Source organism: Alcanivorax sediminis, assembly GCF_009601165.1.
In the GTDB taxonomy this organism is placed as follows: Bacteria; Pseudomonadota; Gammaproteobacteria; order Pseudomonadales; family Alcanivoracaceae; genus Alcanivorax; species Alcanivorax sediminis.
Genome location: NZ_WIRE01000001.1, coordinates 1,889,603 through 1,945,799, shown reverse-complemented (window position 1 = coordinate 1,945,799; position 56,197 = coordinate 1,889,603). Strand labels below are relative to the sequence as shown.

Genomic DNA, 56,197 nt, shown 5'->3' with positions numbered 1-56,197 from the left:
CCCGGTTTTTGGGAAGAATGGCATGCACATCCAGAATACCCACCGCATCGCAGGTACGCACGATGGCGGCAATATTATGGGGCTTGTGTACCCCGTCCATGATCACTGTCAGGTCAGGCTGGCGGCGATCCAGGGTTTCACAGATACGGCGGTAACGTTCCGGGGTCATGACAATTCCTCATTGCTGGCCGCGGATTGTATAGGCCCGGGGGCAGATGACAAAATTCAACGCCATTTTCGAATGGATTCGTCACTGCCACTGGCAGGTCGAATCCGCTAGGCTCTTCACTCTACAGACCACCCCCTCGGAGACCCCATGACCGATCTTTCCTCCCGCCGCTTGCCTCTGGAAGGTGTCCGCGTTGTTGAACTGGGACAGCTGCTTGCCGGCCCTTTCACTGGCACCCTGCTGGCGTATTTTGGCGCTGATGTAGTGAAGGTGGAGCCCCCTGGCGGTGATCCCATTCGAGGTTGGCGGAAGCTGGACGAAGACGGCACCTCGTTCTGGTGGCGCAGTCTCGGTCGCAACAAGAAGTCCGTTACCCTCGACCTGAAAACCGATGATGGCAAAAAGCTGGTCCGCAAGCTGATGGGCAAGGCAGATGTGGTGATCGAGAATTTCCGCCCCGGCACCATGGAAAACTGGGGACTCGGCCCGGACAGCTTCGAGGAAGACAACCCGGGCCTGATCTATACACGCATTTCCGGTTATGGCCAGACAGGTCCTTACGCCAGCAAGCCGGGCTATGCCTCCGTATGCGAGGGCATCGGCGGACTCCGCTACGTCAACGGCTTCCCCGGCGAGCGCCCGGTGCGTCCCAACCTGTCCCTGGGCGACACCATTGCCGGCCTGCATGCTGCCCTGGGTATATTGCTTGCCCTGTTTGAGCGCCAGAACAGTGCCAAGGGCCAGGTGGTGGATGTCTCCCTGTTCGAATCTGTCTTCAACCTGCTGGAAGGCGTGATCCCGGAATTTGATGGCGCTGGGGTGATTCGCGAACCCTCCGGCTCCACAGTCACCGGCATTGTTCCCACCAACACCTATCGCTGTGCTGATCGCAAGTTCGTGGTGATCGGCGGCAATGGCGACTCCATCTTCAAGCGCCTGATGATCGCCGCTGGCCGCCCCGACATGGCCGAAGACCCGGCCATGGCCACCAATGCCGGTCGGGTGGAAAACGAAGCGGCCATTGATGAGGCTTTGGACAGCTGGTGCCGTAGCCTGCCGAGTGATGACATCCTCGCGATTCTGGAAGACGCCCGGGTACCCTCCGGACCAATCTACTCCGTGGCCGACATGATGCAGGACCCTCACTTCCAGGCCCGAGGACTGTTCCAGCAAGTCGAGATCAATGGCAAGCCCCTGAAGATCCCGGCCATCACGCCACGCCTGGCAGACACCCCTGGCGAAACCCGCTGGCCCGGAGGAGAGGTCGGCAGCCACAACGAAACCGTATTGCGTGACGAACTGGGACTCAGCGAGGATGAATATCAGGCGCTAAAGCGCGAGGGCATTATCGGCTGAGGCCAGACCTAGCCCTGAGCCGCCGTTTGTCAGCCATCCCGGCGGGAGATTGACCGCAGGGCACGCTGGCGTTAAAACAAAAAGGACTGAAGCGAGAGACGCAAAAAGGACAACAATATGCAGCTCTTCATGTGGGTTACCGTCATCAGCGTCGCCGTTGCCCTTATCGGTACAGGCCTTTACTTCCAGCTGCGCCGCCAGGCCCTGCAATCCGACCCGGTTCTGATTCGCAGCTGCTATCTTGGCGGTGCCGCCCTGTTGGTCGGCAACTTGCTGGTGCCAATGCTTTAGAAGGAATCGGTTCGGCGGGTTTGTAGCTGAAGGTACAGATTATCCATGATGCGCGCCGCCAGACGGCGGGCCCTGTCGGTGTTCGGGCCGGCGAAGCGGCCCTCCAGATTGGCCATGAAGTGGCCCAGCCAGCGCTCATGGTGAACCCCTGTCAGGGGTAATTGGTCATCCAGATCCCTGTGCTTCTGCATCATGTGGCGTTGGTAACTCCTGTCACCCAGAAGCATCTTGTGCCAGTACTGGCAGATAACCGGGAGGTGCTTGCCGAGATCAATCTTTGCCACCTCGAAAAATACTGGCGCCATCTCCGGATCATCCAGCAGTCGCCGGTAGAACCCGTACACCATGGCATCAATAGCTTCCTTGCAGTCCAGATCCGGTAACGAGTTATCGCCTGTGGCTGTCTGCCCCGGAATAAAGACCTCTACTGCACTCATCGGCTTTCCACTCTCTGCCATCTACCAGCTGATACGGCCTGTCAGAATATCCTTGAACATCACGAAATCCCCGGCAAGGCTGTACCAAGGATGCTTGAAAGTGGCCGGGCGGTTTTTCTCGAAGAAGAAGTGGCCTACCCAGGCAAAGCCGTAACCCACTATTGGCAGCATAATCAGCCCGGCCAGCTTACCGGTGAAGATGACGCCCGCCAGAATGGCCAGCACCCCAAGGGTGCCGAAGAAATGCAAACGACGACAGGTGGGATTGCCATGCTCCTGCAAATAGTAGGGGTAAAACTCGGCAAAACTCTGGAAATCGGACTGCTTGATGGTTGTCACGGTACGCTCCTGGATAACTGGGTGTGCAATGTATTATTGAGGTTCCCGGCATTGTCGCGCCTGTTCAGCGCGCAAACTTGTAACCACAGGCTAAGTGTAACTCATGGACCGCGTTAGAATGAGCCATGCGACTTGTGATTTCACGCCACACGGATGGCTCGCCTGACTATTGCAGGAACGCCCGGGCCATGGAAAATGGCTTTCCGCGCCGTATACACTGCGGATATCAAAGCCCGCCTCGCCGGTGCTTTTACTACACTTGTTCAGAGGTTTTATGGCTTTACGTCCCCGTGTCAATCGCCTGATTAGCAAACAGGCCAACCGAATTCCCCGCAGCCTGGACAGCCTGATCCGTCACGGCGATGAAGCCCCACTGGCCAAAACCGGTATGTCCTCCGAGCAGGTGGAGGCCATCTGGCGAGCCACTCGCAAGCTTTACCGGAGCGGAATGAGCCCTGCAGTGAGTCTGTGCCTGCGTCGACATGGCGAGATCATGATCAACCGCAGCATCGGTTTTGCCGATCCAGACAGCCAGCGCGTAATGACGCCAGACACCCCCGTCTGCCTGTTTTCTGCCTCCAAAGTGGTCGCTGCCATGATGATCCATCATCTGGTTGAAACCGGCCAGATTGATCTCGACGACCCGGTGACCCGCTATTTGCCCAAATACGGCCAGAATGGAAAAGGCCGTACCACCATCCGTCATCTGCTGACTCACCAGGCTGGCATTCCTCGCCCGCAGCAGGAAGTCACCCCGGAGATTCTCTATCGGCCCCAGGAGATCACCGACATCTTGTGTGCCGCCAAGCCTGCTGGGCTAAACAGCCAGGCGTATCATGCGGTCACCGCCGGTTTCATACTCGGCAACATAGCGGAAACCGTTACCGGGGAAGACCTCAATGCCACCCTGGACAGGGTGATCCGCAAACCCATGGGTATGAAGTATTTCACCTTCGGCAAGACCGGCCCTGAGCGAGCCATGGATGTCTCCACCGGTGTGCCGATGAAACTGGTCGACCTGTTCTTGAGCTATGCGGTGGGCGGCAGTATCGATGAAGTGGTTGAAGTCACCAATGATGATCGCTTCCAGGACATCATTGTCCCCGCAGGTAACCTCTATGCGACAGCAGAGGAGGCCAGCCGCTTCTTTCAGATGCTGCTCAATGATGGTGTGTACAATGGCCAGCAGATTTTCAAGCCGGAAACCATCGCCAACGCGCTGCAGCCCGCCTGGCACCGACCTCGCTTTGATCGTACCCTGATGCTGCCACTCAATTTCTCCAGTGGATTCATGCTGGGTAACCGCGGCATGGGCATGTTTGGCCCCGGCGCGCCCAAGGCCTTTGGCCATCTCGGTTTTATCAGCATCTACTGCTGGGCAGATCCGCAACGGGATCTCAGCGGCGCCCTGCTGACTACCGGCAAGGGTGTCATTGGCCCCCACCTGCCCTCCCTGTTCGGGCTGCAACACACCATCAACCGCCACACCAAACTGCACGGTTAATCCTCAGGGAAAGGCATCCCGCGCTGGCACTGGGTACAGGTCACGACCATATCCAGATGCTGGCGCCGACCCTCATCGGTCATCACCCAGGGGCGGTTCATGAACGGGGGATGATGGCGGACATGCTGACGATGCCCACAGGATAATTCCATCACCCAGTCACCCACCTCATCCTGACGGAAGCCGTTGACGGTTACCTGGTTGGTCATGGCGCCTCTCCCTGAATATCCTGCCTTGATTCATGATGATCCTGGCGAACGCCGGAGGGAAGTTGCGAGTTGCGAAAATCAAAACCCCAAACCCGAATGATACTGCCTGTTTTTCGCTTTTCGAAACTCGTCACTCGTGACTCGCTTCTGCGGGAAGGCGTTGCCGGTCGTCCCTGACCGGAAATCAGAAAGAGGAGTCAGTAAGCCCCGCGAATCGTTTCAATGCTGGGCTGTAACACTGTTCTCCAATGGCGACCGAGATCATCGCTATGCTGTTTGTCATGCTTGGCTACCGTCTCCAGTAGCGCATCCAGCCAGTAGTCATAGAGGTAAGGCTGAATATTGTAGCCCTCTCTGTTATGGGTCTTGCCAAGGTGTGCCAGCTTGTTGTCTGACGCGCCTCGGGCCACCATGATCAGCCACATGATCCCTGCCCGTAGCAGTCGACGTTGCTCGGGCATATCGGTATTCGTGAATACCGATCGCACCTCATCACTCTTGCTCATGAAAATACGATAAAAATCTTCGAAGAAGTGCTCGGACGCGCAGCACCGTCCATAACTCTGAAACACTGCGTCAGAGGGTTGCAGTTCCACTTGTGTAGTCTCCTGAAAAAAGAAAACGGGCCGGTGAATACCGGCCCGTTCCCTGGGCATCACGCTTCTCCCAAAGGAGTACGCTTTTTTATTCCATGTTGGACAGGATCGCGCCTTTCACCGCTTCCAGTTCCGCATCGATCGTCACCATGCGGCTGTCCTGGCACTGGGCAATAGCCGTATCAGGATCCTTCAGACCGTTACCGGTCAGGGTGCAAACAATGGTGGAACCTTCCGGAATCTTGCCGGACTTGATGTCGCGCATGGCGCCACCCAGGGAAGCCGCAGAAGCGGGCTCACAGAATACGCCTTCTTTCTCGGCCAGCAGTTTCTGGGCGTTAAGAATTTCCTGATCAGACAGCTCATCAAACCAGCCGCCGGATTCCTTCTGCAGAGCCCAGGCTTTATCCCAGGACTGCGGATTACCAATACGAATGGCGGTGGCCACAGTTTCCGGATCGCTCACCGGGCCGCCACGCATGAACGGCGCAGCGCCTTCGGCCTGATAGCCCACCATTTTCGGTGCTGCATTCACCACACCCGCTTTCTTGTATTCGCTGTAGCCCATCCAGTGCGCGGTGATGTTGCCCGCGTTACCTACTGGCAGACAGTGGAAATCCGGAGCACGGCCAAGCTCTTCCACGATTTCAAACGCCGCTGACTTCTGACCTTGCAGGCGGTAAGGGTTTACCGAATTTACAATGGTGACCGGTGCCTTTTCAGCCACCTGCTTCACCAGTTCCATGCCCTGGTCGAAGTTGCCACGGATCTGCATGATCACAGCACCGTACATCATTGCCTGGGCCAGCTTGCCCATGGCGATCTTGCCTTCCGGAATCAGCACAAACGCGGTGATGCCAGCACGGGCGGCGTAGGCCGCTGCCGCAGCAGAAGTATTACCGGTAGAGGCACAAATGATGGCATTACTGCCCTCTTCCACTGCCTTGGTGACCGCCATGGTCATGCCACGATCCTTGAAGGAACCGGTGGGGTTCAGACCTTCATATTTGACGTAGATATCCACGTCCTTGCCCAGCAACTTGGGGATGTTCTTCAGGCGGATCAGCGGAGTGTTACCTTCACCCAGGCTGATGATCGGCGTGTCATCATTCACCGGCAGGTGGTCACGGTAGCGGTTGATCAGGCCGGTGTAACGGTCACGAAAAGGCATGGTTATGGTCTCTGTTTCCAAGGCACCCCCCCTAAGCGAGGCTGTGCTGTTCTCAAAAGTGAGTGTTCATGTAGCGTGCCAGACGCTGAAGAACGCGAGATTCTAACGCGTCAGGCGTCAGGCGTCAGGCGTCAGGCGTCCAGTGTTTCCACCCGGATGCGCATTATATCGCTATCCACCGTATCGAGGGCAGCGATCTTCTCCAGGGCGGCGTTCATGTCGCCCTCGCGCACCTGGTGCGTCATCATCACGATTGGCACCAGGCCCTGGTCCACTTCACGCTGCACCAGTGCATCAATGCTGACATTGTTGTCACTGAGGATCCGAGTGATGTCAGCCAGTACGCCAGCCTTGTCCTGCACGTGCAGGCGCAGGTAGAAGCTGCACGCCACATCATCAATAGTCAGGATCGGAGCGTCAGACATATGATCGGTGTGGAAGCCCAGGTAAGGAACACGCTCTTCATGATCCACCGTCAATGCGCGACCCAACTCAATGATATCGGCCACCACCGCTGATGCCGTCGGCTCTGCGCCAGCACCGGCACCATAGAACATGGTCGGCCCCACCGCATCGCCATGGATCATCACTGCATTCATTACACCGTTGACGGCAGACAGCATGGTCTCCTTTGGAATCAGGGTCGGATGAACACGCAGCTCGATACCATTGCCGGTGTCGCGAGCAATGCCAAGATGCTTGATCCGATAACCAAAGTGCGCGGCACTGGCCACATCTTCGATGGTGATGCGGCTAATCCCTTCGGTGTAGACCTTGGAGAACTGCAGCGGAATGCCAAAGGCGATGGAAGCCAGGATAGTCAGCTTGTGGGCGGCATCAATGCCTTCCACATCAAACGTCGGATCCGCTTCGGCGTAACCCAGCTGCTGAGCCTCTGCCAGCACATCGTCAAACGCACGACCACCCTCTTCCATCTCGGTGAGGATAAAATTGCCGGTGCCGTTAATGATACCCGCCAGCCAGTTCACGTGGTTAGCGGCAAGGCCTTCGCCCAGCGATTTCAGAATCGGGATACCGCCGGCCACAGAGCCTTCGAACGCTACATCAACCCCGTTGGCCTCGGCGGCCTGGAAAATTTCGTTACCGTGCTCGGCGATCAGCGCCTTGTTGGCCGTCACGATATGCTTGCCGTTCTTGATGGCGGTGAGCACCAGCTCACGGGCGGTCTCAATACCACCGATCAGCTCCACCAGGATGTCGATTTCCGGGTCAGAGGCGACGGCAAAGATGTCACGGGAGACGCGAATACCACTGATGTCACAGTCAGGGTGGTCACGACGAGCGCCAATATGGGTAATCTCGATCGGGCGACCGACGCGACGGGCAATATCCCCTGCGTTGCGCTTCAGCACATTGACGGTGCCCGAGCCCACAGTGCCCAGACCTGCAATACCCACCTTCACTGGATCCACAGCGTTTCCTCGTTTCATTTCATTTAATCAGTCTGATTACCGATTTGCCCGGCAACCGCGTCAATCCAGCAGGCCGTCGTCGCGGAACATCTTCTTGATGCCACGAATAGCCTGCCGGGTACGTTGTTCGTTTTCGATCAGGCCAAAGCGCACATGGTCGTCGCCATACTCGCCAAAACCTACCCCCGGGGAGACGGCCACACCAGCATCAGTCAGCAGTTTCTTGGAGAATTCGAGTGATCCCATGGCCTTGTAAGCCTCGGGGATTTCCGCCCAAACAAACATGGTGGCACGGGGGCGCTCTACCTGCCAGCCGATCTCCGCCAAACCATCCACCAGCACATCCCGGCGCTTGCGATACATCTCGCAAATTTCACTGACACAGCTCTGGTCCCCTTCCAGCGCCGCAATGGCCGCCACCTGAATGGGCGTAAAGGTACCGTAATCCAGGTAGGACTTGATGCGTGCCAATGCATTGATCAGATCCGGGTTGCCACAGCAGAAGCCCACACGCCAGCCGGGCATATTGTAGCTCTTTGACAGAGAAAAGAATTCCACTGCCACGTCTTTTGCCCCTTCCACCTCCAGGATGGACGGTGCCTTGTAGCCATCAAACACGATGTCCGCATACGCAATATCGTGAACAACCCAAATCTGGTGCTCACGGGCAATCGCCACCACCTTCTCGAAGAACTCAAGCTCAACGCACTGGCCGGTGGGGTTGCCGGGGAAATTCAGCACCAGCATCTTCGGTTTGGGCCAGGATTCCTTGATGGCGCGCTCCAGCTCCACGAAGAAGTCCACGCCCTTCACCATAGGCACGTGACGAATATCCGCATTGGAGATCACGAAGCCATAGGGGTGGATCGGATAGCTGGGGTTCGGCACCAGCACTGTGTCACCCGGGCCCATGGTGGCCAGGGCCAGGTGTGCCAGGCCTTCCTTGGAGCCAATGGTAACAATGGCCTCGGATTCTGGATCCAGATTCACATTATAGCGACGCTGATACCAGTCAGTAATGGCCTTGCGCAGCCGCGGAATACCACGGGACTGGGAATAGCGGTGGGTATCACCGCGCTGAACGGTTTCTGTCAGCTTGTCGACAATGTGCTTCGGGGTGGGCTGATCCGGATTGCCCATGCCAAAGTCGATGATATCTTCACCCCGTGCTCGTGCAGCCTTCTTCAGTTCTCCAACAATATTGAAGACATAGGGAGGCAAACGACGGATTCGCTGGAAATCGGTTTCCACGACAGCACCTTGGGGTGGGACTTGAACCCCTAGTTTCAGCGAGGATTCAGGTCGGAGTAAAAAGAGGCGGACACATTAACGGGGCTGTCGGTCACAGTCAATGTATACACCCCCGCCCGCTGGCCCGAAAGCGCCAGCTGGCGGGGGTTCAAGGCAGGAACAATCTCGGCTAGTCGAGACGCTTGAGCAAGTCAGCCGGTGACACATAGCCCCCCAGCTGCTTGCCTTCGGGGGTGTAGATGGCCGGGGTGCCACGAACACCAAACTTGAGCCCCAGAGAATACTGCTCATCGACTGGCTTGGCGCATTCACCCAGCTCTGCCTCACTGATCTTGTCAGTCAGCTTGGCATCGGTGAGGGCCTGCTGGCGGTCCTCCGCACACCAGATATGGCGCATGGCTTCAGCAGCTTTGGCCCCAGGGCCACCACGGGGGAATGCCAGATAGTGCACGGTCACTCCCTCTTTATTGTACTCCTCAATATGGCGGTGCAGCTTGCGGCAATATCCGCAGGAGATATCGGTGAAGACATAGATCTCGTGCTTCTGGTCTTCTGCGGGATAAGTAATCATCTGGGCCATATCCAGCTGGGAAATACCCTCCATGCGGACTTGCTCCAGCCGCTGCTCGGCCGGATCAACCACTTCACCGCCCTTGATCTGCAGCAGGTTACCAACCAGAACGTAGCTTCCGTCATTACTGACGTAAACCGTATCTCGACCTTCAACCTCGACCTCGACCACACCGCTGATCGGTGAGGGCCGCACATCAGAAATCTTGATACCCTCAAACGCCTCTTCCATCACCGCGCGGATCTTGTCCCCATTAACCGCATTGTCATCGGCCGCAGCAGCCGTGTTGGCGTTGGCGCCGGTTTCTGCCCCACAGGCAGTTACCAGGCCCATCAGGGCGAATACAAACCATTTTTTCATTCTGTCGTTACTCCTTCGTTTCCCTGATCGTTAGAACCCCGTCACCGTATCAGGTTCCCGAACGCGGATGATGTTTCTGGTATAGATCCTGTAACCGCTGCTGGGCTACATGGGTATAAATCTGCGTGGTGGAAAGATCGCTATGTCCCAGCAATAGCTGTACCACACGCAAGTCCGCGCCATGGTTCAGCAAATGGGTGGCGAACGCATGGCGCAGTGTATGAGGAGAGAGACTTTTTTGCACCCCTGCCACAGTCGCCATCTGCTTGAGCCGGTGCCAGAAGGTCTGGCGGGTCATGCAGGTGCCGCGCTGACTGGGAAACAGTAACTCCTGATCATTACCCAGCAGCAACGGTCTGGCCTCTCGCAAGTAGCGCACCAGCCAGTGCAATGCTTCCTCCCCCAGCGGCACCAGGCGCTCCTTGTCACCCTTGCCGACGACACGCACAAGACCTTGCCGCGGATTAATCTGACTCTGGGTCAATGTCACCAGCTCGGTGACCCGTAACCCGGTGGCATAAAGCACCTCGAGCATGGCTCGATCACGCATCCCCAGCGGGGTATCCAGGTCCGGCGCCCTGAGCAGAGCCTCTACATCCGCTTCTGTCAGTGTCTTGGGGAGAGGGCGCCCGGTTTTGGGGCGCTCGATCAATAATGACGGATCCTCAGTAATACGCCCTTCCCGTTTCAGCCAACGGTAGAACCCTTTGATCGCCGACAGCTGGCGAGCCACTGAACGTGCGCTAATACCCAACTGGTGTCGATCAGCCAGAAACTCCAGCAACTCGAACCGCTGACACCGCAGCAACCCCTCGCCGTTTGTTTGCAGCCAGCAGGCGAGCTGAGTCACATCACGGCGGTAATTGCTCAGGCTGTGCTCGCTCAGCCCCTTTTCCAGCCATTGCTGATCCAGCCAGGCATCAATGAGCCGCGAGTGTTCATCGGTTGTCGTTGTCATCCATTACCTTGATGGCTGTAACACGCTGTTTTACCAAATATTACGCCTATGTAGACACAATGGAACGACAAATGCCGCAGATTCTGGCATCTATGGCAGTGATAACGTCAATGAGCTACCAGGGAGAGAAAAATGGGTATTCTGTCGTGGATTGCATTCGGCCTGATTGCAGGAATCATCGCAAAATGGATTATGCCCGGCAAAGATCCGGGGGGGTTCATCATAACCACCCTCATCGGTATTGCCGGGGCCTTCGTGGGCGGTTGGCTAGGCTCCATAACCGGTGTCGGCGGGTCTGTGGGTAGCTTTAGCATTGGCAGCTTTATTACTGCCATCGTTGGTGCAGTGGTATTGCTGGCCCTTTATCGCGCCATCCGAAAATAATAATCACTCTGGGGGCAACCGCTTTATGAACACCCTGTTACCGCGCCTGTACCAGTACATCGGTCAACAGATAAATGGTTCCCTCCAGGAAAAAAGCATTTTCATCTGCTGGCTTTCACTACCGATCTATCTGCTGATCGGTTTTGGTTGCCTGGCCGGGCTGATTCTTTCCCGCTGGACAGAGGAGATCTACAACCCTCTTCTCTGGGCCGGGGTAATCTGGGGTTGCTCTGCCACACTGTTCTGGGCTTCGCTGGGATATTTCGGTGCTCAGCGTGCCATGTCGGAGGACCAGGGCCAGCTTTTCGCCCAGCTGACGATTGCCCTTTTTGGCGTCAGCGGCATTCTGTCGATGCTACTGGTCGGCCCGTTCAATCTGGTCACCGGCATCGTCCTGACTGGCTCAATATTGATCGGCATGTTGCTGTTCCCGGCGCAAAAGATCGCACTGATTTTTGCCCTTTCCATTGCGGCCATTCTGGCCTATGCGGTGACCATCAGTCTGGGAGGAACACACTATCAGCCCCTGCTTGAACCTGTTCATGCGCCCGCAGCCCAGCTCTGGTATGACCTGATGGTGATCGTGGCGGCCACTCTGATCATTTTCAAAGATTCTTTCACGGTTGCCGCGCTAACCAGCACCTGGCGGCACAGGGAAGCGCGAACCTTGCTCCAGGCCAGCACAGATCCACTGACTGGGGTCGCCAACCGAGGGTATGCTACCCAGGTACTGGAACAGGCCTTTCTCCATGCCGAGCAAAGTGGCAAACCGCTCTCTGTTGTTCTGGTGGATGTAGATCATTTCAAACAGATTAACGACCGCTATGGTCATCAAACCGGCGACCTGGCACTCCAGCTGGTGGCACACAGCCTGCGCGACACCCTACGGGATAATGATCTGGTGGGAAGGTACGGTGGGGAAGAGTTTCTCCTGATACTCCCCGGCAGCGACGCACAAAATGCCATTGGCATTGCAGAGCGCTGCGCACAGGCTTTGAGGAATATCACGATCCCCGGAATTCAAAATCAGCCCGCGCTCAAACTAACGGCGAGCTTCGGGGTTCATAGTGAACATGCCAGCGCAGACTCATCCCCTGGAGACATGATCGAAAAGGCGGATATCGCAATGTACCAGGCCAAACGCGCTGGCCGGGACAGGGTCATTTCGTCTGATCGCATGAACCCGCCTCGCTGACTACCCACCAGACACAAAAAAGCCGCCTTGATGGCGGCTTTTTTGTTGGAGCTTGTGGTCTGCCCGTCCAGAGGTTGATTCCGCATGCCCTACAGCAAAGGCTGAACCAACATTCGCCCTCGGCAGACCCGATTGCGCAGGTCTTAACGAATCTTTTCTTTGATTCGTGCGGACTTACCAGAGCGGTCGCGCAGGTAGTAGAGCTTGGCACGGCTCACGTCACCACGACGAACAACTTCGATAGAGTCGATCATCGGGCTATGCAGCTGGAATACACGCTCAACGCCCACACCGTGGGAGATCTTGCGCACGGTGAACGCAGAGTTCAGGCCGCGGTTACGACGGGCGATAACAACGCCCTGGAACGCCTGCAGACGCTCACGGGTACCTTCTTTCACCTTTACCTGAACGGTAACGGTATCACCGGCGCCAAATTCAGGCAGGTCGGCTTTCAGCTGGGCGTTTTCGATGCCCTGGATGATCAGGTTCTTGCCGCTCATGGCAATGCTCCTATTCGTTCGGTTTTGCTGTATGCAACGACTGCTCGGCGATGAACTCGTCCAGCAGTTGTTGCTCTTCTTTGCTCAAACCCCGCGCCCGGCGACGTTCCAGCAGGTCAGGACGCTGTTGCCAGGTCCGTCCCAGCGCCTGCTTGAGGCGCCAGCGGCGAATCAACTCGTGATTGCCACTCAGCAGTACCGGCGGCACTGCCTGTCCGTTGAACACCTCCGGGCGGGTGTAATGCGGACAATCCAGCAGGTTTTCGAATTCGCCTGAAAACGAATCCTGCTCGGCGGAGTCCTGGTGACCCAGCACTCCGGGAATCAGTCGGCTGACCGCATCGATCAGCACCAGCGCCGGCAGTTCCCCGCCGCTGAGAACGTAGTCACCGATGGAGATCTGTTCATCCACCTCGGCCTCAAGCAAACGCTCGTCTACGCCTTCGTAGCGCCCTGCCAGCAATACCAGGCCGGGCTGCTGTGCCAACGCCTCGGCCTTGGCCTGGGTCAGCGGCTGCCCCTGGGGGGACAGGTAAATCACGGTGGCTGCCGGGTTGGCAGCACGGGCAGACTGCAGGGCTTTCGCCAGCGGATCCACCTTCATGACCATGCCCGGTCCGCCGCCAAAGGGGCGATCGTCCACGGTTCGGTGACGATCTTCGGTGAAATCCCGCGGGTTCACGGTATCCACCTTCAGCTGGCCATTTTCAACAGCCCGCCGGGTAACGCCGAAGTCGGTAATCGCCTTTGCCATCTCTGGAAACAGGGTTACCAGAGTAACGGCATACGGCGTCGAATCCGTCGTCATGTTAAAAATCCGGGTCCCAGTCCACCGTCATCTTGCCATCGGCCAGATTCACTTCGGTGACCACATCATCCGGCAGCCAGGGAATCAACCGTTCTCGGCGATCCAGACTGTTGCTGTCACCGCGCACCACGAGCACATCGTTAGCACCGGTTTCCAGCATTTTCACGATCTTGCCGAGATCTGCGCCTTCCTTGACGAAAACACGGAGTCCGATCAAGTCGCGCCAGTAGTACTCTCCACCACCAGACTGTGGCAGCAGGTCACGGGGAATCCCGATGTCCTGCCCCACCAGAGCTGCCGCCATATCCCGGTCGTTGATGCCTTCCAGTTGTGCGATCAGCCCCTTACCCTGGGGGCGAAAGCCGGTCACTTTAACCGGCTTCCACTGGCCACCCTGTTTCAGGTGCCAAGGCTGGTAGTGCTGGAGGTTTTCTCGGGGATCAGTATGGGAAAACACCTTTACCCACCCCTGCAGGCCGTGCACCCCAAGGATGCGACCGACCACCTCCAGCTCAGAGGACGCTTGCCCTCCAGTGGTCATCAGGCTGCCTTACGGGCCTGCTTGACCAGGGTCTTGACGCGATCAGACAGCTGAGCACCTTTACCAACCCACGCATCCAGGCTTTCCAGGTTCAGCTTCAGAGGGATCTCACCGCCACGGGCGATGGGGTTATAGAAACCCAGCTGCTCGATGAAACGACCATCACGGGCGTTACGGCTATCGGCAACAACGATGCTGTAGAACGGGCGCTTCTTGGAACCGCCGCGAGCGAGACGAATAACTACCATGGTTTATCTACCTTTTTATCAATCCGGTTTCCCGGCCGCCTGCCGAGGAGGGCAATGCGAGCCATCGTATCCGCTTGAAAGCCAGCCCCGATGTGAAACACAAAGGACAAGCCGCGAAGGGCGCGGATTATACAGGCAGATACGGCCAGCAACAAGCATTTCGCAAACCCAAAGCCTGCCATGACCGCCCGCACAGGAGCTCAGCTTGCCAGAGCGAACCTGAGCCTCAGCGAGGGTCAGGCTGTCGGCACCCGCTCCTGGCTTTACTCTGTCATATGGAGAGCAGCCCCTGTCGGCCCATGACAATGCCGTGCTACGCACGGTTCGCCAGGGTAAGCCGGGCTCCCAGGTGGAAAGCAGGCACCCCAAACGCAGCGCGGGCAGGGAGGTTCTCACCTGCCCTGCCCGCGTGCTACATGATGCGTGGTGTATGAAGCATCCAATCACATCGGCGGCATGCCGCCACCTGGGCCACCCATACCGCCCATGCCACCGGGACCACCATTGCCTCCCATCATGCCTTCCAGGCCGCGCATCATGTTCTTCATGCCGCCCTTGGTACGCATCTTCTTCATCATCTTGGCCATCATCTTCTGCTGCTTCATCAGGCGGTTCAAATCCTGAATCTCCAGCCCGGCCCCCATGGCAATACGCTTCTTGCGCGAGCCCTTGATAATGTCGGGGTTTCGGCGTTCCTTGACCGTCATGGAGTCAATCAGGGCCTCCATATGTTTCATCTGCTTGAGGGCAGCCGGATCCTGGGCTGCCTGCATCATGCCGCCCATACCGGGGAGCTTGTCGAGCAGGCCTGCCATACCGCCCATATTGCGCATCTGCTGGAACTGGTCCTTGAGATCCTCGAAGTCCATCGCCTTGCCTTTCTTGAACTTCTTGGCGATTTTTTCGGCTTTCTGCTTGTCCAGCTTGCGCTCGGCCTCTTCCACCAGCGACAGCACGTCGCCCATGCCAAGAATACGGCTGGCGATACGGTCGGGATGGAAGGGCTCCAGGGCGTCGGTCTTCTCACCCATACCGATGAACTTGATCGGCTTGCCGGTGAGCTGGCGCACCGACAGCGCCGCACCACCGCGGGAGTCACCGTCTGCCTTGGTCAGGATCACACCCGTCAGGGGCAGCGCCTCGTTGAAGGCCTGGGCGGTGTTGGCCGCATCCTGACCCGTCATGGCATCAACTACGAACAGGGTTTCCACCGGGGTGATCGCTGCGTGCAGACGCTTGATCTCGCTCATCATGTCTTCATCGACATGGAGACGGCCCGCGGTATCGACGATCAGCACATCCATGTAACGACGACGCGCTTCATCCAGTGCCGCACTGGCGATATCCACCGGATCCTGATCCCCGGTGGACGGGAAGAAGTTGGTCTCAACCTCGCCCGCCAGCGTTTTCAGCTGTTCAATCGCCGCAGGACGATACACGTCAGCGGACACCACCATGACCTTCTTCTTCTCCCGCTCCTGCAGGAAACGGGCAAGCTTGGCCACAGAGGTGGTTTTACCGGCACCCTGCAGACCGGCCATCAAAATGATCGCGGGCGGCTTGGCAGCCAGATCAAGGGCGTCGTTGGCATCGCCCATGGTGTGAACCAGCTCGTCGTTGACGATCTTGACGAACGCCTGGCCCGGGTTGAGGCTTTGCAGCACCTCCTGGCCCAGCGCCTTTTCCTTTACCTGCTCGACAAACTCTTTCACCACCGGCAAGGCCACATCGGCCTCCAGCAGCGCCTTGCGTACTTCACGCAGGGTGTCGCGGATATTGTCTTCGGTCAGGGAACCCTGACCTGCCAGGTTTTTAAGCGACGATCCCAACCGGTCGGTGAGATTCTCGAACATGGTGCTACCTCCAAATCCTCTTGTCTGCCCATGGCTAACACCATGGCAGGGACAGGGGCGCGATTATAGCCCTCATTGACAGCCAACGTCATGGGGCCAGACCAAACCGCGCCGCAAAATGAGAATGATTGTTGATAGTCAACTTGTGCCTATGCCAGACTTCTTCGGATTGCCCGGCAATTTCGTCGCCGGCGACTGACGGATATCTGCACCCATGACGCTTTCCGTGATCAGCGGCATTGCCGCCTTCGCGCTATACACATTGGCCAGCCTGTTTGTGTTCTCCCAGTTCAGAGGACAAACACAGCCTTCCCGGCAATCCATCCTGATTCCCGGCTCCCTGGCCCTGATTGCCCACATCGTCAGCCTGTGGGGCATCATGGTGACGCCGACTGGCCTTTACCTGGGGTTGTTTACTGCCGCCTCCACAGTGGCCGCCACGTGCGTACTGGCAGTATTGGTTTCCTGCCTGCGCCGTTCGTTTGAGTGGATCAACGCCATCGTCTACCCCTTCGCCGCCCTGACCCTGCCCGGCATGCTCTGGATCAGCTCCGACAATGTCCAACCACTGGCCCATGGGCTTGGCACCCATGTGCTGTTCTCTATCCTTGCCTACGCGGTGCTGGCCATCGCCGCCGCGCAGGCCATTCTGGTAAAGATTCAGGATCATCAGCTCAAAGAAGGCCACATCCGCGGACTCATGCGCCTGTTCCCGCCGGTGCAAGTTATGGAAACCATGCTGTTCGAGGCCATCTGGGTGGGTGAAACCCTGCTCACCATCGCCATCGCCTCCGGTTTCTTCTACGTGGACAATCTGTTCGCCCAACATCTGGTCCACAAAACGGTACTGACCCTGATTGCCTGGGTGGTCTTCGCCACCCTGCTGGTTGGCCGCCACCTGCGAGGCTGGCGCGGCCGCACAGCTATTCGCTTTACCCTGAGCGGGTTTACGGTGCTGTTGGTAGGCTTTTTCGGCAGCCAGCTGGTGCTGGAGTTCATCCTGCACCGCAATTAATAACGTCGCGGCCAGCCGCTTCAAGCACACGAAACGCCGAGACCGCGCCCGAATTTCGGGTGCAGTCTCAATGCCTACAGAACGCGGCAACACCAGCTCGCGAGCTATTAATTATTCATTATTAACTATTAACTGATCACCACCTCCTTGACACCCCTCTCCCCTACCCCGAACAATACCTACCCAACTGGCGGATAAACGACTTTTCCCTTGGATACCTTCTCTGACGGGTGGCTGATAGGCGCCCTGATCTTGCTGATTCTTGGCTCAGCCTTTTTTTCCAGCAGTGAAACCGGCATGGTGGCGATTAACCGCTACCGCCTGCGTCATCTTGCCCGTCAGGGGCATAAAGCCGCCTCCCGGGTCGAGACGCTACTCAAGCGCACAGACCGGTTACTTTCCGTCATTCTGATCGGCAACAATTTCGTCAATAACTTTGCCGCAACGGTGGCCGCCATTCTGGCGATCCGCTGGCTGGGCGATAGCGGCGCCGCCGTGGCGCCTGTCGTCATCACCATCATCATGCTGGTGTTTGCCGAAATCACCCCGAAGACCTTCGCCGCCATGCGTCCGGAGCGGGTGGCCTTCCCGGCCAGTCTGGCCCTGAAACCGCTGCAGACACTGCTTGCTCCCCTGGTATGGCTGGTCAATGGCATCAGCAATGTTCTGTTGCGCCTGGGCGGAATCAATGCCAATGAGCAGGACGACGATCACCTGAGTCCGGAAGAATTGCGTACAGTGGTGAACGAGGCCGGCGGCCTGATACCGGAAAATCACCAGAAGATGCTGCTCAATATCCTTGATCTGGAAACGGTCACCGTGGAAGACATCATGGTGCCGCGCAACGAGATGGTCGGCATCGATCTGGAGGATGACATGCACGACATCCTCACCACACTGCGTTCCAGCCAGCACACCCGATTGCCGGTGTACAATGGCGACCCCAACAACATGATTGGCCTGTTGCACCTGCGTAAACTCAGCCGCCTGCTGCTCAAGGAAGAAATCAACAAGGCCGAACTGATGCAGCACACGGTAGAGCCTTACTACGTGCCAGAAGCCACCTCACTGCACCAGCAGCTGATCAATTTCCAGAACGCAAAGCGCCGCATCGGCATTGTCGTCGACGAGTACGGGGATGTGCTCGGCCTGGTCACTCTCGAGGATATTCTTGAGGAAATCGTCGGCGAATTCACCACCGACCTGGCAGCGACCAGTCAGGATATTCATCCACAGGAAGACGGCACCTACGTGATCGACGGATCCTCCACTCTGCGCGATATCAACCGAACGCTGCAATGGGAGCTGCCCACCGACGGTCCTAAAACCCTCAACGGCCTTATTCTGGAGTATCTCCAGGACATCCCGGATGCCAACATCTCGGTGCAGATCTTCGATTATCAAATCGAGATCCTGCAGGTGAAGGACAATATGGTGAAGGCGGCGAAGATGAGGAAAGCGGAGAAGAATTAATAGTTAATAATGAATAGCTAGAGATTTTGATTTTCCTTGTTCTTGAAGCGTTGAGGCCGCGTCCAGAATCTGGGCGCGGCCTCAACGTTTGAAACTGATAACGGCGCTGATCGCGACGTTATTAATTATTCATTATTAACTATTAATTGCCTTTCAAACCCTGTCCGCCAATGCCGACCCCACCCAACCACGAATATCGTCTTCGTGGCGTTTCACCAGTGCCCGCCCCTCTTCAATAGCCTCCTTGGCGCGATGAAAATCCATCAAGGCAAAATCCTCCAGCAGTGGCACCAGGGTGACCTCGGGCGGATCACCTGCCATGCGGGAGCGAGTAATACGGTCCTGCATGATGTTGATGCTGGATGCCACCACATCAAAGAAACCCGGATCTTCACCATCACCGGTGGTGAAGTAGTCCATCATCTTCTGCCAGATGCTGCGCTCTTCCTCGGAAGCATCCTGCCTTTCCACCTGACTGCGCGTGTCCCTTGCCATATGACCACCCACCAGCTGCGCATTGAGATTGACGGCTATGACCACGTCCGCGCCCATGGCACGGGCGGCAGATACCGGCACCGGATTGACCAGACCCCCGTCCAGCATCCAGCGGCCCTGAAGATTAAACGGGGAAAACAGCCCAGGTAGCGCACAGGACGCTCGCGCAGCATCCAGCATGGGGCCCTTGGTAATCCAGATCTCACGACCACTTTTCATGTCCGTGGCCACGGTCACCAGCTTCTTGTCCAGCGCCTCGATCTGCGGATTCTCATGATGCTCGCGGAAGAAGCCGAACAGCTTTTCGCCTTTCACTACCCCGCCGGAAAAGCTGATATCCAGCAAGCCGACCACATCCTTGACGGTGAGTGTTTGCACCCATTCAGCAAATTCATTGAGCGTACCCGTCACATAGGCTCCGCCCACAATGGCACCAATGGAGGTACCGGCAACCACCTCAGGCTGGATCCCCATTTCTTCCAGCGCCTGGATCACACCGATATGAGCCCAGCCCCGTGCCGACCCGCTGCCGAGCGCCAGGCCCACGACGGGTTTACCGCCACTCTGGGTAAGGTTGCCATTACTCATTCGCTGCCCTTCCTGCTTCTCACCACACACGGTGCCGCTTCGCCGTTCATGCGCTGCTCGATCCGGCGATAGACCTCGTCCTTCTCATCGTCGGTCAACAAGCCCCAAATGGAGATTTCCCCACCCGAACGGAAACAGCCCACGCAAATATCGTTCTCGTCCAGTGCACAGATGGATACACAGGGCGAGACCCGTTGCCGATCAGTCATGATGGTAGCGTTCGTCCACTTCCAGATGTTCCCTGAACTCCTTGGCATGGGCCACATAGTGCATGCTGCTCATGGTCAACATGGCCTTGTGCCCATCGGTGATTTCCTTGACCACCTTGGCAGGAGAACCCATCACGAGGGAGTTATCCGGAATTTTCATCCCTTCCGGCACCAGGGAATTGGCGCCAATAATGCAGTTCTTGCCAATCACCGCTTTGTTCAGCACCACTGCATTGATACCGATCAGGCTGTTATCACCAACAGTGCAACCGTGCAGCATGACCTTGTGACCCACGGTCACATCACGGCCAATTTTCATGGGCACGCCAGGGTCCACATGCAGTACCGCACCGTCCTGTATATTGGTGTTCTCACCAATCTCGATCAGGTCGTTATCCGCCCGCAGTACCGCGTTGAACCAGATACTGGTATTACTTTCCATCACCACCGAGCCAATCACGGTGGCGTTGTCGGCAATCCAGTGGCCGCTACCGCGCTGTTCCAGCTGACGGCTGCCAATTTTGTAAATCATGATTATTGTTCCCTGTCTGCCGGCCAGTGGCTCACATCAAACTCGATACCGGCATCATAAACGTGGTTGATCAGATCCAGAATCATGAAGGCGGTCAGGCCCCAGATCCGCTTGTCTTCATAGTAATAGCTGGGGATTCGGAAACGGCGACCAAAGAAGTCAATTGGGCTCGACAGTTCTGGCGTCTCATCCAGAAAGAATGTCAGTGGCACCTGAAAGATGGTGTCAATCTCACCGGGTTCCGCCTGCAGCTGTGCATCAGGGTGCACAATGCCGACAAAGGGGGTGACCTTCATACCATAGCGCGAGGCCAGCGGCGAAAGCTGCCCCAGGACATCCACATACTCGCGGGCCAGCCCAACCTCCTCCTCTGTTTCCCGAAGTGCGGTCATGAGAAGGCTCTTGTCAGAGGGGTCTCGCTTCCCGCCCGGAAACGCCACTTCGCCAGCATGGGTGGGCATTGAGTTGGATCGCACAGTCAGAATGACGCGGGGATCCGGGGCATCCACCAAGGGCATCAATACGGCGGCTTCCGGCAACGCCAGAGGTAATTCCGTGCGTTGGTAATCAGGCAAACGCTGCCTGAGCAAGTCGAGCACAATACTCTCCAGACCCAATGATTCAAACGGTAGTTTGAACAGCAACGGGCTCTGCGGCAAGTCTCGTTAAGGCTGAATCACGATCTTGCCTCACATAGCAAGGGAGGGGCGAGGCAAGGGGCAATGCCGCTGGCGGCCATCCGGATCAGCGGCTTTCTTCTTCCAGGTGATTTTCGTGTACCCAACGCATTACACCAACCCGGTTCTTGACGCCCACTTTACGGTAGAGGCTCTGCAGGTGCGCTTTCACCGTATGGGTACTCAGGCAAAGGGCATCGGCAATTTCGTTATTGCTCATCCCTCTTACCACGTGATCGAGCATTTGCCTTTCACGGCTGGTGAGACTCTCAAACACGTGACCACAGCGGGTGGGAGTCTTGCGATGACGAACCAGATAATCCATGTAATTACGTGGAAACCAGCTGCGCCCCTTACAAACCACATCAATGGCTTTTGAGATCAGGGTATCGTTGTCCTGCTGATAGATAACCCCTTTTACCACCGGCCAGTTGAGCAGGAAGAAGATATTGTCACCGCGGTCGGCATTGACCAGGATCACCCGACACATGGGCATCTTTTCCTGGATCCGTCCCAGCAACCGTTCAATCTCGGCAGAGGAGAAGTCCAGTACGTTGATCAGAACCAGATCATCCTGGATTTGATCACAGAACAGGTCTTCCCGGGTGATGGCTGTGCAGGCCACACCACGCTGGTTCTCAATGGAACGCGCCAGCAAGCGAATTGCCAGGTTATTGCAATGAGAAACAACGAGATAGGTTTTACTGTCGCCACGCGTTCCCTGCGCCATCGAAGCATCCATTTCTGATTCCCCCTTCCCCCACCCACCCAAGGGTGAAGGAAAATTTGTCCCTTCCGAACCTGCCCCTCAGGCCAGGTGACTGATGGTATCAGCCCGGAGGGTTAGTCTATGACTCCCCCAACGGGGTGACACTAATTCTTCCGGCTATTTTTAAAGGTCAGGAAATAGTGACAAGCATCACAAAAACACCGTTTATTTTTTATACACACTCTCGGCCGGCATGCCCATACCCCGGATAGGGTATCGCTGAAAAGTGCTGTAAACTCTGGTCTACCACGCTCAGCCAGTTAAGCGAGAATTCATGCGTTTTTGCAGCCATTGCGGCCATTCAAACCTTCAATTCAGCATACCCGAGGGCGATAATCGGCCACGATATTGGTGCGAAAACTGTCAGACAATCCATTACCAGAACCCCAAGATCGTGGTTGGCGCGGTGCCGATCTGGGATGGGAAGGTACTGCTTTGCAAGCGGGATATTGAACCGCGCAAGGGGTACTGGACCCTCCCCGCCGGCTTTATGGAAAATGGCGAAACCCTCCAGGAAGGCGCCGCACGGGAAACCTGGGAGGAAGCCTGCGCAACGGTCGCCATCGATGACCTCTACACCGTCTTTAACCTGCCGCACATCAACCAGGTCTATGTGTTCTTTCTTGGGCGCATTGAGGATGGCAAGTACGGCGTGGGCGAGGAGAGTAGCGATGCGGGCCTATTTGAGCTGGACGCGATCCCATGGGACGAACTGGCCTTCCCCACCATTGGCCGCACCCTGCGCTTCTATATCGAAGATCTGAAAAGCGGCACATTCCCGGTTCGCTGTCAGGATATTGCGCCCTTACAGCGACGCCCCAGCGAGGATTGACAGGCCGCTCGGCGGCTTGACGCCTGATGCCTGATGCCTAGCGCAAAAGGCCCGCCCGTTAACCCGGACGGGCCTTTTGCTTCGATAGAACACTCGGTATACCCAGCTGTAGAAACGGGTCTGTCGCGGCTTCGAAGAAATATGAGCCGGGAACTATTTGGGTTGTCCTAATCCAGGCGTAGCTTGTAGCTTGTAGCTTGTAGCTTGTAGCTCACAGCTCACAGCTCACAATTATTCCGGCAACGGCTCCAACCTGAACAGATCAATAGCGGGTTCTTCATAGGGGTGCGCCAATCTCAGGGCGCTGATGGCGGCGTGCAGATGGGCCCCGGTGACGATGGTCTCCACCCGATACTCGGCCACAACTTCTACCTGACCTTGCTGCCCGAGAAACGGCTGGCTGCCATCCAGGGGCCGGAACTGCCCTTCACCACGCACCTGAAAGGCACAGCAGTCATAATTACCGATGTGCCCGGCTCCAGCAGCAAACACCGCATTCTTTACCTGCTCAACGTGGCTTTCAGGCACATAGAAACAGAGTTTATAGGTCAGTTCTGACATAACGACTCCCGGCTCAGGCGCGGATGGCGGCTTCCAGCTCGGCGTACTCCGGTTTTAACCGGTAATCTCCCCGCGGAGAAATCCAGATACCCTCTGCGGCAACGGTCTGCTGGCCATCCACCCAGACTGAGCCTTCACACATCAGTTTTCGCCCTTCCATGCGCACCAGACGGGCCTCAAATTCCACCGGCTTCAGAATCGGTGTACCCGCCAGATAGCGTATTTTAAGGGTGCCGGTAACGCCAATCTGCTCCACGAAATCCTGCGTCTTTGCCAGCAGGATATCCAGCGCCAGGCCGAGTACACCACCATGCAGCCGCCCCGGAGGGCCCTGGAAGGCGAGGCCAAAAGTGCCACGCCCTTTTACCTTGTCACCCTCGAGCCACAACTCAAGCGGCGGAGACAAGGGTGACGCCTTGCCGGTGAGGATCTCGAAATCCACCAGATCGGTGACGTCATCGCCCGTCCCCTCGCCGTCCAGCAGACGTCGCAGTGTCGTACTGTAATCACGCTGGCCCTGCGCTGCCATTGCCGACTTCAGGAGCCGTGCCTGCTCGATATAACCTCGCAGCGCCTCTTCGGAGGCATCCAGTCGCAACACCTGCTCATTAAGTTCGGCGAGGGCACGCCCCAACTCGCGGTGCAGTTCCGCACGGGGGCTTGGTGCGGGGGCTTCCGCCACACGAATGTCCCGTATATGGAATAGCGATTCAGTCATGGTCAGCTCAGGCTCTTCGGTGTCAGCCACACGCCTTCCGCGTGAACAGTCTGGGTGTCACCGTGCCAGATACCGCCCTCAATAAAGATCTTGCGGCCTTCCTGACGGACGATATGCGCACGGCAATGCAGGGTGTCTTCAATTGGCGAACCCGCCAGGTAGCGAATGGTCAGGGTGCCAGTGACGCCCAGACGATAGGACGCATGCAGAGCGCGAGACAGCACCGCATCCAGAATCCAGGACACCACACCACCATGCACTCGCCCGGGGGGCCCCTGGTACTGCTGACCCAGCCACAGGCTCCCCTCCACGCCATCCTGACTCTCTCTGAGCCAATCGATTTGCGGCGCAATCGGGTTGGCTCCGCCGCCCACCGGATCGTAATCCATCATGTGATAGAGGTCGCCAATGGTGGCCGCCCCCGTAAACAGCTTGCGATTGGCCTGACGGCTGTCCCGGCGCTCAGGCTGCCCGACGGCATCCACCAACGCCTCAAGCTGGTCCGCCCAGCCGGTCAGCGTTGGCTCATCAGCCTCCACCCGAATTAACCGCTCGGACAGCGTACGAATCGCGGTGCTGATGCGACGGCGCTGCACAAAGTCATCTGGCACCGGCTCGGACTGGTAGGCACTGCGAAGCTCAAAAGGGCCGTAGGTTTTTTCCGTGGTTTTTTCGGACACAGGAACACCAGTGAATAGTTAACAGTTAATAATGAACAGCGAAAACACATTCAAACAATCGTTTGATTCTGGCCGCCTTGCGCCCCACCCTCAAGTTCATAAAAGGCCATAAAAAAGGCGGAAATGGTCAAGCCACTTCCGCCTTTTGTTCAGCTGTTAACTATTCACTGTTCACTGTTAACTGCTTTTTACCCCACCCACTTGCGGGCATTGGCAAACATGCGCAGCCAGGGGCCGTTTTCATGTTCACGCCAGTCGTCCGGGATCCAGCTGTTTTGCAGCACGCGGAACACACGCTCCGGGTGCGGCATCATGATGGTCACACGCCCGTCGGTGGTAGTGAAACCGGTCACGCCCTGGGGAGACCCATTGGGGTTAGCCGGGTACTGCTCAGTGGGATTGCCCAGACCATCCACATACCGCAGAGCTACCAGGCGCTGCTCCAGATTACGGTTCAGGGCATCGTCCGCCAGCTCCACACGGCCTTCACCGTGGGCCACCGCGATGGGAATGCGGGTACCAGCCATGTCCTGCAACAGGATGGACGGGGAGTTCTGGATTTCCACCAGGGAAGTGCGCGCCTCGAACTGTTCCGACAGGTTGCGTACAAACCGCGGCCAATGCTCGGCACCAGGGATCAGATCCTTGAGGTGAGACAGCATCTGACAGCCGTTACACACGCCCAGCGCAAAGGTGTCTTCGCGGAAGAAGAAGCGGTTAAAGGCATCACGCAGCGCTTCGTTGTACAGCACCGTCTTGGCCCAGCCGCCACCGGCGCCCAATACGTCACCGTAGGAGAAGCCGCCACAGGCCACCAGCCCCTTGAAGTCTTCCAGCTTCACACGACCTTCCAGCAGGTCGCTCATGTGTACGTCGATGGCATCGAAACCCACACGATCGAACGCCGCCGCCATTTCTGTCTGGCCATTGACTCCCTGCTCGCGCAGGATCGCCATCTGCGGACGCACCCCGGTGTTAATCATGGGGGCCGCCGGATTTTCGGTCATGTCGAAGGTCAGGCGCACGTTCAGCCCGGGAGCATTGCTAACCGGAATCGCATCGAATTCCTGACGGGCACAATCCGGGTTATCACGCAGCGCCTGAATCCGGTAACTGGTTTCGGCCCAGATACGCTGAAGGTCACGACGCGGGGTTTCCAGCAGAATACCGCCGCCCAAACGCACCCGAATCACGTCGTCGGCATCGGTACGGCCAAGACGGGTCACGCACTGGTTAAGGCCGGCATCGTCGTAACGCTTGAGCACTTCAGCCACATGCTCGTCGGCCACCTGAATCACCGCACCCAGCTCTTCAGCGAACAGCGCGGCGACCGCTTCCGGCGTATCGCCGGCAATATGATCCACACTGATATCCAGACCGGTACGGCCGGCAAAGGCCATCTCGGTCAATGTGGCAAACAGACCACCGTCGGAGCGGTCGTGATAGGCCAGCAGCTTGCGCTCAGCCAGCAGCTGCTGGGTCACTTCGAAGAACGCGATGAGATCCTTGGCGTCGTCCAGATCCGGCGCCACATCGCCGACTTTGCCGTACACCTGCGCCAGCGCGGAGCCGGCCAGACGGTTCTGCCCGCGGCCCAGATCCAGCAACAGCAGCTCACTGTCCACATCGGTCTTGAGTTCCGGTGTTACCGTCAGGTCAATGTCGGTCACGGTAGAGAAGGCAGAGATGATCAGTGACAGCGGTGCAGTCACGCTCTTGTCGATGCCCTTTTCATTCCACACCGTGCGCATGGACAGAGAATCCTTGCCCACCGGAATGGCGATACCCAGCTGCGGACACAGTTCCATGCCCACCGTTTTCACGGTATCAAACAACGCCTGGTCTTCACCCGGGTGACCGGCCGCGGCCATCCAGTTGGCAGACAGACGAATCTGACCCAGATCACCGATATGGGCACCGGCAATATTGGTGATGGATTCGGCCACCGCCATGCGACCGGAGGCCGGCGCATCTACCATGGCAATCGGGGTACGTTCACCCATGGCCATGGCTTCACCCGTCCGCTGGTTAAAGCCGGTGGCGGTGACGGCACAGTCCGCCACAGGCACCTGCCAGGGGCCGACCATCTGGTCTCGGTGCACCAGACCGGTAATGGAACGGTCACCAATGGTGATGAGGAAACTCTTGGACGCTACCGTCGGCAGGCGTAGTACGCGCTCACCTGCCTCTTTCAAATCGATGCCGTCAGTGGAGAAGGCCTGGCGCTGGAAATCTTCGCGATCGAAGCTGCGCTGCATTTTCGGCGGCTTGCCGAACAGCAGGTCCATGGGCAGATCCACCGGCGGCTTGCCGAAGTGCTCATCGCTAACGGTCAGATGTTCTTCATTGGTGGCTTCACCCAGTACCGCATAGGGGGTGCGCTCACGCTTGCAGATAGCATCGAAGGTCTCGATATCTTTAGGCATGACGGCCAGCACATAGCGTTCCTGAGCTTCGTTACACCAGATCTCCACCGGGCTCATGCCGGGCTCGGAGCTGGGAATCTTGCGCAGCTCAAGTTTCGCGCCCATGTCGTGGTCGTGGACCAGTTCCGGCAGTGCGTTGGACAGACCGCCCGCGCCCACATCGTGGATGGAGACGATGGGGTTTTCCTCGCCCATGGCCCAGCAGCGGTCGATCACTTCCTGCACCCGGCGCTCGATTTCCGGGTTGTCACGCTGCACAGAGGCAAAATCCAGCGCTTCATCAGACTGGCCAGAGGCCATGGAGCTGGCTGCGCCACCGCCGAGACCGATCAACATGGCCGGACCACCCAGCACGATGATCTTCGCGCCTTCCTTAATCGGATCCTTTTCCACATGGCCATCGCGGATGTTACCCATACCACCGGCAATCATGATCGGCTTGTGGTAACCGCGCACCTCGTCACCGTTCACTCCCGGTGCCTGGATTTCCAGGGTCCGGAAATAGCCGCACAGGTTGGGACGACCAAATTCATTATTAAACGCGGCTCCGCCCAGCGGGCCATCAATCATGATGTCCAGTGCGGAGGCGATGCGGCCCGGCTTGCCATAGCCCTTTTCCCAGGGCTGTTTGAAGCCGGGGATATTCAGATCAGACACCGAGAAACCCGTCATGCCGGCTTTCGGCTTGGAACCCCGGCCAGTGGCACCCTCATCGCGGATTTCACCACCGGAACCGGTGGCCGCACCCGGGTGCGGCGCGATGGCCGTCGGGTGGTTATGGGTTTCCACCTTCATCAGAAGGTGTACCGGCTCATTAACGAACTGGTATTTGGCAGAGCCCGGTGCCGGGAAGAAACGGTCGGCCACAGGACCGGCAACCACGGAGGCGTTGTCCTTATAGGCGCTTAGCACCCCTTCCGGCGCATGTTTATAGGTATTGCGGATCATGCCGAACAGGCTCAGATCCTGCTCTTCCCCATCGATGGTCCAGTCCGCGTTGAAGATCTTGTGGCGGCAATGCTCAGAGTTCGCCTGGGCAAACATCATCAGCTCAGCGTCAGCCGGGTTACGCCCCAGCGCGGTGAACTGCTCCACCAGATAATCGATTTCATCGTCAGCTAATGCCAGACCCAGCTCACCGTTGGCCGCCTCCAGCGCAGCACGACCACCGTCAATGATATCCACGGTGGACAACTCTCGCGGCGAATGGTGAACAAACAAGGCTTGCGCGTCGTCCAGCTCCGCCAACACCACTTCCACCATGCGGTCGTGGAGCGCCGCAGCCAGTGCCGCACGGTCTGTGCCACCGGCAACCCGGTACTCGATACCGCGCTCAATTCGCTCCACCTGGGTCAGGCCGGCGTTATGGCAGATATCCGTGGCCTTGGATGACCAGGGAGAAATGGTGCCCGGACGAGGCACCACCACAAAGCGCTCACCGTCTACCTCATCCTCTTCCAGCGTAGGGCCATATTGCAGCAAGCCTTCCAATACCTGCTGCTGGTCCGCAGTCAGGGATTCATGAAGAGCCACAAAGTGAACATAACGGGCTGAAATGGCAGAAATCCCGGGCAGGGACTCCAGCAGTTTTTCCTTACGAAATGCGGACAGGGCCGGACTTCCGGAGAGGATCAGCATAGTGCGCCTTATATGATTAACCAGTGGGGGGTTGGGGGCTGCCCAATTCAGGGCCGCAATGATACGGGATTTGACCGGCCATCGCAGCCTCCTGCGGGGGATATTTAACCGATATGGGCCGGTCACTTGCCTGTCATACGACACGGCTCAGAAACAGGGCCATTTCCTACGCCGGACGCCTGATAAGCAAAATCATGCTCTCTTCGTGAGTTATTAAATTTGTGCAAAAAAGAATCTATTGTCCGACAAATGGTTACATATCAGGGGGTTGCCAATGATAGAGTGCACGCCGTCTTTCGTGATATAGATCACATATAGGACGAGAACGAACTAGGACTCGAGTGAGTCACCCGGTCGACGTAAGGCAGTATCGGCCTGTCTGGATAACCTGACAGAGGTAGCCCCAAGGATGACGGTGTTCTTCCGACACAGTAAGCATCTCCTGGCCTCGCTGGCATTGTTCAGCGTGATTGGCCTGATGCTGGCAATGCGCCCCACGCCAACCGCCATGGAGCGGGTCATGGCCCGTGGCGAGCTGGTCGTGATTACTCGTCCGTCCAATACTACCTACTATGAAGACCAGCACGGTTACACCGGCATGGAATACGAGCTGGCCAAGGGCTTTGCCGACAGCCTGGGTGTAGAGCTGCGCATTCTCGAGTCCGACGATCTTTCCTATATCCGTTACGTGATCCGCAAGGGCACGGCAGACATTGCCGCTGCCGGTCTGGTCAACACCCCGGAACGCAGTGAAGGTCTCCAGTTCACCACCCCCTATCAGCATGTCGATTCCCTGGTGGTTCGCCGCCTGGACAGCCCACGCATTGCTGACGTGAACGAACTGGCAGGCAATGTTGTGGCGGTACCGGCAGGTTCCAGCCATGCGGAGCTGCTGATCAAGGCCCAACTTGAAAACCCGGAGCTGGAATTCATCGAGGTGGAAGAAGCCACTCCGGAGCAGCTGCTGGCCCTGGTGGAAGATGGCGAGGTGGACTACACCCTCATCAACTCCAACACCTACGCCCTGCAACGCGCCCTGTGGCCGGACCTGATTGCCGACTACACCATGGCCACCGACATGCCCCTGGCCTGGGCCCTGAATCCCAAGGACGACCAGAGCCTGTATCTGGCTGCCCAGCGCTACCTGACCCAGGTAAAGGCTGATGGCACCACTGCCAAGCTGGAAGATCGCTTCTACGGACATGTTGAACACTTCAACCTGTACGCAGCCCGCAGCTTCATGCGTCACCTGGAAGATCGCCTGCCGCGTTACGAAGAATTGTTCCGTCAGGCCGGCGAAGAAAGCGGCTTTGACTGGCGCCTGCTGGCGGCCGTGGCCTATCAGGAATCCCTGTGGGATCCGGGCGCCATCTCCCCAACCGGGGTGAAGGGCCTGATGATGCTGACCAACGACACTGCCCGTCAGATGGGTATCAGCGACCGTACTGATCCCACCCAGAGCATCATGGCCGGTGCGGGTTATCTGCGTCGCACTCATGCCCGCATCCCGGATCGTATTCCGGAGCCCAGCCGCACCTGGATGGCCCTGGCGGCCTACAACGTGGGGTATGGTCACCTGGAGGATGCCCGTATCCTGACCCAGCGTCAGGGCGGCGACCCGGACAATTGGCAAGACGTGAAACAGCGCCTGCCAATGCTGGCGAAGCCTGCCTACGCCAACCAGCTCAAGTATGGCAACGCCCGCGGTGGTCAGGCAGTGGTCTATGTTCGCCACATTCGTCGCTACTATGACCTGCTGGTGTGGGCAGAGAACAGCCGTCGCCGTGACGAAACCCGCATCGCCCTGAACTGAAAATCAGTGACGAGTTTCGAGTAGCGAGAAGCGAAAACCGTTCCAAAATTCGCTTCCCGCTCCATCAGCACTATCTCCGCATTACCATCCCGGTATCGTCATCGCTTCCTCAGTTTTTGACTTTCGAAACTCGCTCCTCGTGACTCGCCACCGGGTTATCAGAACAACCCCGGCTGATCCATCTGCTTCACCAACGGCAATGGCGCCAGATCCGGCATGACGTCCCCCAGCATCTCGTGCCACAGCTCAGCCAGGGCCAGCGCATCACCGTTATCCGGCATGTGAATGTACATGTAGGGCCGATGACCGGCAGCGATCCATTCCGATGCCCGCGTGACCCAGGGAGCCAGAAAGGCCCGATTCGCCTCCAGCTGCGGATGACCGATAAAGCGGATCACCGGATCCGCCTCCACCGGCAGCACATGTACGGGTACCTGTGGTTTTTTACGTTGGGCGTCGGCGGTCACCGCATCCGAAGCCGTGTCACTGAACAGCGCGCGACTATCGAAACAGACCCGCGCCGAGTTGCGTTCACGTAACCCCTGATTCAGCATTCGCTCCCCCTCCCCTTTGGCAAAGAAGGCAAGGTGACGTACCTCCACGGCACAGCTCAACGGCGCGGGCAGGTCATCCAGAAACGCCCACAGGGCATTCAGATGTTCAGGCCCAAAGGCGGCGGGCAGCTGCAGCAGGAAAGGCCCCATCACATCCTGGAGCGGCGTCATGATGTCGAGAAACTCCCTGACCAGTGCGTCCGCACCGACAAGGAGACGGTCGTGGGTCACCGCGCGGGGAAACTTGAACTGGAAGCGAAAGTGCTCGTGCACCTGCGCACGCCACTGCTCACACTGGGACGATGTCGGCGTGGCGTAGAAGGTGGTGTTGCCTTCCACACAATCAAACACCCGGCCATAACGCTGCAGCGGGCTTCCCCCATCAGGAAGACGGCCATTCCAGTTCGGATGCTGCCACTGGGGGCAACCCAGCCGATACGGGCGCATCAGCAACCCAGCCCGTCATAGAAACCAGCCTGCGCCAACACGCCACGGATCAGGGAGACGCGCTGATTGCTCAATTGGCGATAGTCCGGATAGGGAGACAGCAAAACCCTGCGAGCCCAGTCCACAGCGATGCCACCATCCTCGGGCAACCCCCTGGCATCCTGATCCAGCGACGTAAATCGCTGCAGATTGGCCTGACCCGCAACCCAGTGCCAGCCGTCCCCCGTCTTCAATGTCGGCGAAAAACACAGCGCAGTTTGCGCAAACAAATGATCATCACGAAAGCTGCGCCAGTCTTCAGCCACCGGGCACGCCACCTTGGCCAGCAAGGTCACGATCTTGCGCCAGTGGTTGGAATTGGCTGCGATCACCGCCTGAGCGGAGGGAGCATGTGCAAACGACGCCAGACCTTCAGGGCGATGGGGAAGATAAAGCACCAGACGGGCAGGCACAGGGCCCAGGTAGTCCATGTAAGTCGTCACCAGCCGAATGTGGAATAAACCCGGATTCTAGCAGGGAGGCCATAAACAAAAAGGCCCTGACGCATAGCGACAGGGCCTTTAGCAATTTGGTACAACCGAGTGGATTCGAACCACCGACCCCCACCATGTCAAGGTGGTGCTCTAACCAACTGAGCTACGGTTGTATAGCCTTCAGGGTACCGTAACGACCTGAAGAGGGTGGCAATTCTATGCAGCTTGCCGGGTCAGGGCAACCCCCTAGCCACTGGCTTTACGACTTTTTCCGTCGCGAGCCCCAGGCGGTTTCGATCTGCCTGGCCCGGGTAATGGACTCTTCCACCAGGTCCGACTGATGCTCGGCAAACTCACGGATGATTTCCAGCGCAGAACGTACATCACGGCGGAAGATGGTTTCCACCAATGCCTTGAAGAACGACAGGCACTCCTTCACCTCGTCCGCTTCCAAATGTAGCGCCATGAAGTAGGCTCGCTGCATGGCCGGCTGCATGTTGATGAGAATATCTTCCACAAACGGGTTTCGGGCATAGGGATAGGCGTGCTCGAGAAACCTGAAGCTAAGATTAAAGAACTCATCCAGGTTTCGGTCTTCGGCAGCCACCTGCAGGCCATGCACCAGTTCAATGAAGGCATCCAGGTCTTCTTCGCGGACCACCTTGATGGCCTTGCGAATCACCAGCCCCAGTAGAATCTGCATCACCTCGTAGAGGCTGCGCACATGGGACTCGGACATTTCCTTCACCACCGCGCCACGGCGCGGCAGGATATCAATGAGCTGACGCCGCTGCAGGATCAGCAGCGCCTCACGCACAGAGCCCCGACTCACCTCCAGCTCGCCAGCCACCCGCAACTCTTGAATACGATCTCCCGCCAGCATATCGCCGCGAATGATCTGATCAGCCAGATGCTGGGCGATCTGCTCAGAAAGACTTTCCTTGGCCTTGAAGCTCACCTGACCCCCGTGGCTTGTTGAACAATGCCGAAATTATTGTCCGACTATAGTACAACTGATTTGCCGCACCAAGCGTTGCCTACAAGACGTGACAATTTCCTTCACTAACGTCATGAACAGCGACAGGCGACACAAGCGTTCTGCCAACCCGGTGCAATATCCGCGCGACGGGGGTGGATTTCCCTTATACCCCACGTCACTATGAGTAATAAACAGAATGGATAACCAATGACACCCGATCTGATTCAGCGCCACCCCCGCATCGAAGCCTTGTTTGACGCCTACTCCGAACGTTTCGGCAAAGACCAGACTGCCTATCGCAACCACATCTATCGGGTGGTAAATCTGGTGGCTTCGCAGCGGGCGCTGAGTGATGAGGAACTGGAACAGCTTGCCATTGCCGGGTTCTTTCATGATGCCGGCATCTGGCTGGCGGGCACCTTCGACTACCTGGAACCTTCCGCCAGACTCGCAGGCCATTACCTGGAAGAACAGGGACTGCTGGAGTGGACGCCTACTGTCGAGGCGCTCATCCTCAACCATCACAAGGTCAGCCGCTTCAGCCAGGACACCCTGGACCTGGCAGAGATGTTTCGCCGAGCAGACTGGATTGATGTCAGCCTTGGCCTGCTTCGCTTTGGGCTCCCCTCGGCCCGCATTCGACGTATCCGGGAAGCATTCCCCAATGCCGGTTTTCACACCCTGCTGCTCAAGCTCAGTGGCCAGCAGCTGCTCAGCCAGCCGTGGCGCCCCCTCCCCATGTTGCGGCGGTAAAAGCAACATTTTCCAGGCGTGTTAAGCAAAAAAAGTTACTCACAATATCTGTGGATAACTCTGTGCATAGACTGTCAGGAATCGGCGCCAGCCTAGGCCACACCTGTTATGGCACTAAAGTGATGAAAAAATGGCCATACGGTTAAAACCAATAAAAATCAATAAGTTAGAATCCAGCAACAACAAATCAATGAGTTAGAGCGCATCGTTAGAACGTATGTTAAAAAGCGTTGCCAGACTGTGCAAAAGTGATGCTCGAATACGGGGCATGGAGACACAAGAGCACACATCCTGCCAACTGACAGGACCCGCACTCAGACTAGATAGGGCGCTACAGGAGAGAACAGACTGGAGAGGAACTAGCCACTCCAGCCTTCAGAGACGTTAACGGCGGAAGCTGTAACTAATTCCCAGGATGACGACAGGCTCCACATCCAGGTCGTACTGCTCCTGCTCTTCTTCAGAGTCGCAACGGAATGCCGCTTTGTATTCAGCACACTCAAGGGATTCAACGGCGCCAATAACACCACTGACAGTCCATCGGGAATAGGGCTTTACCCACTGATGACCAATCTCGAAACCCGCGCCCAACCGCTCATAATGCCGCTCACCGCCAAAGTCTCCGGCCATCAGCCCGGTGTAGAAACCGCTCTCATCCATCATGCCGCGCTCCATTTTATGGCGCCAGCCAGCCGCCCACCGAAATTCGTCGGTATCCAGGCCAGATGAGTCCACATAGTAGGCAGGCATGACAAAGAAACTGTTCTGGGTGGTGGCCCACTCCAGATTGACGCCCACCAGGCCATTCAGATAACCCAGACCAATCAGGGCATCGTCCGCCTGGGCGGAAAACGGCAACAGGGCAAAAAGAGAAACAAGCCAGCGACGCATGGCGAACTCCGGTTTTTTGTTGTTATGTCGGGCGTCCGGGAGGGCGCAGTCAATATTTTTCACACCCCCCGGGGGATTACAAGCGCCTTCGCGCCCGCCCTTGAGTCTCGCCGGTAGTTACAGCGGGATCTTGTCGATGCTGTCAGCAGTGGTATCGATGGCACCGTCCACTTTTTCGAGAGCCTCATCTGCCGCATTACCGGCAACAGGAATGATGGACAGAGCCGCCCCCACCACTGAACCCGCTGCGCCCACAATACGCATGGGGGTAGTCGCAAGCTTGGTCAGGAAGCAACCACTCAGTACAGCGGACAACAGGGCCACAGTGGCCAGACGGAATACGATTTTCATCATAAGCTCCTTATTATTATCGGATTGCCGGCCTCAAAGGCCGGCGATTGAACTCAGTATTCGAAGGTCATCCCCAAGCGACGACCCACCTCTTCGTAGGCTTCAACCACGCCGCCTAGCCCCTGGCGGAAACGGTCCTTGTCCAGCTTCTCACGGCTATCCTTGTCCCACAGGCGGCAACCGTCCGGGCTGAATTCATCGCCCAGCAGTACCTCACCATTAAACACGCCAAATTCCAGTTTGTAATCTACCAGCAGCATACCGCCATCAAGGAACAGCTGCTTGAGCACATCATTGACCTTGAAGGTCAGTGCTTTCATTTCGGCCACCTGCTCGTCGGTAGCCCAGCCAAAACTGCGGATGTGGAAGTCGTTGACCATGGGATCACCCAGATCATCGTTCTTCAAAAAGAACTCGAACGTCGGCGGGTTCAGCTCCAGCCCCTCCTCCACGCCAAGACGGCGACAGATGGAGCCCGCAGCAACATTACGCACCACACACTCCACCGGAATCATGTCCAGCTTCTTCACCAGTGACTCGGTGGGGGACAACATCTTCTCGAAGTGACAGGGAATGCCTGCGGCTTTCAGCTTCTCCATAATGGCAGCGTTGAACTGGTTGTTCACCGCTCCCTTACGCGCCAGAGCTTCCTTCTTCTTGCCATCAAAGGCAGAAGTATCGTCCCGAAACACCATTACCAGCCGGTCTGCATCATCAGTGGTGTATACAGACTTCGCTTTGCCAGCATACAACTCGTCGCGTTTTTCCATGGAAAGACCTATCACCAAGGGTCATCAATGTATCTGCAGCCAGTCAAACCCTTCGGTCTGGCTGGCCACGCCAATTCGTTCACGGCCGCAGGTCATTACCCGCTCAATGGCGTCCTGCGCCAGCATGGCCGTATTGTTCTGCTCACTCAGGTGTGAAAGCACCAGATGTTGCAAGCGATCCACATTGGTCTGACGCAGCAAGGCTGCCGCCTGATCATTGCTTAAGTGCCCTAACATACCACCCACCCGGCGCTTCAACGACACAGGATAGGGGCCACCTTCCAGCATCTGCCGATCGTGATTGCACTCCAGCACCAGAGCATCACACTCTCCGTAGGCATCCACCACATGCGGCGTCACCGAACCCAAATCGGTGAGCACACCAACGGTTCGTCCCTGCCAGGAGAAACGGTACTGGCAAGGCTCACGGGCATCATGGGGAACCAGCACTGGCAATATCTCCAGTGCCCCCAGCTGAAAGCTCCGCCCGGGACGCACCTCTTGCCAATTCGCATTGCGAAAACTCGCCGGCTTTTCTCTCACAGCACAGGCCGTGCCAAACGTGCTGTACACCGGGCACCCCGTCTTGCGCGCCAGCGCCCCTGCCCCGCGCACATGATCGCCATGCTCGTGAGTCACCAGGATGGCGCTGAGACAGTCGACAGACAAACCCCGCTCGGCAAGCCGGGCCAGGGTTTCCCTAACGGTAAACCCACAGTCCACCAGTACCAGGGTGTCGTCCGCCTGGATCAGGGTGGCATTCCCCTTGCTGCCGCTGCCCAGCGAGGCAAGACGCATCGGCGTTATTCCAGTTCTTCGTAAATGCGCTCAAGAATCGCCAGACCGGGCGTTTTATCCACCAGGGCCGTCCCCTTCTCGTTCAGCACAGCCACCTGAATACCATTGGTGGTGTGACTGAGCTTGAGCTGGGCTTCTTTCTCGTCCAGCTCGTACCGTGAGGGTACACGGAGATAAAAAATGCCCACCTCACGATCCCGGTCCGTCACTTTCAGATCGGTTTCCTTCAGCGCGGTGCCGATATACTCCCATGCCCATGCATAACGAGTAGACATCATCAGGATCGGATAGCCATTCCCGTCGCGAGCCAGAATCGCCCGGACAGACTCCCCTTTGGGGGCGGGGGTATCTTCACCATCATCAGGCTCGTTGCCCAGCACCACCAACTGAGGGGCCTTTGGCGGAACAAACTTGTCTTCATCGGGCTGCCTGCCAATCAGACGGTCTTCCTGCCGCGGCACGGCATACAGAGGCTGCTCGCCAATGAACGTACCGCCTTCCGGTACTTGAATCGGATCCGTCACCGCAGCATCACGATAATTCAGACTACTATTGGGCAACCAGCTGCAACCACTGATCATGGCTACTATTGCCAGGCTGCCCGGCAAACGCCTCTTCAGGATCGAAAAGAGTCGCGAAGAGGTCGTTTCCACTTGCTTCATTTAGCCTCCAGAAGCCCACACTGGCGCAGGGTATCGCGCAGCCGCGGCTGGGCCGCGTCAGACAGCGGCACCAGCGGCAGCCGGATACCCGCGTCAATCAGGCCCATTTCATACAATGCCCATTTCACCGGAATCGGATTCGCTTCGATAAACAGATCACGATGAAGGGGTTCTAGTTCCGTATTCAATGCACGGGCCTTGTCGGCGTCACCGGCCAGAGCCGCTTCACACATGGCGGCCATCTTCGCGGGCGCCACATTGGCGGTCACCGATATATCACCGTGACCGCCGGCAAGGATGAAATCGCAAGCCGTTGCATCATCACCGGAATAGAGCATGAAGTCATCGCCACAGCGCTCACGAATCTCGCGGGCGCGCTCCAGATTGCCCGTGGCTTCCTTGATACCGATGATGTTCGGCACCTTGCTCAGGCGCTCCACGGTCTCAGGCAACATATCGCAGGCAGTGCGGCCGGGAACATTGTAGAGAATCTGCGGAATGTCCACAGCACGGGCAATGGCCAGGTAATGCTGGTAAAGGCCTTCCTGGGGCGGCTTGTTGTAGTAGGGGGTAACCAGCAGACAGGCGTCGGCACCGTCACGCTTGGCGTCACGGGTCAGGCGGATGGCTTCTTCGGTGTTGTTGGCGCCCGTTCCGGCAATCACCGGGATACGCCCGTTGACGATGGCAACCACCTCGCGAACCACACTATCGTGCTCCTCGAAGCCCAGAGTGGCGGATTCACCGGTGGTGCCCACCGCCACGATGGCGTGAGTGCCCTGATCCACATGCCAGTTCACCAGCGAGCGAAGATGCTCCCAGTCTACGGAACCGTCCCCACGCATTGGGGTAACCAGCGCTACAATGCTGCCGCGAATCATGCCTGTCTCCTGTTGGCCGCAAAACCGATACCCTCCGGCACCGGACCCTGCCTAAATGGTGAAGGGCGCTATGGTAAACGCCGACAGGGCTGGACGCCAGATGCCAGCAGGGAAAGGCGATATCCGGCCAGTGCGCCGTGCACTCTCCCGCCATGGGCACTACACTGCATGTTGATCTTTCAAGCATACTTGTCGACTAATAATAATGCCTCGCCGGGGCCAAACAGAAAGCAGATGTCAGGGAGCGTCATATGGACCAGCTAATCGTCATTTCAGCCTTGGGGTCTGACCGCCCCGGCATTGTGGAGTCCCTGTCCCGCGCGGTACTGGAGCGCGAGGGCAACATTCTCGATTCACGCATGACCGTTCTGGGCGGCGAGTTTGCCGTCCTCATGCTGGTGGCCGGGAGCGAAGCCACCCTGGAAAAGCTGGAAGCAGACCAGAGCAGCCTCAGCCAACAGCTGGACCTGCTTATCACCCTCAAGCGCACCCAGCGTCGCGATCAACGCCCCGCCTCCCTGCCCTACGAAGTGGAAGTGGTGGCCATGGACAACCCCGGCATCGTCCATGAAATTGCCAACTTCTTTTCTTCGCGCAGCATCAATATCGACGATTTACACACCGGCACCTATGCAGCTCCGCATACCGGCACGCCCATGTTCAGCCTTCACCTGGTGCTGAGCATGAATGCCGAACAATCCGTGGCTCAGCTACGTGACGCCTTTCTGGACTTCTGCGAGGCACGTAACCTGGATGCCACCATGAGCCCGAAGCGTTAGAGGACGCATCACGCAACCCGCTTCAGGCAACATGCACCAACATCAACACGAAGAGCATTGAACCGACATGGCACACCCCAAAATTGGCAATCTGGCCCCCAACTTCAAACTGCAGGATCAGGACGGCAACACCGTTGAACTGAAACAGTTCAAGGGCAAGAACCCGGTGGTGCTGTTCTTCTACCCCAAGGCCATGACACCCGGCTGCACGGTGCAGGCCTGTGGTATCCGGGATACCAAAGCCGAGCTGGAAAAGCGTGGCGTAGTAGTCTTCGGCATTAGCCCGGACCCGGTAGCCCGCCTGCCCAAATTCATCGAAAAACAGGGTCTGAACTTCAGCCTGCTGTCCGATGAAGATCATGCCGTTGCCGACAAATACGGCTGTTGGGGCATGAAGAAATTCATGGGCAAGGAGTTCATGGGCCTGATCCGCACCTCTTTCATCATCGGCAAGGATGGCAAGCTGCTGAAAGTGATGGACAAGTTCAAGACCAAAACTCACCACGAAGACTTGCTCGCCGAACTGGACGAGCTGGGGATCTAGGCTCGTTGGCCACACGCAGGAAGGGGCGCAGATGCGCCCCTTTTTTGATCATGGTTCTACGGACTCTTCCGAAACCTCAACTGAATAATCTCCCTGTCCGGGCCAGGCGTTGATCACCGCCTTGATCAGGGTGGCCAGCGGGATGGCGAAAAAAACGCCCCACAACCCCCACAGACCGCCAAACAGCAGAATCGCCGTAATGATGGCTACCGGATGCAGGTTCACCGCCTCGGAGAACAGCAACGGCACCAGAATATTGCCGTCAATAAACTGGATCACCCCGTAAACCACCATCACCAGAGCAAAATCACCGCTCCAGCCAAACTGGACATAGGCCACTGCCGCCACCGGCAACGTCACCACGGTGGCACCGATATAGGGAACCACCACCGAGAGCCCGACCAACACACTGAGCAATACCGCGTAATTCAACCCGAACAGCATGAACGCCACAAAGGTCACACTGCCAACCAGCACGATCTCGGCGGCCTTGCCGCGCACATAGTTGGCAATCTGGCCGTCCATTTCCTGCCAGACGTGTGACAGTACCCGGCGACGATCCGGCAAGAAGCGCATCAGCCAGCCCACGATGGCATCCTTGTCCTTGAGGAAAAAGAACACCAGGAGCGGTAACAGCACCAGGAATACCATCACTTCAACCAGGCTGGGTATCGATGACAGCGACAAGGTCAGCACCCCCTGCCCGACAACAGCCACTTCCCTCTGGATCACCGCCACAATGGAATCGACTTGCTCGATGGAAACGATTTCCGGATAACGGCTGGGAAGCTCCCGCAGCCAGGCTTCACCGCTTTTCAGGAAATAAGGCAGCTGGTCGCGTACTAGCAGCACAGTCTGCCGCCAGACCATGGGCAACAGCACCACCAGGGTCGCAATCAGAACCCCCAGAAACAGGGTAAACACAGACCCCACCGCCAGCATTCTGCCCATGCCACGACGCTCCAGCGCAGCCACCAGCCCCTGCATCAGATAGGCAATCACCATCGCCGCCAGTACCGGCGCCAACATACCGCCCAGAAAGGCGATGACCAGGCCCACAGTCAGCAGTACCACCAACAGGTAGACCGCCTCCTCGTCAGAGAAGTACTGGTCCATCCAGTGCCTCAGAATACGTACCATCAGCTCTCCCTTTCTCCGCGGCGAATCAGAAAGCACCATCGCCCGGGTTGTTCGTCACAACGAACCAGTTGGTGGCAAGACTGTCTCAAATAGGCAGGGATATCCTGCGCCGACGAGGCATCCGTCGCGATCACCTCAAGAACCTGGCCAGGATTAAGGTGTCTGAGAGCCTGACGGGTCTTGAGTAGCGGCATCGGACATTGCAGGTCAGAAGCATCTATTTGAAGATCGATTAATGGGTCAGTCATGCACAGGGTTTCATTGATTGTCTGCCTGACGGCATTATAGTCACATGCCCGCCCATTCGACATGGAGTACTGATTGAAGTTGCTACCTCGCGCATTACTTTTGCTTTGCTGTCTGGCCGGCAATCCGGTCAGTGCCAATGACGATCTGCCCGTGCTTGGCGATCCCACCTCGGCACTGATGTCTGCGGATCAGGAATACCGGCTGGGTCGGGCATGGCTGCGGCAGCTGCGTGGGCAGACCTCGATCATGTCCGACCCCTTAATTCAGGAATATGTGGAAAGCCTGGTCTATAAGCTCGCCTCATTCAGCGACTTGAAAGAGCCAGAACTGGATATCGTGGTCATTAACAGCCGCGAGATCAACGCGTTTGCCGTTCCGGGCGGGGTCATTGGCCTCAATGCGGGCCTGTTCCTCAATGCGGAGGATGAATCCGAGGTGGGCGGCGTAGTAGCCCACGAAATCGCTCACGTCAGCCAGCGGCATTTCGCCCGTCGCTACCTGGACGCAAAAAAGGTCAACACCGCTGTGCTGGCTGCCATGCTCGCGAGCCTTGCGGTTGCCATTGCCGGTGAGGGAGAAGCGGGTATGGCGGGCATGGCCGCCACCCAGGCCGGCGCCATCCAGGCTCAGCTGGCCTACTCACGCCAGAACGAGCGCGAAGCCGATCGGGTGGGTATGCAGACCCTGGCCTCGGCAGGTATGGACCCGGACGCCATGCCACGATTCTTCGAGCGTATGCTCAATGAGCAGCAGTTCGCAGGCGATCCTCTGGAATTTCTGCTTACTCACCCCGTCACCGAAAGCCGGATCGCAGACAGTCGGGCCCGGGCCCGGAACCTGCCCTCGCCTCCCATGAGTATTTCGCCACACTACCTGCTGGTTCAGGCCAGGCTTCGGGCTGCCTTTATCCAGGGAGATGACCAGGCCATCGCCTACTTCGAACGCTACCGCAATGAACGCAGCGCACTGGCCCTGCAGGCCGCACGCTATGGCCTTGCACTTAGCCATCTGCGCGCCAATCAATACGATCTGGCCCGGTCACTGATGGAACAACTGGCTGACCAGTATCCGGATGAGCTGTGGTTTCGACTCGGTCTGGTCGAGGTGGCAGTGGATGAGGAGAACTACCCCCGCGCCATTGAAGAGGCTAAACGGGTGCTCAAAGTATCACCGGATGACTACGCTGCCTCCATCCTGCTCAGCAAGGCCTACTTGCGCAGCAAACAGCCGGCCATGGCTCTACCGGTGCTCTCCCCCCTCCTCAACAAACGCCCTTCAGATCCCCATATCTGGGATCTGGTCGCGGATGCCTACGGTAACAGCGGTGACCGGGTAAGAGCCCTGCATGCCCGGGCAGAAACCCATTTCCTGCGCGGCAACAGCGGCAAGGCGCTGCAGCAGATGGAATATGCGTTGAAAGGTGCCGAAGATGACTTCGCGCTTTACAGCAAACTCAGCGGACGCATGAAGGACATGCAGCGGTTGTCAGAGGAAGAGTTCTGATTAGTTAACGCAGTATGCAGAAAGCCAGACGCCCGACGCAGAAACCACACACCTTGCCCCCGGCGCCTGTTACCTCGAGTATGGAAAAAGACTCTACCAAGGCGGCAACAGCACAGTACTTGCCGAGGGGCCTCCCCTGCCTTACTTCGGTGACACTGGTGTCAAACCTGCTTTTGGAAAGAGGAATTGGCTACTCCTCTTCGGGGATATCCAGCGCCGCGAAACTCTGTTCGGCATCGAAACCACGGCTTTGCAGAAAACGTAACTGTCGGGCTTTTTCTTTCTGGTCCTGAGGCAGGGAGCGGAAGCGACGGGCACGGGTTTCTCGCGCCAGCGCAAACCAGTCCACGCCATCATCATCTCCGGCTTCACTGATCGCCCGTTCAATCAGCTCGCGATCCACGCCTTTGAGCTGCATCTCCTGGCGGATACGCAGCGGCCCATGGCCGCGCTCAATGCGTGAGCGCACAAAAAAACCGGCAAAGCGCCGGTCATCGATGAAGCCATGTTCTTCGCACCACTCGATCACGGCCGCCAGTGCAGGGTGATCACCCACTTTACTGCGCAGCTTGGTTTCCAGTTCGCGACGGGCGTGATCCCGGCGCGCCAACAGGCTGACAGCCCGCTGACGCAGCTCGGATTCACTCAGCGGTTCACTCATCGCCCGCCGACACTTCCTCTTCCAGCGGTGCTTCCGCATTCGGGTCCGGCAACAGGCGAGCACGGATCTCCGTCTCGATTTCCTCGGCGATGGCCGGATTTTCACGCAGGTAGTCGCAGGCGTTCTGCTTGCCCTGGCCGATCTTGTCGCCCTTGTAGGCGTACCACGCGCCAGATTTATCCACCAGTCCCTGCTGTACACCCAGATCCAGCACTTCACCCAGCTGATTGATGCCCTGGCCGTACAGAATCTGGAACTCGGCCTGACGGAAAGGCGGAGATACCTTGTTCTTGACGACCTTGACCCGGGTTTCGTTCCCGGTCACTTCGTCACCCTGCTTGACCGCACCGATACGACGGATATCCAGGCGAACGGAAGAGTAGAATTTCAGCGCATTACCACCGGTGGTGGTTTCCGGGTTACCGAACATCACACCAATCTTCATACGAATCTGGTTAATGAACACCACCAGCGTATTGGCGTTTTTCACGTTACCGGTAATCTTGCGCAGCGCCTGGCTCATCAGACGGGCCTGCAGACCCACGTGTGCGTCACCCATTTCGCCTTCGATTTCGGCTTTCGGCACCAGGGCGGCCACAGAGTCAACAATCACCACGTCGACAGCTCCGGAACGTACCAGCATGTCGGTGATTTCCAGTGCCTGTTCACCCGTGTCTGGCTGGGAAACAATCAGATCATCCACATTCACGCCCAGCTTCTCGGCGTAGTCCGGGTCCAGCGCGTGCTCTGCATCCACGAACGCACAGGTGGCGCCTTTTTTCTGCGCCTGGGCAATCACGCTCAGGGTGAGGGTGGTTTTACCAGAAGATTCCGGGCCGTAGATTTCCACGATACGGCCTTTCGGCAGGCCGCCAATGCCCAGTGCGATATCCAGCCCCAGGGAACCGGTGGAAATGGATGGCATGCGCTCGCGCTTGCGATCGCCCATACGCATCACGGAACCTTTACCAAACTGACGTTCAATCTGGGACAGTGCGGCGGACAACGCCTTGGATTTATCGCTCATGGTGACCCCTCTCCTTTATCGGCGTGACAGTCATTGCATCGCCGGTATCTGTGTCGTCAAACTGGCCTTTCAGTCAGCACTGACAATATGGACAGTATTATGAACAGGAATTCCTGTCCTTTGCAACCCTGTTTGTCTTATCGGCGGTTTATTCAGAAACGCTCGGGTGATTGTGACTACTGCAGGCGGTCATTCAAGCCCTGCAGCGCCGCCAGGATGGTCTGCTGACGAACGGCATGGCGGTCGCCCTCAAACAGGAAGCACTGCGCCTCGGCGTAGCCCAGTTTCTGCCCCCAGGCAATCCACACCGTCCCGACCGGCTTGTCCGGGGTGCCGCCATCCGGGCCGGCGATGCCCGTCACCGCCACACTCACGTGCCCCCGAGAGTGCGCCACTGCACCACGGGCCATCTCCAGTGCGGTTTCTTCGCTCACCGCTCCGTGGGCTTCCAGTGTGGCGACGTTGACCCCCAGCAGCTCCTGCTTGGCCTCGTTGGAATAGGATACAAAGCCCCGCTCAAACCAGCGTGAGGAACCGGGAATTTCCGTCAGCACCTGAGCAATGCCGCCGCCAGTGCAGGACTCGGCGGTGACCGCCATCAGTTTCTGCTTGATCAGGCTGTCCGCCAATTGCTCAGCCGCCTGTTGAATTGCGTCCTGTTCCACTCTTACTGTCCTGTCAGGTTGGTTCCGCCTGCCGAGCAGGCCATGATGCTCCGTATGTTACCGGGCAACGAACTGGCGAACATCACCCGTTCAACGTGTTTTGGCATCCTGTTGCCCCGACAGCCATTGCGACGGCGCGCAACCGGCCTCGCGACGAAAGGCACGCGTAAAGTTGGCGCTATCCCGATAGCCCAGTTCCAGCGCGATCTCCAGCATGCTCAGCTGCCCGCTGCGTACCAGATCGCAGGCTCGCTGAAAACGGATCTGGCGGGACAGCTCACGAAAGCTTGCCCCCTCCTCTTGCAAACGCCGATCCAGCGTACGCGGCGCGATGTTGAGCAGCGCCGCCAGTTCTTCGCGGGAGGTAATGACATCCCGAGAGTAGGTCAGCATGGCCGTCACCCATTCCACCAACCGCCCCTGTTTCAGGGTCTGCTGGGCCAGTTCGCTACACTGGCGCTCTGCCAGCTTCAGGGCCCCAGGGTCGGCCATGGCCAGCTCCCGGCTCACCAACCCTCTGGGGTACAGAATCCGGAAGCCCGGACGAATCGGCCAGCCAAAATGCCAGCGTGCCGGTTTCAGCCCGGCGTAACGCTCCAGATGCCGGGGCGTACCACAGGAGAGGTAGAGATCATAAGTCGGCATGTTGCCCTGCAGCAGGGAGAGAATTTCCCAGTGCCAGGCAACTGCGATTGCCTCGATGTGAAACTGCAGACAGAGCGGCGACTGGCCCGCGGCCACCGTCAGCAACACCTCATCATGCTCATCGCCACGACGGTACTGCAGGCGGAAGGTGGGCATGATGATGCGGAAGTAGCGCGCCAACAGCTGGAATACATAGTCCAGGTCCGGGCTGCTCAACATGGCGTAACCCAGCATGCCATGGGAGCTGAGCTTCAGACTGCGCCCCAGCTCAAAAGCCCAGGGGATATCGGGTGCAATGCGGTAAACCTCCGCAATCAGTGCCTCCACCTGCGGCAAGGTCAGGCGCCCTTCCGGATCGTCCAGCGTCTCTTGCGCCATCCCTGCCTGACCGAACACAGCAGCGCCATCCAGACCATGGCCACTCAACAATTCACCAAGGCGCGCGTAGTAACGCGCGGGAATAAAGGGAAGACCACCAGCAGACGCCATGTCGCACCTATGAAGAACACTGTCAATAAATGCCAATAGGTTGGCAATAAATGACAAGCCTGGCAAGCCCGGCTCTGGGAATCTGCATTCACCCAATTATTCCCGACAACGGTGACTTGCGAGGTAAACAACAATGACAACGCCAAACGTGACCGCTCCCTGGTCTGACCGGAAATACCTGCTCTGGCTGGCCAGTCCGTTTCTGCCCCTGCTCGGCTTCCTTACCCTGCTGGCAGCCTACCTGCTGGAACAGCCCGCCCTGTTCTGGCTGATGCCGGCATTTTTCTACGGGGTATTGCCCCTGATGGATTGGTTGATCGGCACCGATATCAATAACCCTCCGGAAAGTGCCGTGGCGGCACTGGAAGCCAACCGCTATTACCGCGCCATCGTCTATGCCTACATCCCGGCCCAATACGCCACCACCATCATGGCGGTGTGGCTCGCCACCAGCACGGACATCAGCCTGGCCAGTATGGTCGCGTTGCTGATCACCGCAGGACTGATCAACGGCGTGGCCATCAACACTGCCCATGAGCTGGGCCACAAACGCGCCGATCTGGAAAAATGGCTAGCCAAGGTTGCCCTCGCACCTGTGGCTTACGGGCATTTCTTTGTGGAGCACAACCGGGGCCACCACAAAAACGTGGCCACTCCCCGTGATCCGGCCAGCTCCCGCATGGGCGAAACCTTCTATGCGTTTCTGCCGCGCACCATGATTGGCAGCCTGCGTTCCGCCTGGGAACTGGAAGCAGAGCGACTGGAGCGACAGGGAAAATCCGTCTGGTCTTTTGATAACGAAAACCTGCGCGCCTGGTCCATGACCGTGGTGCTGTTCGGTGCTCTGACTCTGTGGCTTGGTACCGGTGCCCTTGCCTTCCTGCTGATTCAGGCGTTCTTCGGTGCCGCCCTGCTGGAAGTAGTGAACTATCTGGAGCACTACGGTCTGCTGCGCCAGTGGGATGAGCGCACCGGGCGCTATGAGCGCTGCGCGCCCAGCCACTCCTGGAACAGCAACAACATCGTTACTAATCTGCTGCTGTATCAGCTGCAACGTCACTCAGATCATCACGCCAATCCGACCCGACGCTTTCAGTCACTGCGCCACTTTGACGAGTCGCCGCAGCTGCCTTCCGGTTATGCGTCCATGATGATTCTGGCGTACTTCCCGCCGCTCTGGTTCAAGGTCATGAACCCTCGGGTTGCCCGCCACTACGGAGGAGATGTGACCAAGGCACACCTGTACGGCCCGAAACGAGAGCGACTGATAAAAAAATGGCAGACCGCGCCCACCCCTTGCCCGGAAACCGTGGTCCCGGCGACGCCATCACAACAAGAACAACGCTCCCCCAACCTTGTGGCCGCCAGCCGCCATCGCTGCAGCAACTGTGGTTATGTCTATGACGAGCATGAAGGGAACCCAAACGAGGGCTTCGTTCCCGGCACAGGCTGGAACGCAATTCCGGACAACTGGTCCTGCCCGGAGTGCGCAGTAAGAGACAAAAGCGATTTTGTTCCCGTTACTTGATCAACGGGTGATAGCAAAAGAGCCCGTCACGGGCTCTTTTGCGTTGCGACACCCTTGGGAATGCGTCAGACGAACATAGATACGCAATGACTTTTCTGGCCTGGCAAACAAGTAACAAGCGGACTGAACATCCCGTTGATACTCTGAAAATGAGTCCAGCATCATGCCCCCCCCCTTCAAACTGAGCCATCTGGACAACGGCTACCTTTCTGCTACGCTCGCTCCATGGCTATTGAATTTGCTCCCGCATTGGTGAGCCTCCGCCCCTCATTTCAAACAACCGCCCTCCCCAAGGGCATGGTTGCGAGCACCCCTGCCTTTCTCTCCTGACGCCGAACGTCCGTGCTTTACCGGGGGTTCGGCGCCTCCAGCACCTCGACGTCTGAATTTCAAAGGAGAGCAAAATGGCCAAGTTACCCTCAATCACGGTCACCACCCTGGACCGTGCCCGTCTCTATGCCCTGCTGGACCGCCAGCAGGAAGACAGCGATGAAGTCGATCATCTTTATGCCGAGCTGGAACGTGCTCATATCGTCGCGCCGGACGAATTACCGCAAGGCACCGTTTGCCTGGGCAGCCGTGTGCGCTTCTGTGAAACGGCCACGGGCAAGATCCACCAGCGGGTGCTGGCCCTGCCCGGTGACATGGCACTGTACCCGGATGCCATCTCCATTCTGAGCCCTGCCGGTGCAGCGCTACTCGGCCTGAGTGTGGGGGATACTATCGACTGGCCCTACCGTAATCGCACCTTGCACCTGCAGCTGCTCGACGTCTTGCCCGCCGAACAGCAGTAATCCTTCCTCGCCGCCGGGAATCCTGTGAGTCCTGATTCCCGGCAAGCACCCTTAAAAGCCAGCTGATACACTCGAAGAAAGCTCGCCGACAGGGACAGGATCATGACTCGCTTTCGTATCGAAAAAGACAGCATGGGCGAACTCAACGTGCCAGCGCAGGCGCTCTATGGCGCCCAGACCCAAAGGGCCATTGATAACTTCCCGATCAGTGGCCAACCTCTTCCTGCCGCTTTTATCCGCGCCCTGCTGCTGGCCAAGCGCGCAGCCGCCAGCGCCAACAGCGAACTGGAGGCGATCCCGACAGAAATGGGCCAAGCCATCTGCCATTGCGTGGATGAGCTGCTGCAGGGCGACTTCATGCAACACTTCCCGGTGGATGTGTTTCAGACCGGTTCCGGCACCAGTTCCAACATGAATGCCAATGAGGTGCTGGCCACTCTGGCCAGCCGCCGCTACGGCAAGGCAGTAAGTCCCAACGATCACATCAACTATGGCCAGAGCAGCAACGATGTGATCCCCTCCTCCATCCATATCAGTGCCGCCATGGCCCTGACAGAAGAGTTACTTCCTGCGCTCCACCATCTTGTTGCGGTGACTCGTCAAAAAGCAGAGGCAGTGCACCCGTATGTGAAAACCGGCCGCACCCACCTGATGGACGCCATGCCCGTGCGCATGAGTCAGACACTCACGGCCTGGGCCGATCAGATCGAGCGCAACATCCATCACCTCAGACAGCTACAACCCTCAATACAGAGTCTGGCCCAGGGCGGCACCGCCGTTGGCACCGGCATCAATGCCCACCCGGATTTTGCTGCTACCTTCAGCAAGGCACTGAGTGCCCATACCGGCATCACTTTCACCCCGGCCGCCAATTTCTTCACCCATATCGGCTCCCAGGACATTGCCGTGGCTCTGTCCGGCCAGTTGAAAACCACAGCCGTGTCGATCATGAAAATCGCCAACGATCTGCGCTGGATGAACTCGGGCCCATTGGCGGGGCTGGGAGAAATCGAACTGGAGGCACTGCAACCAGGCTCATCGATCATGCCCGGCAAGGTCAACCCGGTGATTCCGGAGGCGGCAGCCATGGTGGCAGCCCAGGTGATCGGCAACGACACCACGCTGACGGTGGCCGGACAATCGGGAAATTTTGAACTGAACGTGATGCTGCCGCTGGTGGCAAAAAACCTGCTGGAAAGCCTCAACCTGCTCAGTAATGTCAGCCGCTTGCTGGCCGACAAGGCCATCGCCACTTTCACGGTCAGGGAAGACAAGCTCAACGAAGCCCTGGCGCGTAACCCGATCCTTGTCACCGCGCTAAACCCCATCATCGGTTATCTCAAGGCCGCCGAAATCGCCAAGCTCGCTTACAAGGAGAACCGTCCCATCATCGACGTGGCGGTGGAGCATACGGACCTCAGCCGGGAAGAACTGTCTCGCCTGCTGGACCCCGCTACGCTAACAGAAGGGGGGCATTAAGCCCCCCTTCTGTTAACAACCTGATTCGCGACCCGCATTACTCCAGTTCGCTGAGCGACTCCTCGAAGTAGTCCAGGAAGCGCTGGATATGCGGCAGGGTGTCGCGGCAACCGATGACCCCGAACTCCAGGCTGTCCTTGTAGCTGACCACGGTGATATTGAGCGCATAACCGTGCAGCACCAGCGACACCGGGTAGGTCGCCTGCATCTCGGCACCGTTCAGATACAGTGTCTCTTTCGGCCCCGGCACATTGGAAATCACCAGATTGAACATGGGGCTGACTCGCCCGGACAAACCCGTAATCTGGCCCAGCGACAACGGCACATTGGTCAGCAGGGTATAGACGTCGATCTCGGCCTTTTGCATGTCGCCAAGGCGACCTTTCACCGATTTCATGGAATCCTGAATCGCAGCAAGACGCGCTTCCGGCGTGTCCAGATGGGTGCCCAGACTGACCTGCACGGTGGTGATGGCATTACCGCCCTCGCTGGCCTGATCAGCACTGCGAAGTGCCACCGGCACCTGCGCCACCAGCGCCTCATCCGGCAGACTATCCAGGGACAGCAAATAACGACGCAGGGCGCCACCACACATGGCCAGGAAGATATCGTTCACTGTGCCGTTGTGCTTCTTTGCCGCCGCCTTGATGCGCGGCAGCGACCAGGACTGGGCGGCAAACCGGCGAGCGCCGGTAACACGACGGTTAAGCTGGGTTTTGGGCGCCCGGTAAATGGTTTTCACGTTGCCATCCTTGGGCTGACGCAGCAGGTCCACCAGCTGCCCCGTGCCTTTGGACACATTGCTGAAGCCCTGCCGCACTGACGCCTTCACCTTTTCCCCGGGAGAGCGTTTGGGCTTGTTGGCATCCCACTCACCGGACCAGGGCGCCGGAATACCTTCATCCGCACTTTTTGCCATGCGTGACTGCATCAGGTGCATGCCCGCCATGCCGTCCACCATGGAGTGGTGCATCTTGGTGTAGAGCGCAAACCGGTTCCCCTCGATGCCCTCAATCAGGTAGCACTCCCACAGGGGACGGCTGGGATCGAGGCGCTGGGCATGCAGGCGCGACACCAGTGCCAGCAGTTCACGCACCCGGCCCGGACGCGGCAAGGCCGAATGGCGCACGTGGTAATCAATATCGAAATTCTCGTCCTCCACCCAGGCCGCATCCATACGCAAAGGCAAATGGGACTGGATCTTCTGACTGAACGGACGACAGATTCCATCCACCTTCACCAGGTAGCGATACATGCTTTCCATGTAGTCCGCCGGTGCATCCTCGGGAATGGTGAACAATGCCAGCCCCCCCACGTGCATGGGGGTCTCCCGGGTTTCCATCATCAGCCAGCCGGAATCCATAATGGAAAGTTTGCGCGCCATAATTTGCTCCCAGAGCGTTATTCTTGGTGGTCCGGTATCCACAACGCCACCCTCATGACCGGGATACCAAACCCTTTATTGTCCAGATTCCAGCCTCATACTCATTGCCAGAATCGTTGCTTTTGGTTATCGAAAGATACAACAGCATCTCCACCGTTTATACCGTGGGGAAAGCCGGGGGTATTGCGGGGTCGGTTACAGGGGAGCCTTGGATAGCGGATTCAGCACAGGCAGTAGTGCACCGGCTCCTTGACGGAGCAGCCACGTGCCGGTGGAACCGCGCAACACCCAGGAATAACGGCGAGCGTCGATCAAAGATCGCTCATTCGCCCCACATCGCGAGCCATGCGCATGGCCTCGTGGCGTTCAAGATCGGTCATGCTACCCAACAGTTCGCTGACCGCAGGCGTCGGCGCCTTGTCAGCAAGGTACTGGTAGAGGGCGATCAGATGCTCATGCAGATCCAGTACCCGCGTCACTACCACATCGGCGTCGTCGCTCTCAAAGCTTTGCGGGTTAGTCAGGTGCTGCAGCGAAGGTGACGTATTCAGGTAATCCGTTAACCAGGTATTCAGCGCCGCCTGGCTCGCGTCTTTCTCGGCCTTCTCAATGACCCACTCCAGCTTCTGCTCATGGTCACTCAGATAGGCCAGTAACATTCTTACTCTTTCCTGCCCTTCCACGGTGAAGCGGGTGTCCAGATCCCTGGCCAACTGATGGTGCACTTTGCGGGTCAGCTCCATCACATCGAAAACCGTTTCCACGCTCATCATGCCTCTCCCTATGCTGATTGAACGATCTTTCAGGCCCCTGTTGCAGACAGCCTGAAACCTGCAGCCACCCACCGCAGGCACACTCACAGTATGCACCTAACCTGACAGAAAAACCTGACCTGAATCAGGGAAAGCACCTGCCCTCCCATGATCCGGCACCTCTACAAAATGCGGTCCAGAACCTGGCGTAATTCTGTCGCGATTGCCTGCTGGGGCCGTTGTCCCGTCAGCAATTGCTGCTGCATCAGGAACTGGAAGGCTCCGTCCATAGCCGCATACAGCAAAGGAGAAAAGGCACTGGCGTCATGCCCTGCCTGCACCCAGGCCTGTGCCAATACCTGAATCAGCCCTTGCTCGATGTCGTTGACGGTTTCCCGAAAGGAAGGATCGAACAACGCCTGGTTGCGGATGTCGTACCACAGCCGGTGGGTTGGACCATCCCTGAAGATTGAGGCGGCCAACGCATCGGACAAACGCATGATCACCGCATCCCTGCCCTCGCTGCCCTCCAGCGCCTTTTCGAGATAGGCCATGAAGTCAGCCTTGTAGGCCGACACGCAATAGGCAATGAGTTCTGCCTTGTCTTCGAAATAATAATGGAGCATGCCCAGGGACAGACCCGCCCTGGCGGCAATGTCGCGCAGGCTGGTATTGGCGAAACCCAGTTCGTGTAACGCCTGCAGGGCGCTATCCGCAATCAGGCTCTTCTTCTCATTGCGTTTCTGCGCGTTGCGCTGAGCCCGTTGTTGGAGTTTTTCCGGCATGGAATCCATGGCTTCGTCCTGCTTTCCATACTGAATCACGAACGGTCGCGGGGCGTTCGCCCCACGTCCGTTCACAGCCTGTTTCAGGAAAAACCCTCAACCTTCAGCGGTCATCAGAATCTCTCCGAAACGTTCGCGGAGCTGATTCTTCATGACCTTGCCAGTGGCGCCCAGCGGCAGATCTTCAACAAAGATCACCTTATCCGGCACCTGCCAGCTGGCCACCTTGCCATCATAAAACGCCAGCAAGGCGTCTTCGGACACATCGGCTTCGCCGTTCTTCACCGCGATCAACACCGGGCGCTCATCCCACTTGGGATGACGGGCTGCAATGGCCGCCGCATTGGCAATACCGGGATGGGCAATGGCGATGTTTTCCAGTTCTACCGTGGAAATCCACTCCCCACCGGACTTGATAATGTCCTTGGAGCGGTCGCGAATAATCATGTAGCCATCCGCATCCAGCGTGGCCACGTCACCGGTGTCGAACCAGCCATCGGCAGTAAGCGCCGATTCGTTCTTGCCGAAATAGCTTTCCACAATCCAGTGGCCGCGAATCTGCAAGTCGCCCTGGGTTTCGCCGTCACGGGGCAGTTCGTTGCCGGCTTCATCCACAATTCTCAGCGACACACCATAGGGCGGACGACCCTGCCCCTGACGCAGCAGAGCCTGCTCTTCTGCGCTGAGGTGATCATGCTTCTGCAACAACTGGTTCATGGTGCCCAGCGGCGAGGTTTCAGTCATGCCCCAGGCATGAATCAGTTCCACGCCATACTTGTCGCGGAACTGGTTGATCATGGACGGCGGCAGCGCCGAGCCCCCAACCACTGTGCGTATGAGGCTTTCCGGTTTCTTGCCGGTACGGGCCATGGCTTCCAGCAGTCCCATCCAGATGGTGGGCACACCCAGCGCCAGGGTCACTGATTGGGCGTTCAGCAGGTTCACCAGGCTCTCGCCGTCCAGGTGCGGTCCAGGCAGCACCAGTTTGGCACCAACCGCCGCCGTCACATAAGGCACGCCCCAGGCATTCACATGGAACATGGGCACCACCGGGAGCACCGTGTCGCGCGCGGAAATAGCCAGGCCATCGGGCTGGTTGCCGCCAAGAGAGTGCAGAACCGTGGAGCGATGGGTGTACTGGACGCCCTTGGGGTTTCCGGTGGTGCCGGAGGTGTAACACAGCGCAGCCGGGCTGCGTTCATCAATCTCCGGCCACTGTGCCAGCGGCTCGACTTCCTCCAACAGCTCGTCGTAGAACTTGAGGCCGTCGAGCGTGGCTTCCGCCTCAGCATCGCGGGCGCCCATCAGCACGAAATGACGCACACTCTTCAGCTTGGGCTTCAGGGCAGCCACGGCGGGCAGGAAGGTACGGTCAAAGAACAGCACCTGATCATCCGCATCTTCCACGATGAAGATCAGCTGTTCCGGCGGCAGACGAGGGTTAATGGTATGAGTGATGCGACCGCTGGAGGCAACGCCATAATAGATTTCCAGATGACGGCGGTTATTCCATGCGATGGTGGCGCAACGACTACCCGCTGGCACGCCCATCTTGTCCAGTGCCGCAGCCAGACGACGGGCGTTATGAGCCACTTGCCCCCAGGTGAGGTTTTCCACCTCGCCACTCACCTCCACCGACACCACCTCGGTACCGGCGTGATAGTTCATGGCGTGATCCAGCAGTGAACCCACCGTCAGCGACTCATACATCATGGTGCCATTCATACTCTCTCTCCTTAACCCTTTACTCTAAGCGTTATTGGTTTATTTAAGTTGTTTCAGGCTCGGGCCTGTTCGGCCTTGATCATGTCTGCGGCCTTTTCCGCAATCATGATGGTAGGGGCATTGGTGTTGCCACTGACCAGCGACGGCATCACGGATGCATCCACCACACGCAGCCCTTCCAGGCCACGGACTTTCAACTGAGGGTCTACCACGGCCATATCGTCCAGCCCCATCTTGCAGGATCCGACCGGGTGGTAAACCGTATCGGAACGGGAACGGATATGGTCTCTCCATTCATCATCGGTAAAGTCCAGGCGCGCGCCAAACAGTGGCGCTTCCCGATACTTTTCCAGCGATTTTCCTTCCAGAATGTTTTGCGTGATCTTGGCGCCCTTGAGCAAGGTTTCCAGATCACGTTCGTCGCTCAGGAAGTTGGGATCAATGCCCGGCGCGGCCGTTGGATCGCCGCTCTTGAGGAAAACACGACCTCGAGAGTGCGGACGAAGCACGCACACATGGCAGCTGAATCCGTGCCCGAGGGTCAGTTTGCGGGCATGGTCATCAACGACCGAGATCACGAAGTGCAGCTGCAAATCAGGGCGACTGACCGACTCATCACTCTTCAGAAATGCCGCCCCTTCTGCAAAGGGCGTTGCAATCATCCCTGTGCCATCTTTCTTCCACTGCAGGGTGTGCTTGATCAGATTGAAAGTGGCGGTGACACCAATACCAAAGTTATCAGTATCGCGGGATTTGTAGGAAAGAATGAAATCGATGTGATCTTGCAGGTTCTGCCCTACACCGGGTAACTCGTGCACCAGCGGGATACCGTGGGGAGTAATATCCTCCGCCCGGCCCACACCGGATAACTGCAGCAGTTGCGGGCTACCAAAGGCGCCGCCACACACCAGCACTTCGCGACGGGCATTCACCACCTGCTCCTGGCCCTTCTGCAGATAGACCACACCGCTGGCACGCTTGCCCTCAAACAGGATACGGCTGGCATGGGCAGCGGTCAGAATAGTCAGGTTCTTGCGGTCCATCACCGGGTGCAGAAACGCGGCAGCCGTAGAGCAGCGCTCGCCGTTTTTGGGCTGACCATGGAACTGGGTCACTTGATAGATTCCCGCTCCCTCGTTATCACCGGTATTGAAATCGTCAATGACCGGGTAACCCGCTTCCCGTGCGGCCTCAACGAAAGCATGGGTAACCGGGCGCGGGGATTTCTGATTACTGACATGCAAGGGGCCATCGGCACCATGCAGGGCACTGGCACCCAACTCGTTATTTTCGGACTTGATGAAATAAGGCAGCACCTCATCCCATGACCAGCCCTCACAACCCTGCTCAGCCCAGTTGTCGTAATCCTGCTTCTGGCCACGAACATAGAGCATGGCGTTGATAGCACTGGAACCCCCCAGCGCCTTGCCGCGGGGTTGATAGCCCAAGCGCCCTTTCAGGCCTGGCTGAGGCTCGGTTTCGAAAGCCCAGTTGCTGACCATGCCGTTGGGCAGCATGGCTACCACCCCGGCCGGGGCACGGATAAGAATGTGGTCGCCCTTGCCACCTGCTTCCAACAGGCAGACGGACGCAGAAGGGTCTTCACTCAGACGTGCAGCCAGCACGGCACCCGCAGAGCCGCCACCGACGATGACGTAATCAAATTCCATCTTTCTCTCCCTGTTGTTCTTATCTTGCTTTTATCGGGCCCCGGGTAGCGCACCCAGCAAAGCCAGCCCCTATGAATCCTGAAAATTGGTCATCTGTCCAGTTTGTTTGTACTAACCTATCGGTTTTGTTTTGTAACTTTGTGTGGCGGTCATCACTTCTGGCCGTCATTCGGGTCCCCAAGACAGTATTTCCACTTCAGACAGGCCGGTGTTCGACAG

Annotated in this window: 60 protein-coding genes and 1 tRNA gene (1 of these 61 only partly in view); 16 read left to right on the top strand and 45 right to left on the bottom strand. The window is 57.8% G+C overall.

Annotation, left to right across the window (positions count from 1 at the left end; translation table 11 throughout):
• Window positions 1-169: the 5' end (the start) of a tRNA (guanosine(18)-2'-O)-methyltransferase TrmH gene (trmH, locus tag GFN93_RS08890; RefSeq protein WP_153500665.1), read on the bottom strand. 515 nt of this gene lie to the left of the window's left edge; only the first 169 of its 684 coding nucleotides appear in the window; the start codon lies at window positions 167-169; its stop codon lies beyond the left edge, outside the window.
• A gap of 147 nt (window positions 170-316) precedes the next feature.
• On the opposite strand from trmH, the gene GFN93_RS08885 reads away from it, so the two are divergent.
• Both GFN93_RS08885 and GFN93_RS08880 read left to right on the top strand, forming a co-directional pair.
• Window positions 317-1,525: a CaiB/BaiF CoA transferase family protein gene (locus GFN93_RS08885; protein WP_153500663.1), complete on the top strand. Its 1,209-nt coding sequence runs from the start codon at window positions 317-319 to the stop codon at window positions 1,523-1,525.
• Between the two features lie 117 nt (window positions 1,526-1,642).
• Window positions 1,643-1,816 carry a hypothetical protein gene (locus GFN93_RS08880; RefSeq protein WP_153500661.1) on the top strand — a complete coding sequence of 58 codons (174 nt, stop codon included), beginning with the start codon at window positions 1,643-1,645 and terminating at the stop codon, window positions 1,814-1,816.
• Here GFN93_RS08880 and GFN93_RS08875 read toward each other — a convergent pair.
• Together GFN93_RS08875 and GFN93_RS08870 are read right to left on the bottom strand one after the other, a co-directional pair.
• On the bottom strand, window positions 1,813-2,253 hold the full coding sequence (locus GFN93_RS08875; protein ID WP_153500659.1) for a group III truncated hemoglobin: 441 nt from the start codon (window positions 2,251-2,253) through the stop codon (window positions 1,813-1,815). The genes GFN93_RS08880 and GFN93_RS08875 overlap by 4 nt on opposite strands.
• Before the next feature lie 21 nt (window positions 2,254-2,274).
• The gene (locus GFN93_RS08870) at window positions 2,275-2,592 is read right to left on the bottom strand and encodes a DUF962 domain-containing protein (RefSeq protein ID WP_328594433.1); all 318 of its coding nucleotides are present in this window, start codon (window positions 2,590-2,592) and stop codon (window positions 2,275-2,277) included.
• Between the two features lie 274 nt (window positions 2,593-2,866).
• Between GFN93_RS08870 and GFN93_RS08865 the strand changes: the two genes are divergently transcribed.
• Entirely contained in the window at window positions 2,867-4,096 is a 1,230-nt protein-coding gene (locus GFN93_RS08865; RefSeq protein WP_153500657.1) for a serine hydrolase domain-containing protein, read from the top strand.
• Here the strand turns inward: GFN93_RS08865 and GFN93_RS08860 are convergent.
• The 7 genes from GFN93_RS08860 to xerD form a co-directional block, all read right to left on the bottom strand.
• Window positions 4,093-4,305 carry a DUF3565 domain-containing protein gene (locus GFN93_RS08860; protein ID WP_153500655.1) on the bottom strand — a complete coding sequence of 71 codons (213 nt, stop codon included), beginning with the start codon at window positions 4,303-4,305 and terminating at the stop codon, window positions 4,093-4,095. The two genes, GFN93_RS08865 and GFN93_RS08860, sit on opposite strands and share 4 nt — an antisense overlap.
• Window positions 4,306-4,502: 197 nt before the next feature.
• Window positions 4,503-4,901, bottom strand: coding sequence for a globin (locus tag GFN93_RS08855; protein ID WP_328594432.1), 399 nt, complete (start codon window positions 4,899-4,901; stop codon window positions 4,503-4,505).
• 88 nt (window positions 4,902-4,989) lie between these two features.
• Window positions 4,990-6,072, bottom strand: coding sequence for a threonine synthase (thrC, locus tag GFN93_RS08850; protein ID WP_153500653.1), 1,083 nt, complete (start codon window positions 6,070-6,072; stop codon window positions 4,990-4,992).
• 131 nt (window positions 6,073-6,203) lie between these two features.
• Entirely contained in the window at window positions 6,204-7,505 is a 1,302-nt protein-coding gene (locus tag GFN93_RS08845) for a homoserine dehydrogenase (RefSeq protein WP_328594431.1), read from the bottom strand.
• Between the two features lie 60 nt (window positions 7,506-7,565).
• Window positions 7,566-8,756 (bottom strand): alanine transaminase, encoded by a 1,191-nt coding sequence (alaC, locus tag GFN93_RS08840; protein ID WP_328594430.1) that lies wholly within the window; start codon window positions 8,754-8,756, stop codon window positions 7,566-7,568.
• Window positions 8,757-8,925: 169 nt separating this feature from the next.
• Window positions 8,926-9,687 (bottom strand): DsbC family protein, encoded by a 762-nt coding sequence (locus GFN93_RS08835; protein ID WP_153500647.1) that lies wholly within the window; start codon window positions 9,685-9,687, stop codon window positions 8,926-8,928.
• 49 nt (window positions 9,688-9,736) lie between these two features.
• On the bottom strand, window positions 9,737-10,645 hold the full coding sequence (xerD, locus tag GFN93_RS08830; protein WP_153500645.1) for a site-specific tyrosine recombinase XerD: 909 nt from the start codon (window positions 10,643-10,645) through the stop codon (window positions 9,737-9,739).
• Between the two features lie 132 nt (window positions 10,646-10,777).
• Here xerD and GFN93_RS08825 point away from each other — a divergent pair, with 132 nt between their 5' ends.
• On the top strand, window positions 10,778-11,029 hold the full coding sequence (locus GFN93_RS08825; protein ID WP_153500643.1) for a GlsB/YeaQ/YmgE family stress response membrane protein: 252 nt from the start codon (window positions 10,778-10,780) through the stop codon (window positions 11,027-11,029).
• Window positions 11,030-11,054: 25 nt separating this feature from the next.
• Window positions 11,055-12,224 carry a GGDEF domain-containing protein gene (locus GFN93_RS08820; protein WP_153500641.1) on the top strand — a complete coding sequence of 390 codons (1,170 nt, stop codon included), beginning with the start codon at window positions 11,055-11,057 and terminating at the stop codon, window positions 12,222-12,224.
• 143 nt (window positions 12,225-12,367) lie between these two features.
• Here GFN93_RS08820 and rplS read toward each other — a convergent pair whose 3' ends face one another.
• The 5 genes from rplS to ffh form a co-directional block, all read right to left on the bottom strand.
• Window positions 12,368-12,724 (bottom strand): 50S ribosomal protein L19, encoded by a 357-nt coding sequence (rplS, locus tag GFN93_RS08815; protein ID WP_153500639.1) that lies wholly within the window; start codon window positions 12,722-12,724, stop codon window positions 12,368-12,370.
• Between the two features lie 10 nt (window positions 12,725-12,734).
• Window positions 12,735-13,532 carry a tRNA (guanosine(37)-N1)-methyltransferase TrmD gene (gene trmD / locus GFN93_RS08810; RefSeq protein ID WP_153500638.1) on the bottom strand — a complete coding sequence of 266 codons (798 nt, stop codon included), beginning with the start codon at window positions 13,530-13,532 and terminating at the stop codon, window positions 12,735-12,737.
• Window position 13,533: 1 nt separating this feature from the next.
• Window positions 13,534-14,073 (bottom strand): ribosome maturation factor RimM, encoded by a 540-nt coding sequence (gene rimM, locus GFN93_RS08805; protein WP_153500636.1) that lies wholly within the window; start codon window positions 14,071-14,073, stop codon window positions 13,534-13,536.
• Complete coding sequence (gene rpsP, locus GFN93_RS08800) at window positions 14,073-14,321, bottom strand: 30S ribosomal protein S16 (RefSeq protein ID WP_153500634.1); 249 nt, start codon at window positions 14,319-14,321, stop codon at window positions 14,073-14,075. Before rpsP ends, rimM begins: the two co-directional genes overlap by 1 nt.
• A 443-nt stretch (window positions 14,322-14,764) precedes the next feature.
• Window positions 14,765-16,174, bottom strand: a complete 1,410-nt coding sequence (ffh, locus tag GFN93_RS08795; RefSeq protein WP_153500632.1) for a signal recognition particle protein — start codon at window positions 16,172-16,174, stop codon at window positions 14,765-14,767.
• Window positions 16,175-16,388: 214 nt separating this feature from the next.
• Between ffh and GFN93_RS08790 the strand changes: the two genes are divergently transcribed.
• Both GFN93_RS08790 and GFN93_RS08785 read left to right on the top strand, forming a co-directional pair.
• On the top strand, window positions 16,389-17,189 hold the full coding sequence (locus tag GFN93_RS08790) for a cytochrome C assembly family protein (RefSeq protein ID WP_153500630.1): 801 nt from the start codon (window positions 16,389-16,391) through the stop codon (window positions 17,187-17,189).
• A gap of 210 nt (window positions 17,190-17,399) precedes the next feature.
• Complete coding sequence (locus tag GFN93_RS08785) at window positions 17,400-18,662, top strand: HlyC/CorC family transporter (protein ID WP_153500628.1); 1,263 nt, start codon at window positions 17,400-17,402, stop codon at window positions 18,660-18,662.
• Window positions 18,663-18,815: 153 nt separating this feature from the next.
• Here GFN93_RS08785 and rssA read toward each other — a convergent pair whose 3' ends face one another.
• The 5 genes from rssA to GFN93_RS08760 all read right to left on the bottom strand — a co-directional run bounded on the left by rssA (window position 18,816) and on the right by GFN93_RS08760 (window position 21,893).
• Window positions 18,816-19,745, bottom strand: coding sequence for a patatin-like phospholipase RssA (gene rssA / locus GFN93_RS08780; RefSeq protein WP_153500626.1), 930 nt, complete (start codon window positions 19,743-19,745; stop codon window positions 18,816-18,818).
• Window positions 19,742-19,954 carry a DUF1289 domain-containing protein gene (locus GFN93_RS08775; RefSeq protein WP_153500623.1) on the bottom strand — a complete coding sequence of 71 codons (213 nt, stop codon included), beginning with the start codon at window positions 19,952-19,954 and terminating at the stop codon, window positions 19,742-19,744. Before GFN93_RS08775 ends, rssA begins: the two co-directional genes overlap by 4 nt.
• The gene (locus tag GFN93_RS08770; RefSeq protein WP_153500621.1) at window positions 19,947-20,486 is read right to left on the bottom strand and encodes a gamma carbonic anhydrase family protein; all 540 of its coding nucleotides are present in this window, start codon (window positions 20,484-20,486) and stop codon (window positions 19,947-19,949) included. The genes GFN93_RS08775 and GFN93_RS08770 overlap by 8 nt, the downstream gene beginning before the upstream one ends.
• Window positions 20,487-20,488: 2 nt before the next feature.
• Window positions 20,489-21,085, bottom strand: coding sequence for a CoA pyrophosphatase (locus GFN93_RS08765; RefSeq protein ID WP_328594429.1), 597 nt, complete (start codon window positions 21,083-21,085; stop codon window positions 20,489-20,491).
• A 145-nt stretch (window positions 21,086-21,230) separates the two neighbouring features.
• Entirely contained in the window at window positions 21,231-21,893 is a 663-nt protein-coding gene (locus GFN93_RS08760) for a helix-turn-helix transcriptional regulator (protein WP_235901755.1), read from the bottom strand.
• 313 nt (window positions 21,894-22,206) lie between these two features.
• Between GFN93_RS08760 and GFN93_RS08755 the strand changes: the two genes are divergently transcribed.
• Window positions 22,207-22,764, top strand: coding sequence for an NUDIX hydrolase (locus tag GFN93_RS08755; RefSeq protein WP_153500617.1), 558 nt, complete (start codon window positions 22,207-22,209; stop codon window positions 22,762-22,764).
• Between the two features lie 231 nt (window positions 22,765-22,995).
• On the opposite strand, the gene GFN93_RS08750 is transcribed toward GFN93_RS08755, so the two are convergent.
• The 4 genes from GFN93_RS08750 to purL form a co-directional block, all read right to left on the bottom strand.
• The gene (locus GFN93_RS08750) at window positions 22,996-23,325 is read right to left on the bottom strand and encodes a Nif3-like dinuclear metal center hexameric protein (protein ID WP_153500615.1); all 330 of its coding nucleotides are present in this window, start codon (window positions 23,323-23,325) and stop codon (window positions 22,996-22,998) included.
• Between the two features lie 13 nt (window positions 23,326-23,338).
• Window positions 23,339-24,073: a PaaI family thioesterase gene (locus GFN93_RS08745; protein WP_328594428.1), complete on the bottom strand. Its 735-nt coding sequence runs from the start codon at window positions 24,071-24,073 to the stop codon at window positions 23,339-23,341.
• Window positions 24,046-24,723 carry a PaaI family thioesterase gene (locus GFN93_RS17565; protein WP_328594427.1) on the bottom strand — a complete coding sequence of 226 codons (678 nt, stop codon included), beginning with the start codon at window positions 24,721-24,723 and terminating at the stop codon, window positions 24,046-24,048. Before GFN93_RS17565 ends, GFN93_RS08745 begins: the two co-directional genes overlap by 28 nt.
• Window positions 24,724-24,911: 188 nt before the next feature.
• Entirely contained in the window at window positions 24,912-28,787 is a 3,876-nt protein-coding gene (purL, locus tag GFN93_RS08735) for a phosphoribosylformylglycinamidine synthase (RefSeq protein ID WP_153500614.1), read from the bottom strand.
• Window positions 28,788-29,196: 409 nt separating this feature from the next.
• On the opposite strand from purL, the gene mltF reads away from it, so the two are divergent.
• The gene (mltF, locus tag GFN93_RS08730; protein WP_153500612.1) at window positions 29,197-30,600 is read left to right on the top strand and encodes a membrane-bound lytic murein transglycosylase MltF; all 1,404 of its coding nucleotides are present in this window, start codon (window positions 29,197-29,199) and stop codon (window positions 30,598-30,600) included.
• A 158-nt stretch (window positions 30,601-30,758) separates the two neighbouring features.
• Here mltF and GFN93_RS08725 read toward each other — a convergent pair whose 3' ends face one another.
• From GFN93_RS08725 to GFN93_RS17560, 4 genes are all read right to left on the bottom strand, one after another.
• Window positions 30,759-31,601, bottom strand: a complete 843-nt coding sequence (locus GFN93_RS08725) for a DUF72 domain-containing protein (protein WP_235901753.1) — start codon at window positions 31,599-31,601, stop codon at window positions 30,759-30,761.
• Complete coding sequence (locus tag GFN93_RS08720) at window positions 31,601-32,071, bottom strand: DUF6942 family protein (RefSeq protein ID WP_153500610.1); 471 nt, start codon at window positions 32,069-32,071, stop codon at window positions 31,601-31,603. Before GFN93_RS08720 ends, GFN93_RS08725 begins: the two co-directional genes overlap by 1 nt.
• A gap of 99 nt (window positions 32,072-32,170) precedes the next feature.
• Window positions 32,171-32,247: transfer RNA gene (locus GFN93_RS08715), tRNA-Val, on the bottom strand.
• Between the two features lie 86 nt (window positions 32,248-32,333).
• Window positions 32,334-33,032: a GntR family transcriptional regulator gene (locus tag GFN93_RS17560; protein ID WP_328594426.1), complete on the bottom strand. Its 699-nt coding sequence runs from the start codon at window positions 33,030-33,032 to the stop codon at window positions 32,334-32,336.
• Window positions 33,033-33,260: 228 nt separating this feature from the next.
• Between GFN93_RS17560 and GFN93_RS08705 the strand changes: the two genes are divergently transcribed.
• Window positions 33,261-33,806 carry an HD domain-containing protein gene (locus GFN93_RS08705; RefSeq protein ID WP_153500609.1) on the top strand — a complete coding sequence of 182 codons (546 nt, stop codon included), beginning with the start codon at window positions 33,261-33,263 and terminating at the stop codon, window positions 33,804-33,806.
• 384 nt (window positions 33,807-34,190) lie between these two features.
• On the opposite strand, the gene GFN93_RS08700 is transcribed toward GFN93_RS08705, so the two are convergent.
• The 6 genes from GFN93_RS08700 to dapA all read right to left on the bottom strand — a co-directional run bounded on the left by GFN93_RS08700 (window position 34,191) and on the right by dapA (window position 38,159).
• Window positions 34,191-34,697, bottom strand: coding sequence for a hypothetical protein (locus tag GFN93_RS08700; protein WP_153500607.1), 507 nt, complete (start codon window positions 34,695-34,697; stop codon window positions 34,191-34,193).
• A 117-nt stretch (window positions 34,698-34,814) separates the two neighbouring features.
• Complete coding sequence (locus GFN93_RS08695) at window positions 34,815-35,048, bottom strand: DUF6726 family protein (RefSeq protein WP_153500605.1); 234 nt, start codon at window positions 35,046-35,048, stop codon at window positions 34,815-34,817.
• Window positions 35,049-35,101: 53 nt separating this feature from the next.
• Window positions 35,102-35,818, bottom strand: coding sequence for a phosphoribosylaminoimidazolesuccinocarboxamide synthase (purC, locus tag GFN93_RS08690; RefSeq protein WP_153500603.1), 717 nt, complete (start codon window positions 35,816-35,818; stop codon window positions 35,102-35,104).
• A 24-nt stretch (window positions 35,819-35,842) separates the two neighbouring features.
• Window positions 35,843-36,616, bottom strand: a complete 774-nt coding sequence (locus GFN93_RS08685; RefSeq protein ID WP_153500601.1) for an MBL fold metallo-hydrolase — start codon at window positions 36,614-36,616, stop codon at window positions 35,843-35,845.
• Between the two features lie 5 nt (window positions 36,617-36,621).
• The gene (locus tag GFN93_RS08680) at window positions 36,622-37,278 is read right to left on the bottom strand and encodes an outer membrane protein assembly factor BamC (RefSeq protein WP_235901752.1); all 657 of its coding nucleotides are present in this window, start codon (window positions 37,276-37,278) and stop codon (window positions 36,622-36,624) included.
• Window positions 37,275-38,159 carry a 4-hydroxy-tetrahydrodipicolinate synthase gene (gene dapA / locus GFN93_RS08675; protein ID WP_153500599.1) on the bottom strand — a complete coding sequence of 295 codons (885 nt, stop codon included), beginning with the start codon at window positions 38,157-38,159 and terminating at the stop codon, window positions 37,275-37,277. Before dapA ends, GFN93_RS08680 begins: the two co-directional genes overlap by 4 nt.
• 251 nt (window positions 38,160-38,410) lie before the next feature.
• Here dapA and GFN93_RS08670 point away from each other — a divergent pair, with 251 nt between their 5' ends.
• The gene (locus GFN93_RS08670) at window positions 38,411-38,938 is read left to right on the top strand and encodes a glycine cleavage system protein R (protein ID WP_153500597.1); all 528 of its coding nucleotides are present in this window, start codon (window positions 38,411-38,413) and stop codon (window positions 38,936-38,938) included.
• A 67-nt stretch (window positions 38,939-39,005) separates the two neighbouring features.
• Complete coding sequence (gene bcp, locus GFN93_RS08665; protein ID WP_153500595.1) at window positions 39,006-39,482, top strand: thioredoxin-dependent thiol peroxidase; 477 nt, start codon at window positions 39,006-39,008, stop codon at window positions 39,480-39,482.
• A gap of 48 nt (window positions 39,483-39,530) precedes the next feature.
• Here the strand turns inward: bcp and GFN93_RS08660 are convergent, their stop codons facing one another.
• Both GFN93_RS08660 and GFN93_RS08655 read right to left on the bottom strand, forming a co-directional pair.
• Entirely contained in the window at window positions 39,531-40,622 is a 1,092-nt protein-coding gene (locus tag GFN93_RS08660; protein WP_153500593.1) for an AI-2E family transporter, read from the bottom strand.
• Window positions 40,622-40,870 (bottom strand): sulfurtransferase TusA family protein, encoded by a 249-nt coding sequence (locus GFN93_RS08655; RefSeq protein WP_153500591.1) that lies wholly within the window; start codon window positions 40,868-40,870, stop codon window positions 40,622-40,624. Before GFN93_RS08655 ends, GFN93_RS08660 begins: the two co-directional genes overlap by 1 nt.
• A 73-nt stretch (window positions 40,871-40,943) precedes the next feature.
• Between GFN93_RS08655 and GFN93_RS08650 the strand changes: the two genes are divergently transcribed.
• Window positions 40,944-42,374 carry a M48 family metalloprotease gene (locus GFN93_RS08650; RefSeq protein ID WP_235901750.1) on the top strand — a complete coding sequence of 477 codons (1,431 nt, stop codon included), beginning with the start codon at window positions 40,944-40,946 and terminating at the stop codon, window positions 42,372-42,374.
• Between the two features lie 190 nt (window positions 42,375-42,564).
• On the opposite strand, the gene GFN93_RS08645 is transcribed toward GFN93_RS08650, so the two are convergent.
• The 4 genes from GFN93_RS08645 to GFN93_RS08630 all read right to left on the bottom strand — a co-directional run bounded on the left by GFN93_RS08645 (window position 42,565) and on the right by GFN93_RS08630 (window position 45,861).
• Window positions 42,565-43,035, bottom strand: a complete 471-nt coding sequence (locus GFN93_RS08645) for a regulatory protein RecX (protein ID WP_153500589.1) — start codon at window positions 43,033-43,035, stop codon at window positions 42,565-42,567.
• The gene (gene recA, locus GFN93_RS08640) at window positions 43,028-44,062 is read right to left on the bottom strand and encodes a recombinase RecA (protein ID WP_153500586.1); all 1,035 of its coding nucleotides are present in this window, start codon (window positions 44,060-44,062) and stop codon (window positions 43,028-43,030) included. Before recA ends, GFN93_RS08645 begins: the two co-directional genes overlap by 8 nt.
• 176 nt (window positions 44,063-44,238) lie before the next feature.
• A complete protein-coding gene (locus GFN93_RS08635) occupies window positions 44,239-44,727 on the bottom strand; it encodes a CinA family protein (protein WP_328594423.1) in 489 nt (162 codons plus the stop codon).
• A gap of 90 nt (window positions 44,728-44,817) precedes the next feature.
• Window positions 44,818-45,861 carry a helix-turn-helix domain-containing protein gene (locus tag GFN93_RS08630; RefSeq protein WP_153500582.1) on the bottom strand — a complete coding sequence of 348 codons (1,044 nt, stop codon included), beginning with the start codon at window positions 45,859-45,861 and terminating at the stop codon, window positions 44,818-44,820.
• A 133-nt stretch (window positions 45,862-45,994) separates the two neighbouring features.
• On the opposite strand from GFN93_RS08630, the gene GFN93_RS17555 reads away from it, so the two are divergent.
• The 3 genes from GFN93_RS17555 (at window position 45,995) to GFN93_RS08615 (ending at window position 49,662) form a co-directional block, all read left to right on the top strand.
• Window positions 45,995-47,389, top strand: coding sequence for a fatty acid desaturase (locus GFN93_RS17555; protein ID WP_153500580.1), 1,395 nt, complete (start codon window positions 45,995-45,997; stop codon window positions 47,387-47,389).
• Between the two features lie 404 nt (window positions 47,390-47,793).
• Window positions 47,794-48,183 carry a nucleoside diphosphate kinase regulator gene (gene rnk / locus GFN93_RS08620; RefSeq protein ID WP_153500578.1) on the top strand — a complete coding sequence of 130 codons (390 nt, stop codon included), beginning with the start codon at window positions 47,794-47,796 and terminating at the stop codon, window positions 48,181-48,183.
• Window positions 48,184-48,285: 102 nt separating this feature from the next.
• Window positions 48,286-49,662 (top strand): class II fumarate hydratase, encoded by a 1,377-nt coding sequence (locus GFN93_RS08615; RefSeq protein WP_153500576.1) that lies wholly within the window; start codon window positions 48,286-48,288, stop codon window positions 49,660-49,662.
• A gap of 37 nt (window positions 49,663-49,699) precedes the next feature.
• Here GFN93_RS08615 and GFN93_RS08610 read toward each other — a convergent pair whose 3' ends face one another.
• The 5 genes from GFN93_RS08610 to GFN93_RS08590 form a co-directional block, all read right to left on the bottom strand.
• Window positions 49,700-51,046 carry a WS/DGAT/MGAT family O-acyltransferase gene (locus GFN93_RS08610; RefSeq protein WP_153500574.1) on the bottom strand — a complete coding sequence of 449 codons (1,347 nt, stop codon included), beginning with the start codon at window positions 51,044-51,046 and terminating at the stop codon, window positions 49,700-49,702.
• Between the two features lie 311 nt (window positions 51,047-51,357).
• Window positions 51,358-51,819: a hypothetical protein gene (locus GFN93_RS08605; protein WP_153500572.1), complete on the bottom strand. Its 462-nt coding sequence runs from the start codon at window positions 51,817-51,819 to the stop codon at window positions 51,358-51,360.
• Between the two features lie 161 nt (window positions 51,820-51,980).
• Window positions 51,981-52,622, bottom strand: a complete 642-nt coding sequence (locus GFN93_RS08600) for a TetR/AcrR family transcriptional regulator (protein WP_153500571.1) — start codon at window positions 52,620-52,622, stop codon at window positions 51,981-51,983.
• 57 nt (window positions 52,623-52,679) lie between these two features.
• Window positions 52,680-54,308: a long-chain fatty acid--CoA ligase gene (locus GFN93_RS08595; protein WP_153500569.1), complete on the bottom strand. Its 1,629-nt coding sequence runs from the start codon at window positions 54,306-54,308 to the stop codon at window positions 52,680-52,682.
• A gap of 53 nt (window positions 54,309-54,361) precedes the next feature.
• The gene (locus tag GFN93_RS08590) at window positions 54,362-55,978 is read right to left on the bottom strand and encodes a GMC family oxidoreductase (protein WP_153500567.1); all 1,617 of its coding nucleotides are present in this window, start codon (window positions 55,976-55,978) and stop codon (window positions 54,362-54,364) included.
• Window positions 55,979-56,197: the final 219 nt, after the last annotated feature.

Coding starts and splice junctions, on each gene's coding strand:
- GFN93_RS08885 (WP_153500663.1), top strand. CDS start 317: ATGACCGATCTTTCCTCCCGCCGCTTGCCTCTGGAAGGTGTCCGCGTT.
- GFN93_RS08880 (WP_153500661.1), top strand. CDS start 1,643: ATGCAGCTCTTCATGTGGGTTACCGTCATCAGCGTCGCCGTTGCCCTT.
- GFN93_RS08875 (WP_153500659.1), bottom strand. CDS start 2,253: ATGAGTGCAGTAGAGGTCTTTATTCCGGGGCAGACAGCCACAGGCGAT.
- GFN93_RS08865 (WP_153500657.1), top strand. CDS start 2,867: ATGGCTTTACGTCCCCGTGTCAATCGCCTGATTAGCAAACAGGCCAAC.
- GFN93_RS08860 (WP_153500655.1), bottom strand. CDS start 4,305: ATGACCAACCAGGTAACCGTCAACGGCTTCCGTCAGGATGAGGTGGGT.
- thrC (WP_153500653.1), bottom strand. CDS start 6,072: ATGCCTTTTCGTGACCGTTACACCGGCCTGATCAACCGCTACCGTGAC.
- GFN93_RS08835 (WP_153500647.1), bottom strand. CDS start 9,687: ATGAAAAAATGGTTTGTATTCGCCCTGATGGGCCTGGTAACTGCCTGT.
- xerD (WP_153500645.1), bottom strand. CDS start 10,645: ATGACAACGACAACCGATGAACACTCGCGGCTCATTGATGCCTGGCTG.
- GFN93_RS08825 (WP_153500643.1), top strand. CDS start 10,778: ATGGGTATTCTGTCGTGGATTGCATTCGGCCTGATTGCAGGAATCATC.
- GFN93_RS08820 (WP_153500641.1), top strand. CDS start 11,055: ATGAACACCCTGTTACCGCGCCTGTACCAGTACATCGGTCAACAGATA.
- rplS (WP_153500639.1), bottom strand. CDS start 12,724: ATGAGCGGCAAGAACCTGATCATCCAGGGCATCGAAAACGCCCAGCTG.
- trmD (WP_153500638.1), bottom strand. CDS start 13,532: ATGACGACGGATTCGACGCCGTATGCCGTTACTCTGGTAACCCTGTTT.
- rimM (WP_153500636.1), bottom strand. CDS start 14,073: ATGACCACTGGAGGGCAAGCGTCCTCTGAGCTGGAGGTGGTCGGTCGC.
- rpsP (WP_153500634.1), bottom strand. CDS start 14,321: ATGGTAGTTATTCGTCTCGCTCGCGGCGGTTCCAAGAAGCGCCCGTTC.
- ffh (WP_153500632.1), bottom strand. CDS start 16,174: ATGTTCGAGAATCTCACCGACCGGTTGGGATCGTCGCTTAAAAACCTG.
- GFN93_RS08790 (WP_153500630.1), top strand. CDS start 16,389: ATGACGCTTTCCGTGATCAGCGGCATTGCCGCCTTCGCGCTATACACA.
- rssA (WP_153500626.1), bottom strand. CDS start 19,745: ATGAGTAATGGCAACCTTACCCAGAGTGGCGGTAAACCCGTCGTGGGC.
- GFN93_RS08775 (WP_153500623.1), bottom strand. CDS start 19,954: ATGACTGATCGGCAACGGGTCTCGCCCTGTGTATCCATCTGTGCACTG.
- GFN93_RS08770 (WP_153500621.1), bottom strand. CDS start 20,486: ATGATTTACAAAATTGGCAGCCGTCAGCTGGAACAGCGCGGTAGCGGC.
- GFN93_RS08760 (WP_235901755.1), bottom strand. CDS start 21,893: ATGGCGCAGGGAACGCGTGGCGACAGTAAAACCTATCTCGTTGTTTCT.
- GFN93_RS08755 (WP_153500617.1), top strand. CDS start 22,207: ATGCGTTTTTGCAGCCATTGCGGCCATTCAAACCTTCAATTCAGCATA.
- GFN93_RS08750 (WP_153500615.1), bottom strand. CDS start 23,325: ATGTCAGAACTGACCTATAAACTCTGTTTCTATGTGCCTGAAAGCCAC.
- purL (WP_153500614.1), bottom strand. CDS start 28,787: ATGCTGATCCTCTCCGGAAGTCCGGCCCTGTCCGCATTTCGTAAGGAA.
- mltF (WP_153500612.1), top strand. CDS start 29,197: ATGACGGTGTTCTTCCGACACAGTAAGCATCTCCTGGCCTCGCTGGCA.
- GFN93_RS08725 (WP_235901753.1), bottom strand. CDS start 31,601: ATGCGCCCGTATCGGCTGGGTTGCCCCCAGTGGCAGCATCCGAACTGG.
- GFN93_RS08720 (WP_153500610.1), bottom strand. CDS start 32,071: ATGGACTACCTGGGCCCTGTGCCTGCCCGTCTGGTGCTTTATCTTCCC.
- GFN93_RS08705 (WP_153500609.1), top strand. CDS start 33,261: ATGACACCCGATCTGATTCAGCGCCACCCCCGCATCGAAGCCTTGTTT.
- GFN93_RS08700 (WP_153500607.1), bottom strand. CDS start 34,697: ATGCGTCGCTGGCTTGTTTCTCTTTTTGCCCTGTTGCCGTTTTCCGCC.
- GFN93_RS08695 (WP_153500605.1), bottom strand. CDS start 35,048: ATGAAAATCGTATTCCGTCTGGCCACTGTGGCCCTGTTGTCCGCTGTA.
- purC (WP_153500603.1), bottom strand. CDS start 35,818: ATGGAAAAACGCGACGAGTTGTATGCTGGCAAAGCGAAGTCTGTATAC.
- GFN93_RS08685 (WP_153500601.1), bottom strand. CDS start 36,616: ATGCGTCTTGCCTCGCTGGGCAGCGGCAGCAAGGGGAATGCCACCCTG.
- GFN93_RS08680 (WP_235901752.1), bottom strand. CDS start 37,278: ATGAAGCAAGTGGAAACGACCTCTTCGCGACTCTTTTCGATCCTGAAG.
- dapA (WP_153500599.1), bottom strand. CDS start 38,159: ATGATTCGCGGCAGCATTGTAGCGCTGGTTACCCCAATGCGTGGGGAC.
- GFN93_RS08670 (WP_153500597.1), top strand. CDS start 38,411: ATGGACCAGCTAATCGTCATTTCAGCCTTGGGGTCTGACCGCCCCGGC.
- bcp (WP_153500595.1), top strand. CDS start 39,006: ATGGCACACCCCAAAATTGGCAATCTGGCCCCCAACTTCAAACTGCAG.
- GFN93_RS08660 (WP_153500593.1), bottom strand. CDS start 40,622: ATGGTACGTATTCTGAGGCACTGGATGGACCAGTACTTCTCTGACGAG.
- GFN93_RS08655 (WP_153500591.1), bottom strand. CDS start 40,870: ATGACTGACCCATTAATCGATCTTCAAATAGATGCTTCTGACCTGCAA.
- GFN93_RS08645 (WP_153500589.1), bottom strand. CDS start 43,035: ATGAGTGAACCGCTGAGTGAATCCGAGCTGCGTCAGCGGGCTGTCAGC.
- recA (WP_153500586.1), bottom strand. CDS start 44,062: ATGAGCGATAAATCCAAGGCGTTGTCCGCCGCACTGTCCCAGATTGAA.
- GFN93_RS08630 (WP_153500582.1), bottom strand. CDS start 45,861: ATGGCGTCTGCTGGTGGTCTTCCCTTTATTCCCGCGCGTTACTACGCG.
- GFN93_RS17555 (WP_153500580.1), top strand. CDS start 45,995: ATGACAACGCCAAACGTGACCGCTCCCTGGTCTGACCGGAAATACCTG.
- rnk (WP_153500578.1), top strand. CDS start 47,794: ATGGCCAAGTTACCCTCAATCACGGTCACCACCCTGGACCGTGCCCGT.
- GFN93_RS08615 (WP_153500576.1), top strand. CDS start 48,286: ATGACTCGCTTTCGTATCGAAAAAGACAGCATGGGCGAACTCAACGTG.
- GFN93_RS08610 (WP_153500574.1), bottom strand. CDS start 51,046: ATGGCGCGCAAACTTTCCATTATGGATTCCGGCTGGCTGATGATGGAA.
- GFN93_RS08605 (WP_153500572.1), bottom strand. CDS start 51,819: ATGATGAGCGTGGAAACGGTTTTCGATGTGATGGAGCTGACCCGCAAA.
- GFN93_RS08595 (WP_153500569.1), bottom strand. CDS start 54,308: ATGAATGGCACCATGATGTATGAGTCGCTGACGGTGGGTTCACTGCTG.
- GFN93_RS08590 (WP_153500567.1), bottom strand. CDS start 55,978: ATGGAATTTGATTACGTCATCGTCGGTGGCGGCTCTGCGGGTGCCGTG.